This is a genomic window from Loktanella salsilacus, assembly GCF_900114485.1.
In the GTDB taxonomy this organism is placed as follows: domain Bacteria; phylum Pseudomonadota; class Alphaproteobacteria; order Rhodobacterales; family Rhodobacteraceae; genus Loktanella; species Loktanella salsilacus.
In genome coordinates this window covers 1-56,582 of sequence record NZ_FOTF01000019.1, presented here as the reverse complement: position 1 = coordinate 56,582, position 56,582 = coordinate 1, and the positions used below count along the sequence as shown (strand labels likewise).

52 protein-coding genes and 1 tRNA gene are annotated in these 56,582 nt (G+C 60.3%); 23 read left to right on the top strand and 30 right to left on the bottom strand.

What is annotated here, in order from left to right; all coding sequences use genetic code 11:
• Positions 1–230 precede the first annotated feature (230 nt).
• The 6 genes from BM131_RS15225 to BM131_RS15200 all read left to right on the top strand — a co-directional run bounded on the left by BM131_RS15225 (position 231) and on the right by BM131_RS15200 (position 4,094).
• Complete coding sequence (locus tag BM131_RS15225; protein ID WP_139222645.1) at positions 231–584, top strand: hypothetical protein; 354 nt, start codon at positions 231–233, stop codon at positions 582–584.
• A gap of 92 nt (positions 585–676) precedes the next feature.
• Entirely contained in the window at positions 677–1,201 is a 525-nt protein-coding gene (locus tag BM131_RS15220; RefSeq protein WP_090190856.1) for a copper chaperone PCu(A)C, read from the top strand.
• Between the two features lie 9 nt (positions 1,202–1,210).
• Positions 1,211–1,813 (top strand): SCO family protein, encoded by a 603-nt coding sequence (locus BM131_RS15215; RefSeq protein WP_245754266.1) that lies wholly within the window; start codon positions 1,211–1,213, stop codon positions 1,811–1,813.
• Between the two features lie 115 nt (positions 1,814–1,928).
• On the top strand, positions 1,929–2,273 hold the full coding sequence (gene clpS / locus BM131_RS15210) for an ATP-dependent Clp protease adapter ClpS (protein ID WP_090190855.1): 345 nt from the start codon (positions 1,929–1,931) through the stop codon (positions 2,271–2,273).
• Positions 2,274–2,297: 24 nt separating this feature from the next.
• Positions 2,298–3,275 carry a class I SAM-dependent methyltransferase gene (locus BM131_RS15205; RefSeq protein WP_090190853.1) on the top strand — a complete coding sequence of 326 codons (978 nt, stop codon included), beginning with the start codon at positions 2,298–2,300 and terminating at the stop codon, positions 3,273–3,275.
• Between the two features lie 15 nt (positions 3,276–3,290).
• Positions 3,291–4,094, top strand: coding sequence for an SDR family NAD(P)-dependent oxidoreductase (locus tag BM131_RS15200; protein WP_090190852.1), 804 nt, complete (start codon positions 3,291–3,293; stop codon positions 4,092–4,094).
• A 3-nt stretch (positions 4,095–4,097) separates the two neighbouring features.
• Here the strand turns inward: BM131_RS15200 and BM131_RS15195 are convergent, their stop codons facing one another.
• On the bottom strand, positions 4,098–4,484 hold the full coding sequence (locus tag BM131_RS15195; RefSeq protein WP_090190850.1) for a hypothetical protein: 387 nt from the start codon (positions 4,482–4,484) through the stop codon (positions 4,098–4,100).
• Between the two features lie 99 nt (positions 4,485–4,583).
• On the opposite strand from BM131_RS15195, the gene hemF reads away from it, so the two are divergent.
• Both hemF and BM131_RS15185 read left to right on the top strand, forming a co-directional pair.
• Positions 4,584–5,474, top strand: a complete 891-nt coding sequence (gene hemF / locus BM131_RS15190; RefSeq protein ID WP_090190849.1) for an oxygen-dependent coproporphyrinogen oxidase — start codon at positions 4,584–4,586, stop codon at positions 5,472–5,474.
• Between the two features lie 129 nt (positions 5,475–5,603).
• Entirely contained in the window at positions 5,604–6,149 is a 546-nt protein-coding gene (locus BM131_RS15185; protein WP_090190846.1) for a cell wall hydrolase, read from the top strand.
• Here the strand turns inward: BM131_RS15185 and BM131_RS15180 are convergent.
• Both BM131_RS15180 and hemE read right to left on the bottom strand, forming a co-directional pair.
• The gene (locus BM131_RS15180) at positions 6,146–6,763 is read right to left on the bottom strand and encodes an FMN-binding negative transcriptional regulator (protein WP_090190844.1); all 618 of its coding nucleotides are present in this window, start codon (positions 6,761–6,763) and stop codon (positions 6,146–6,148) included. The two genes, BM131_RS15185 and BM131_RS15180, sit on opposite strands and share 4 nt — an antisense overlap.
• Positions 6,763–7,797, bottom strand: coding sequence for a uroporphyrinogen decarboxylase (gene hemE / locus BM131_RS15175; RefSeq protein WP_090190843.1), 1,035 nt, complete (start codon positions 7,795–7,797; stop codon positions 6,763–6,765). Before hemE ends, BM131_RS15180 begins: the two co-directional genes overlap by 1 nt.
• An 81-nt stretch (positions 7,798–7,878) precedes the next feature.
• Here hemE and hemC point away from each other — a divergent pair, with 81 nt between their 5' ends.
• Complete coding sequence (gene hemC, locus BM131_RS15170) at positions 7,879–8,817, top strand: hydroxymethylbilane synthase (RefSeq protein WP_090190841.1); 939 nt, start codon at positions 7,879–7,881, stop codon at positions 8,815–8,817.
• A gap of 3 nt (positions 8,818–8,820) precedes the next feature.
• Here the strand turns inward: hemC and BM131_RS15165 are convergent, their stop codons facing one another.
• Together BM131_RS15165 and BM131_RS15160 are read right to left on the bottom strand one after the other, a co-directional pair.
• On the bottom strand, positions 8,821–10,239 hold the full coding sequence (locus BM131_RS15165) for an FAD-binding oxidoreductase (RefSeq protein ID WP_090190839.1): 1,419 nt from the start codon (positions 10,237–10,239) through the stop codon (positions 8,821–8,823).
• 261 nt (positions 10,240–10,500) lie between these two features.
• Positions 10,501–10,577 (bottom strand) — tRNA-Met (locus BM131_RS15160).
• A gap of 218 nt (positions 10,578–10,795) precedes the next feature.
• Here BM131_RS15160 and uraH point away from each other — a divergent pair.
• On the top strand, positions 10,796–11,155 hold the full coding sequence (gene uraH / locus BM131_RS15155) for a hydroxyisourate hydrolase (protein WP_090190838.1): 360 nt from the start codon (positions 10,796–10,798) through the stop codon (positions 11,153–11,155).
• 9 nt (positions 11,156–11,164) lie between these two features.
• On the opposite strand, the gene BM131_RS15150 is transcribed toward uraH, so the two are convergent.
• The 10 genes from BM131_RS15150 to BM131_RS15105 are packed head-to-tail and all read right to left on the bottom strand — an operon-like array spanning position 11,165 to position 22,300.
• On the bottom strand, positions 11,165–12,139 hold the full coding sequence (locus BM131_RS15150) for an aldose epimerase family protein (RefSeq protein ID WP_090190837.1): 975 nt from the start codon (positions 12,137–12,139) through the stop codon (positions 11,165–11,167).
• Complete coding sequence (locus BM131_RS15145; protein WP_090190836.1) at positions 12,139–14,040, bottom strand: beta-galactosidase; 1,902 nt, start codon at positions 14,038–14,040, stop codon at positions 12,139–12,141. The genes BM131_RS15150 and BM131_RS15145 overlap by 1 nt, the downstream gene beginning before the upstream one ends.
• Before the next feature lie 51 nt (positions 14,041–14,091).
• Positions 14,092–14,919: an SMP-30/gluconolactonase/LRE family protein gene (locus BM131_RS15140; RefSeq protein ID WP_090190835.1), complete on the bottom strand. Its 828-nt coding sequence runs from the start codon at positions 14,917–14,919 to the stop codon at positions 14,092–14,094.
• Positions 14,916–15,521 (bottom strand): 2-dehydro-3-deoxy-6-phosphogalactonate aldolase, encoded by a 606-nt coding sequence (locus tag BM131_RS15135; RefSeq protein ID WP_090190833.1) that lies wholly within the window; start codon positions 15,519–15,521, stop codon positions 14,916–14,918. Before BM131_RS15135 ends, BM131_RS15140 begins: the two co-directional genes overlap by 4 nt.
• Positions 15,518–16,399, bottom strand: a complete 882-nt coding sequence (locus tag BM131_RS15130; protein ID WP_090190831.1) for a 2-dehydro-3-deoxygalactonokinase — start codon at positions 16,397–16,399, stop codon at positions 15,518–15,520. The genes BM131_RS15135 and BM131_RS15130 overlap by 4 nt, the downstream gene beginning before the upstream one ends.
• The gene (locus BM131_RS15125; RefSeq protein ID WP_090190830.1) at positions 16,396–17,154 is read right to left on the bottom strand and encodes an SDR family NAD(P)-dependent oxidoreductase; all 759 of its coding nucleotides are present in this window, start codon (positions 17,152–17,154) and stop codon (positions 16,396–16,398) included. The genes BM131_RS15130 and BM131_RS15125 overlap by 4 nt, the downstream gene beginning before the upstream one ends.
• Positions 17,151–19,229 carry an alpha-galactosidase gene (locus BM131_RS15120; protein ID WP_090190828.1) on the bottom strand — a complete coding sequence of 693 codons (2,079 nt, stop codon included), beginning with the start codon at positions 19,227–19,229 and terminating at the stop codon, positions 17,151–17,153. The genes BM131_RS15125 and BM131_RS15120 overlap by 4 nt, the downstream gene beginning before the upstream one ends.
• Positions 19,230–20,075, bottom strand: coding sequence for a carbohydrate ABC transporter permease (locus tag BM131_RS15115; protein WP_090190826.1), 846 nt, complete (start codon positions 20,073–20,075; stop codon positions 19,230–19,232).
• A gap of 1 nt (position 20,076) precedes the next feature.
• Complete coding sequence (locus BM131_RS15110; RefSeq protein ID WP_090190825.1) at positions 20,077–20,994, bottom strand: carbohydrate ABC transporter permease; 918 nt, start codon at positions 20,992–20,994, stop codon at positions 20,077–20,079.
• 58 nt (positions 20,995–21,052) lie between these two features.
• A complete protein-coding gene (locus tag BM131_RS15105) occupies positions 21,053–22,300 on the bottom strand; it encodes an ABC transporter substrate-binding protein (RefSeq protein WP_090190823.1) in 1,248 nt (415 codons plus the stop codon).
• 145 nt (positions 22,301–22,445) lie between these two features.
• On the opposite strand from BM131_RS15105, the gene BM131_RS15100 reads away from it, so the two are divergent.
• Complete coding sequence (locus BM131_RS15100; protein WP_090190878.1) at positions 22,446–23,258, top strand: IclR family transcriptional regulator; 813 nt, start codon at positions 22,446–22,448, stop codon at positions 23,256–23,258.
• Positions 23,259–23,261: 3 nt separating this feature from the next.
• Positions 23,262–24,317, top strand: a complete 1,056-nt coding sequence (locus BM131_RS15095) for an ABC transporter ATP-binding protein (RefSeq protein ID WP_090190822.1) — start codon at positions 23,262–23,264, stop codon at positions 24,315–24,317.
• 89 nt (positions 24,318–24,406) lie between these two features.
• Here the strand turns inward: BM131_RS15095 and BM131_RS15090 are convergent, their stop codons facing one another.
• The 5 genes from BM131_RS15090 to BM131_RS15070 all read right to left on the bottom strand — a co-directional run bounded on the left by BM131_RS15090 (position 24,407) and on the right by BM131_RS15070 (position 31,508).
• Positions 24,407–25,276: a dimethyl sulfoxide reductase anchor subunit family protein gene (locus BM131_RS15090; protein WP_090190820.1), complete on the bottom strand. Its 870-nt coding sequence runs from the start codon at positions 25,274–25,276 to the stop codon at positions 24,407–24,409.
• The gene (locus BM131_RS15085; protein ID WP_090190819.1) at positions 25,276–26,037 is read right to left on the bottom strand and encodes a 4Fe-4S dicluster domain-containing protein; all 762 of its coding nucleotides are present in this window, start codon (positions 26,035–26,037) and stop codon (positions 25,276–25,278) included. The genes BM131_RS15090 and BM131_RS15085 overlap by 1 nt, the downstream gene beginning before the upstream one ends.
• 127 nt (positions 26,038–26,164) lie before the next feature.
• Positions 26,165–29,005 carry a molybdopterin oxidoreductase family protein gene (locus BM131_RS15080; RefSeq protein WP_090190817.1) on the bottom strand — a complete coding sequence of 947 codons (2,841 nt, stop codon included), beginning with the start codon at positions 29,003–29,005 and terminating at the stop codon, positions 26,165–26,167.
• Between the two features lie 273 nt (positions 29,006–29,278).
• Complete coding sequence (locus BM131_RS15075; RefSeq protein ID WP_090190814.1) at positions 29,279–30,019, bottom strand: TSUP family transporter; 741 nt, start codon at positions 30,017–30,019, stop codon at positions 29,279–29,281.
• Positions 30,020–30,125: 106 nt separating this feature from the next.
• On the bottom strand, positions 30,126–31,508 hold the full coding sequence (locus tag BM131_RS15070; protein WP_090190813.1) for an aminotransferase family protein: 1,383 nt from the start codon (positions 31,506–31,508) through the stop codon (positions 30,126–30,128).
• A 299-nt stretch (positions 31,509–31,807) separates the two neighbouring features.
• Here BM131_RS15070 and BM131_RS15065 point away from each other — a divergent pair, with 299 nt between their 5' ends.
• Positions 31,808–32,425 carry a PIN domain-containing protein gene (locus tag BM131_RS15065; protein WP_090190811.1) on the top strand — a complete coding sequence of 206 codons (618 nt, stop codon included), beginning with the start codon at positions 31,808–31,810 and terminating at the stop codon, positions 32,423–32,425.
• Here the strand turns inward: BM131_RS15065 and BM131_RS15060 are convergent.
• Positions 32,422–32,679 carry a hypothetical protein gene (locus BM131_RS15060; protein WP_090190810.1) on the bottom strand — a complete coding sequence of 86 codons (258 nt, stop codon included), beginning with the start codon at positions 32,677–32,679 and terminating at the stop codon, positions 32,422–32,424. The genes BM131_RS15065 and BM131_RS15060 overlap by 4 nt on opposite strands.
• Before the next feature lie 279 nt (positions 32,680–32,958).
• On the opposite strand from BM131_RS15060, the gene BM131_RS15050 reads away from it, so the two are divergent.
• On the top strand, positions 32,959–33,249 hold the full coding sequence (locus tag BM131_RS15050) for a GlsB/YeaQ/YmgE family stress response membrane protein (RefSeq protein ID WP_090190877.1): 291 nt from the start codon (positions 32,959–32,961) through the stop codon (positions 33,247–33,249).
• Positions 33,250–33,252: 3 nt separating this feature from the next.
• On the opposite strand, the gene uvrB is transcribed toward BM131_RS15050, so the two are convergent.
• On the bottom strand, positions 33,253–35,463 hold the full coding sequence (uvrB, locus tag BM131_RS15045) for an excinuclease ABC subunit UvrB (protein WP_090190808.1): 2,211 nt from the start codon (positions 35,461–35,463) through the stop codon (positions 33,253–33,255).
• 146 nt (positions 35,464–35,609) lie between these two features.
• Here uvrB and BM131_RS15040 point away from each other — a divergent pair, with 146 nt between their 5' ends.
• Positions 35,610–36,848, top strand: a complete 1,239-nt coding sequence (locus BM131_RS15040; RefSeq protein ID WP_090190806.1) for an aminopeptidase — start codon at positions 35,610–35,612, stop codon at positions 36,846–36,848.
• A 1-nt stretch (position 36,849) separates the two neighbouring features.
• Here BM131_RS15040 and BM131_RS15035 read toward each other — a convergent pair whose 3' ends face one another.
• Positions 36,850–37,356 carry a superoxide dismutase family protein gene (locus tag BM131_RS15035; RefSeq protein WP_090190804.1) on the bottom strand — a complete coding sequence of 169 codons (507 nt, stop codon included), beginning with the start codon at positions 37,354–37,356 and terminating at the stop codon, positions 36,850–36,852.
• A gap of 117 nt (positions 37,357–37,473) precedes the next feature.
• On the opposite strand from BM131_RS15035, the gene BM131_RS15030 reads away from it, so the two are divergent.
• Positions 37,474–37,785 carry an ETC complex I subunit gene (locus BM131_RS15030; protein WP_090190802.1) on the top strand — a complete coding sequence of 104 codons (312 nt, stop codon included), beginning with the start codon at positions 37,474–37,476 and terminating at the stop codon, positions 37,783–37,785.
• Positions 37,786–38,021: 236 nt separating this feature from the next.
• Complete coding sequence (locus tag BM131_RS15025) at positions 38,022–38,414, top strand: hypothetical protein (RefSeq protein ID WP_090190801.1); 393 nt, start codon at positions 38,022–38,024, stop codon at positions 38,412–38,414.
• An 89-nt stretch (positions 38,415–38,503) separates the two neighbouring features.
• Here BM131_RS15025 and BM131_RS15020 read toward each other — a convergent pair whose 3' ends face one another.
• The 6 genes from BM131_RS15020 to BM131_RS14995 form a co-directional block, all read right to left on the bottom strand.
• Positions 38,504–39,241 (bottom strand): DUF2971 domain-containing protein, encoded by a 738-nt coding sequence (locus BM131_RS15020; RefSeq protein ID WP_090190799.1) that lies wholly within the window; start codon positions 39,239–39,241, stop codon positions 38,504–38,506.
• On the bottom strand, positions 39,242–39,769 hold the full coding sequence (locus BM131_RS15015; RefSeq protein ID WP_090190797.1) for a hypothetical protein: 528 nt from the start codon (positions 39,767–39,769) through the stop codon (positions 39,242–39,244). It abuts the gene before it with no gap.
• Positions 39,770–39,790: 21 nt separating this feature from the next.
• Positions 39,791–40,981, bottom strand: coding sequence for a 5-methylcytosine-specific restriction endonuclease system specificity protein McrC (mcrC, locus tag BM131_RS15010; RefSeq protein WP_090190796.1), 1,191 nt, complete (start codon positions 40,979–40,981; stop codon positions 39,791–39,793).
• Positions 40,981–43,191, bottom strand: coding sequence for an McrB family protein (locus BM131_RS15005; protein ID WP_090190794.1), 2,211 nt, complete (start codon positions 43,189–43,191; stop codon positions 40,981–40,983). The genes mcrC and BM131_RS15005 overlap by 1 nt, the downstream gene beginning before the upstream one ends.
• Positions 43,192–43,557: 366 nt before the next feature.
• Complete coding sequence (locus BM131_RS15000) at positions 43,558–46,749, bottom strand: UvrD-helicase domain-containing protein (RefSeq protein ID WP_090190792.1); 3,192 nt, start codon at positions 46,747–46,749, stop codon at positions 43,558–43,560.
• Complete coding sequence (locus BM131_RS14995; protein ID WP_090190791.1) at positions 46,746–49,295, bottom strand: PD-(D/E)XK nuclease family protein; 2,550 nt, start codon at positions 49,293–49,295, stop codon at positions 46,746–46,748. The genes BM131_RS15000 and BM131_RS14995 overlap by 4 nt, the downstream gene beginning before the upstream one ends.
• Positions 49,296–49,506: 211 nt before the next feature.
• Here BM131_RS14995 and BM131_RS14990 point away from each other — a divergent pair, with 211 nt between their 5' ends.
• The 4 genes from BM131_RS14990 to BM131_RS14980 all read left to right on the top strand — a co-directional run bounded on the left by BM131_RS14990 (position 49,507) and on the right by BM131_RS14980 (position 52,344).
• A complete protein-coding gene (locus tag BM131_RS14990; RefSeq protein ID WP_139222644.1) occupies positions 49,507–50,085 on the top strand; it encodes a hypothetical protein in 579 nt (192 codons plus the stop codon).
• A complete protein-coding gene (locus BM131_RS14985) occupies positions 50,082–50,942 on the top strand; it encodes a TerB family tellurite resistance protein (RefSeq protein ID WP_090190787.1) in 861 nt (286 codons plus the stop codon). The genes BM131_RS14990 and BM131_RS14985 overlap by 4 nt, the downstream gene beginning before the upstream one ends.
• 265 nt (positions 50,943–51,207) lie before the next feature.
• A complete protein-coding gene (locus BM131_RS20005; RefSeq protein WP_139222643.1) occupies positions 51,208–51,459 on the top strand; it encodes a hypothetical protein in 252 nt (83 codons plus the stop codon).
• A 420-nt stretch (positions 51,460–51,879) separates the two neighbouring features.
• Complete coding sequence (locus tag BM131_RS14980; RefSeq protein ID WP_090190786.1) at positions 51,880–52,344, top strand: hypothetical protein; 465 nt, start codon at positions 51,880–51,882, stop codon at positions 52,342–52,344.
• Positions 52,345–52,694: 350 nt separating this feature from the next.
• Here the strand turns inward: BM131_RS14980 and BM131_RS14975 are convergent, their stop codons facing one another.
• Positions 52,695–53,966: an IS256 family transposase gene (locus BM131_RS14975; protein WP_139222642.1), complete on the bottom strand. Its 1,272-nt coding sequence runs from the start codon at positions 53,964–53,966 to the stop codon at positions 52,695–52,697.
• A gap of 246 nt (positions 53,967–54,212) precedes the next feature.
• Between BM131_RS14975 and istA the strand changes: the two genes are divergently transcribed.
• Complete coding sequence (gene istA / locus BM131_RS14970) at positions 54,213–55,679, top strand: IS21 family transposase (protein ID WP_090190784.1); 1,467 nt, start codon at positions 54,213–54,215, stop codon at positions 55,677–55,679.
• Complete coding sequence (gene istB / locus BM131_RS14965) at positions 55,676–56,491, top strand: IS21-like element helper ATPase IstB (RefSeq protein ID WP_090190782.1); 816 nt, start codon at positions 55,676–55,678, stop codon at positions 56,489–56,491. The genes istA and istB overlap by 4 nt, the downstream gene beginning before the upstream one ends.
• Positions 56,492–56,582: the final 91 nt, after the last annotated feature.

Sequence of the window (56,582 nt, the reverse complement as noted above, 5' to 3'; positions counted from 1 at the left end):
CTGCCTCAAAGCCCCGAATTTTTTCGGTGACCATTGTTATTACATTAACGCTAACACAGGCGCGGTACAGGCGAAAATAGCTAATTTTCAAAGGCTTTGACTGTGGTCTTTCTGCACAATTTCCAGATGTAGTGGGGCGTTGTGGTGCGCACGTCTAGATGCGGTGGGTCGGCGTGGTTGCGACGTAAAGGCCTCTTACAGATCGCACGCCAGTTTTGTATGCGTTGGCAATGATCCGCCACCTGCGCCACACCTTGCTGACCCTGACTGCGATTCTTGTCGTTGCGGTGTCCAGCATCACGTCTGCTGCGCAAAAGGCACCGACACCTGCGCAGGCTGCTGCGGTTCAGATGCTCGTCGCCCTTGGTGCGTCGGCAGATGATTTGTGCGGCGATGGTCCGATTTCGGGCCACAATCATTGCCCGTTTTGTCACCTGCTGCCCGATCCGCCATCCTGTCACGCCAGTCCGCGCGAATTTCGCCTGTCCACGGTGTTCGATCTGGCGGATCAATCCGACCTGATCGCCGGATCGCAAAGCGGCGATCCCCATGTCCGGTCCCGCGCGCCCCCCACTTCGGTCTGATCCACCGCGCCCCTTAGGCGTGTTTTTCAGTCAATTCCACAGGCGCGGGTTGCGGTGTGTCCGCACGCGTCCAGCGATACCGGAGATATGTTATGAAACTGACAACACTAACACTTGCAGCCGCCCTGACCCTTTGCGCCGCAGCACAGGCTCAAACTGCAGACGGCACGATGATGCACGGCAACGTGGATCATAGCGCAATGGATCATGCGGGCGGCGCCACCTACACGCTTGGCGATCTGACCATCGCAGGTACATTCACCCGCGCAACCCTGCCGAACGCCCCTGTCGCGGGCGGTTTTCTGACTGTGACCAACGCGGGCACTGTCGATGACACGCTAATTGGGGCCACCAGCAGCATCGCAGGTGACACCCAGATCCACGAAATGGCGATGCAAGGCGACGTGATGAAAATGCGCGAGCTGCCAGCAGGTTTGCCGATCCCAGCGGGTGAATCCGTGACCCTGCAACCCGGCGGCTTTCATCTGATGTTCATGGATTTGAACCAGCCTTTGGTTGAAGGAGAGGTCGTCACCGTCACCCTGACGTTTGAAACCGCCGGCGAAATTGACGTGGTGCTGCCCGTTGGCGCGACCGCGGCCAAGATGGCGCACTAGGGGCTTTTGATGACACGCAATATGAAACGCGCAGGCTTTGCGCTGTGGGGTGCCGTGGTGGTGGCCCTTGGCGCTTTGGTCTGGCTGCAACTGGCCGGGCCGGACGGCAGCGATCCGTTGAATTTGACCGATACGCTGGGGCAGGGCGATTACGCGCTGACGACAACCGACGGCGGGGCCTTCACCTCTGACAACCTGAAAGGCGGCGCGACAGCGGTGTTTTTCGGCTTCACCCACTGCCCAGAGGTGTGCCCGACAACCCTAGGCGATGTGTCGATGTGGCAAGAGGCGCTGGCCACGGACGGCCAAGCGCTGAACGTCTATTTCGTCACAGTTGATCCCGAACGTGACACGGTGGACACCCTGCGCGACTATGTCTCTTGGGTGCCCGGCGTGACCGGTGTGTCTGGCACGCCAGAACAGGTAAAGGCGGCAGAGGCGGCGTTCCGAATCTATGCCCGCCAAGTGCCGCTGGATGGCGGCGGCTATACGATGGACCATTCCGCCTCTGTGCTGTTGTTCGACGATCAGGGCCGCTTTTATGAACCGATCGGCTATCAAGAAGGCACCGATCGCGCGCTTGCGAAAATCAGACGGATGATCGCCAGCTAGGCAGGGGCGGCATATCGACCCCCTTGCGGTCCTGCCGGATCGCAGGGGGTTTTCTTGTGGCCATTTCCGACTATATAGACAGCCTTATTCACATGGATGCAGGACCGGAGTCTCGATGCAGACGCGACACGACATCATGGCGGCCAATAACGACGATGACGGCGAAAGCGACATCGGCGTCGTGCTGAAGACAAAGCCAAAGACGGCCAAGCCTCCGCTTTATAAAGTGCTGATCCTGAATGACGATTTCACGCCGATGGAATTTGTCGTCATGGTGCTGGAACGCTTTTTTGGTATGACCCACGCGCAGGCGTTCGACATCATGTTGACCGTCCACAAAAAAGGCGTCGCGGTTGTCGGCGTCTATAGCCACGAAATCGCAGAAACAAAGGTGGCGCAGGTCATGGATTATGCTCAACGTCACCAGCATCCGCTGCAATGCACGATGGAGAAGGAATAGCGCCGCCGCGCTGTTCCGCCCCTGATGGCCGCAACATCCCGCCTTTTCACCGTCTTGAACGACGAACTTGTGACCCTGCCTGCAGGCCCTGTCACAGTCATGCGCCCCGCCGCCGACTATGACCTGTCGCCGCTGGCGGACCGCGATATTCGCATCAGTCATGGCTTTGCCCCCGACGCCAACGCCTTTGCGCAAGCAGGCTATGCCGTCGGCCAAGACACCGCCGCATCGCCGACGATGATCGTCACTGTGCCCCGGTCCAAGGCGCTGGCGCGGTCGATGATCGCGCAGGCCTGTGCATTGGGGCAGGTCGTGATTGTTGACGGTCAGCGTACCGACGGCATCGATAGCCTGTTCAAGGATGTGCGCGCCGTGCTGGGCGATCTGCCATCCCTGCCCAAGGCCAAGGGCCGTCTGTTCTGGTTCAATGCCACGGACAAGCTGGCAGACTGGGCCGCTCCGCCGCCCGAAGTTGGCGATCACGGCTTTTACACCACCGCTGGCGTCTTTTCTGACGGCGCAATCGACAAGGGCTCTGCCTTGCTGGCGGGCGCGTTGCCTGCGAAACTGCCCAACCGTATGGCCGACCTTGGCGCAGGCTGGGGCTATCTGAGCCAAGCCGTGCTGGGGCGCGATGGCGTCAAATCGCTGGACTTGATCGAAGCAGAGGCGCTGTCGCTGGATTGCGCACGCCTTAACGTGACCGACCCCCGCGCCGCGTTCCACTGGGGCGATGCGCTGACGTTCAAGCCCGCCACGAAATACGATGGCATCGTGATGAACCCGCCGTTCCATACCGGGTCCAAGGGCACACCATCGCTAGGCCAAGGCTTTATCGCGGGTGCTGCCCGGATGCTGGCCGCGCATGGCAAGCTGTGGATGGTCGCAAACCGCCACCTGCCTTACGAGGCGGCGCTGCGCGAGCATTTCCGCAATGTCGAAGAACTGCCGGGCGACGGCGGCTTTAAGCTGTTTCACGCGACCCGCCCGCTGAAATCCTGATCAAAGGACTGCTTCATGTCTTTTTCCATCAAAGGCCGCACGGCCATCGTGACCGGTGCTGGTAACGGCATTGGTTTGGCGATTGCCCGCCACTTCGTTCGTGCCGGTGCCAACGTTATGTTCGCTGATATCAACGAAGAAGCGTTAGAGCGTGAGATTGCTGATTTGTCCGCCGATGAGGACCGCGTGCGGATGTTTACCGGCGATCTGCGGCAAAAGCTGTGCGTGGCGAACCTGATTTCGGCGACAGTGGATGCCTTTGACCGGGTCGATATTCTGGTGAATGCGGCGCGTCTTGTGACTGGCACTGCGCCGCTGGACGCCGAAGATAACTCTGTCGAAGAACTGATGCAGCAGAACCTGATGATGCCGCTGCGCCTGTCGCAGGCCATCGCGCGGCGCTTTGTCAAACAAAAGGCACCTAGCGAAGACGGCCCCATCGGGTCCATCGTGAACCTATCATCCATCGCAGGCCAGCGGGCGCATCCTGACTTGATGGGCTTTTCCATCGCGAATGCGGCGCTGGATCAGATGACACGCTCTATGGCGGTCGCGCTTGCGCCCCAGCAGATCCGGGTGAACGGCGTATCCGTCGGATCGGTGCTGTCCAACAATTTGCTCGGCTGGATGCGCGATCACGAACACGCCCGCAGCGCGATCCTAGACGCCACGCCCATGGGCCGCCTTGCCAACGCGGCAGAGGTCGGGGACACGGTGCAATACCTTGCCTCTGATGCGTCGAGCTTTGTGACGGGTCAGATCGTGACGCTGGACGGCGGTCGCACGTTGGTCGATCCCGCCGCCATCGCTGTTCACTAGGCGCTATTCAGGATACAGCAGGCGGCATTGGTTTGTCGCGGCGCTAGCCTGCTTTTCCAAAATCGCTTGCCGCGCCAGCAGTTGATCGAGCGTTCCGCGTTCCACATCCATATTGATCGCCTGCGGCACATTGACTGTCTTCACCCGCGTTGTGGGACAAAGCGTGGTCGACACGTTGCCGTCGCGGTCACGCTGGCGGCACATATCAAAGCCCCGGCTGACGCGCTGCTGCTGGTCAACGGCAAAGCCGCGATCCAGATTAGCCTGCGTTTGCGCAATCAAAAAGGCGTTCACACGCAGCGGCTCTGACACATTGTTCAGGCATTGCTGTTGCGGCGTGGCGCAAGCGGCCAGCAGGGCAAGTGGGGCGAGGGGCAGAAGATACCGCATATCAGGGCTCCGGTAGAGGGTGTGCCAAGGGGCTGGCGCTTGGCTTTACCCTTAGTGTCCCTTTAAGATGATATGCAATAACAGCAGGGCAAGGGCCAGATGACCGACACGATGGATACTGAAAAAGCGCGGGCAAGCGCATGGTTCGAAACCCTGCGCGACACGATCGTGACCGCGTTCGAAGGATTAGAAGACACCCAGACCACAGGCCCCACGGCAGCGCTGCCCGCAGGCCGGTTTGAACGCACGCAGACGCGTCGCACCGCCGATGATGGGTCAGAGGCGGGCGGCGGTTTGATGTCTGTCATGCGCGGCGGGCGGGTGTTTGAAAAGGTCGGCGTAAATACCTCGACCGTCCACGGCGTATTGGGCGAGGCCGCGCAGCGCGCCATGGCCGCACGCGGTGTGCCGGGCATGGACAGCGATCCGCGCTTTTGGGCGTCTGGCATTTCGCTGGTCGCGCATATGCAAAACCCCCATGCGCCTGCCGTGCACATGAACACCCGCATGTTCTGGACGCCGCACGCGTGGTGGTTTGGCGGCGGGTCCGATCTGAACCCCTGCATTGAATACGCAGAGGACACGGCCCATTTCCATGCAGCCCAGCAAACCCACCTCGACCCGCATGGCACCGACCTTTACCCCCGGCTCAAGGCTTGGGCGGATGAATATTTCTATATCCCGCACCGGAACCGTGCGCGGGGTGTCGGCGGCATCTTTATGGACGACCACTGCACCGGCGACTGGGATGCTGACTTTGCCCTGACCCAAGACATTGGCCGCGCCTTTCTGCCCGCTTATCAGCCGTTGGTGGAAAAGCGCCGCAGCCAAGACTGGACCGACGCCGACAAGGACACGCAGCTGATCCACCGCGGCCTTTATGCGGAATATAACCTTGTCTACGACCGCGGCACCAAATTCGGCCTGACCACTGGACACGACGCCAACGCGGTCCTGATGAGCCTGCCGCCGATGGCCAAGTGGGTCTGACAGGGCCCATGCGGATCGGCGAGTGTCCGCCTGCGGGCGGGCACGGGCCGCTTCATGGGCAGAGCGGGGCTTGAGCGCAGCGTATCGCCCCGCATAAGGTGCCTTCAAAATAGGGGCGGGGGCCATTCAATGAACCAATCGGGCAAAGCACTGCGGCTGGCAGGTCTGATCGCTTTGGCGCTGACGGCTGCGGGATGCGGCATGGTCGGCGGCAAAAAGGATGACGTTGCCGCGCGCAGCTTTGCCCGCGTGGACACAGATGACCTAGAATGCCTTGAGCGGGCGATGTTTTTTGAATCGAACCGGTCGAGCCGCGACGGGTTGGTTGCCGTCGGAAATGTTGTGATGAACCGTGTTCAGTCAGACGCATATCCCGATACGGTCTGCGGTGTTGTGGGGCAAAAGAACCAGTTTGCCCCCGGCGTGATGTCGCGCCCGATGTCCGCCAGCGGCCTGCCGACGGTCCAAGAGGCGGCGATTTCAGTCATGCTGGGCGAGCGGCATCCGATGATTGGCGATGCAAAGTTTTTTCATCAAGCGGGTCACCGGTTTTCCTACGACAACATGAATTACGTCGTCACCGCTGGCGGCAATGCATTTTATGAAAAGCGCAAAAGCGCCTATGTGACCCAGCCCGTGCCGCTGCCAGCAATCGAGGGGCTGACGGGGCGCTAAGCCTCCGGCTTTAGCACTTGGGCAAGGGCGCGGCCCATCTCTCCGCTGTCTGCTAGCCCCTGCGCTGTGCCCGCGCGGTCGGCCTCTGACTTGTGCTGGTTCACCTTCCACGCCCCTGTCAGCCGTGTGACAGGCATGCGCAGTCCAACGATCCCGCGCTGCAGGCTGGCGATATAATCGGCAGGTGCGTCGTCCACAGCCCAAGGGGCAGGGCGGCCTGTTTCCATCTTATTGGTCATCGCGGTCACATGGGCATGCAGCCAGTCGCCGTCCTGCACAGCGGTCAGCATCCCGTGCGCGTGCACCGCGATATAGGTCCAAGTCGGTACGACCTTGCCCGTTTCCGCCTTTGACGGATAAAACCCCGGCCGGATATAGGCGTGCGGCCCTTGAAAGATCGCGACCGTCGGCCCTGCGTGGCGCCAATGCGGATTGCCGCGGGCGACATGGGTTTCCAGCACCATGGTATCGTCCGGCCCGGTCAGCATCATCGGCACATGCGTGACGACCGGACCATCATCCGTTTGCGTGACCAGCGCGCCAAAGGTGATATCACCGATGGCGGCGCGCAGGACGTCAGTCCGGTCCTCTTGAAAGGCCGGGGGGGCGTACATCAGATGCCGCGCACCGTGTCGATCATCAGCTGCACATTGGCCGGATCGGCGTCGGGCGTGATGCCGTGACCAAGGTTAAAGATGTGCGGCCCATTGCTAAAGGCTTGCACGACTTTGCGTGTCTCGCGGATCAGATCCTTGCCGCCGGTGACCATGTGCCGTGACGCCAGATTGCCCTGCACGCAGCCATCGATCTGGACATGACCAGCCGCCCAGTTCGGCGTGACGCCGTCATCCAGCGCGATGCAATCGGCCCCGATCGCGGCATGCAGCCCCTCGTACCGGTGACCTGCGCCACGCGGAAAGGCGATGACCGGGATATGCGGATACTTAGCCTTGAGCGCCGCCGTGATTTCGCGCGCGGGCTCTACTGCGTATTTTGCGAAATCCTCGCCTTGCAGCGATCCAGCCCAGCTGTCGAAAAGCTTGACGACTTCTGCCCCGGCGTCGATCTGGCGCGACAGATAGTGGATCGTGCCTGCGGTGATCTTGGCAAGCAGCGCTTCGAACACGGGGCGGTTTTCGTTTTTCAGCGCGTGCGCCGGGCCTTGGTCCGGGGTGCCTTGGCCTGCGATCATATAGGTCGCGACGGTCCAGGGGGCGCCAGCGAAACCGATCAGCGTGGTATCAGCAGGCAGTTCACGCGACAGGATCTTGACGGTTTCATAGACGGGCGACAGCACGGCGTCGATCTCGTCCACGGGGCCGAGTTTATCCAAACCGGCCTGATCGGTGATCGTGGACAGACGCGGGCCTTCGCCCGTGACGAACCACAGGTCCGCACCCAGCGCTTGTGGCAGCAGTAAGATGTCCGCAAACAGGATCGCCGCGTCAAAGCCGTAGCGGCGGATCGGCTGCAACGTCACCTCTGCCGCGAGTTCGGGGTTGTAGCACAGCGACAGGAAATCACCGGCCTGCGCGCGGGTCGCCTTGTATTCCGGCAAGTAGCGTCCGGCTTGGCGCATCATCCAGATCGGCGGCGTGGGCAGTGTTTCACCCGCAAGGGCGCGCAGAATGGTCTTTTGCTGAGGCATGTGACGTCCTTTGTGTTGTGGGTTTCGTCGCAACGCGCAGGGCTGTTGTCAACCCGGATTGGCAGGGCTAACAGTTGTGTCATGATGCTGAATTTGCCCACACCCGCCGCCGCGTTCAAGATCGGAACCAGAGGATCGCCTCTTGCGATGGCGCAAGCCAACGAGACGCGTGCGCGTCTGGCGCAGGCTTTTGATCTGCCGTTCGAGGCGTTTACCATCGTCATCATCAAGGTGACAGGCGATCAGATCATTGACCGCCCGCTCAAAGAAATCGGCGGCAAGGGCCTGTTTACCCGCGAGATCGAAGAGGCGCTGTTGTCAGGCGAGATTGATATCGCGGTGCATTCGATGAAGGACATGCCGACTCTGCAACCGGGTGGATTGCTGTTGGATACCTATTTGCCGCGTGAAGACGTGCGCGACGCCTTTGTATCCCGCAATGCCGCCGGGCTGGCTGATTTGCCGCAGGGGGCGACGGTCGGATCATCATCTTTGCGCCGCCGCGCACAGGTCAAGGCGCGACGCCCCGACCTGAACGTGGTCGAATTTCGCGGCAACGTGCAGACACGTTTGAAAAAGCTTGATAATGGCGTGGCCACCGCGACGTTTTTGGCCATGGCGGGCCTGAACCGTCTGAAAATGGACGACGTCCCGCATCACGGCATCAGCGCCGACGACATGCTGCCCGCGATTGCGCAGGGTGCCATCGGGATTGAGCGGCGCACAGACGATAGCCGCGCCGCCCAGATGCTGGAAGCGATCCACGACGCCGAAACCGGCTACCGCCTTGCTGCAGAACGATCCTTGCTGCTGGCGCTGGATGGGTCGTGCGAAACGCCGATCGCGGGTCTGGCAGAGCTTGAGGGCGGCAATCTGCGCCTGCGCGGCGAGATCCTGCGCGAGGATGGCACCCGCGTGCTGTCCGACGATATGACAGGCCCCATTGCCGACGGCGCACAGATGGGCCGCGAAATGGCGGCCAAGCTGCTGGAACGCGCCGGGCCGGGGTTCTTTGACTAAAGTTTAGCGCTTTGGCGGGATCACCTTGCCGGGGTTCAGGATGCCGCTGGGGTCCAGCGCGTCCTTGATCGCGCGCATCACATCCAGTGCGACCGGATCCTTGCGCTTTGCCATGCTATCCAGCTTTGACAACCCGACGCCGTGTTCGGCGCTGAATGATCCGCCCAGATCTTGAACCACATCATCTACCATCTCGCGGATCGCGGCGCTTAGGTCGGGGTCCTCTTTGCTGGGGTATGCGGTGTAGTGCACATTGCCATCGCCCAAGTGAACGACAGACAGATCATCTGCGCCGGGGTCCAGCGCCAGAAGGCGTTTGCGCGCTTCGGTTAGAAAGGTTTGCACGTCGGGCAGGGCGACGGCGATATCCGTGTTCACAAAGGGGCGGCGGTCAAAGATCACCTCTGATGCTGCCTCGCGCCGGGCCCACATGTCGCTGCGCTGCTGTTCGGATTGGGCGGTCACGGCGTCTAGGATCAGACCGTCCTCCATCATCTCGGCCAGCGTTTCCTCTAGCAAGGTGACGATGGGCACAGAGCCGTCGTCCAGCGGGGTAGCATCGCGGGGTGCGGTGGCACCGACCTCTATCATGATGTTGACGTCGTGGCGGTCGGCAAAGGGTGCCTTGGTCCCCGGGGTGATGCGCAGATGGGTGTCGATGTAATTGGCAGGCATGTATTCAAACGCCTCGACCGCACCCCCTGTGGCAGCTTGGATGCGGTGTAGCAGGGTCAGGGCGGCATCCAGCGAAGCGGCCGCGACCATCGCCGTGGCGTAGGCGCGCGGCTTGGTGAACAGCTTGACCGTGGCGGCCGTGATGATGCCAAGCGTCCCCTCTGCGCCGATCATCAGGTGCCGCAGGTTCAGGCCGCTGTTATCTTTATGAAGCCGCCCCATCAGATCCATGATCCGACCATCCGCCAGAACGACGGTCAGGCCCAGCACCAGATCGCGGGTATTGCCATAGCGCAGCACGTTCGACCCGCCCGCGTTCGTCGAAAGCGCACCGCCGATCATTGCAGACCCGCGGGCGCCAAAGGTGAGTGGAAAGATCAGATCATGGGCGTCTGCCGCGTCGTGAAGGCGTGAAATGATAACACCAGCCTCTACCTCGGCCGTACGAGAGTCTGGATCGACGTTGCGGATGGCCGTCATCCGGTCCAGCGACAGGGCAATAGCCCCCATGGCGGACGCGCCGCCATTCAGCCCGGTATTGCCCGACACGGGCACCACAGCCTGGCCGGCAGCGTGACAAGCGGCCATCACAGCGCTGACCTGCTGCGTCGTGGTGGGCCGCGCGACGGCCAGCGGGACAGAGGGGTAATAGCCCGTCCAATCGTTGGTCCAGCGCGCCATATCGGCGGGGTCGGTCAGTAGGCCTTGGGGGCCTAGAATATCGGCAAGTGTCGTGAGCAAAGTCATCGTGGTCCCCCGGTCTGTTGCGCAGACCCTGAACCTGCTGTGGGGACGTTGCAAGATGGTATGCCAAATATTGAGGCGCGCTAAACAGCAAACGCGCGTGAGCGATCTGCGGTGGCTGCTTCGCGCTTCGTTTTGAACTGGTGGACTGTGGTGGTGGCGTGGGGGAGACTTGAACTCCCGACACAGCGTGGCTTGCGCAGCAAATGCGCCGGTCGGTCCGGGGTGTCGGTTTCGCGGTGCATTTGAGCTGGGAGACTGTGGTGGTGGCGTGGGGGAGACTTGAACTCCCGACCTATCGATTATGAGTCGATCGCTCTAACCAACTGAGCTACCGCGCCTCACCACGGCGCATCCGATAAGCGGACCAGGGGGCGGTGTCAAACGCATTTTTCCACTTTTATGCGCGGGATGCGGGGTGCAACGATTTTTCGATGAATAATCGTCCGGTGTTAAACCTTTTGGGCGAAAAGTTTTAGGCTCCGGCTTGGTGCTGGCCGGGTTGACAAGCGGGGAAGCAGGCCGCTTGTTCACAGGCGAAATGAAAAGGAGTGCGCGTATGTCGCAGGGATATTTAACGACCCATGTACTTGATACTGCACGCGGTTTGCCTGCGGGCGGGTTGCAGATCGTGCTGTCGCGGATCACAGACGCGGGCCCGGCAGAGATCGCGCGCATGACGACGAATGCTGACGGGCGCACTGATGCGCCGATCCTGCCCAAAGGGCAGTTCGCCGTCGGCACCTATGAGTTGACATTCCACGCGGGTGACTACCTGCGCGCGACCGGTCAGGACGGGGCAGAGCCGCTCTTTCTGGATATTGTGCCGATCCGCTTTGGCATCACCGATGCAGAGGCGCATTATCACGTGCCTCTGCTGCTGTCGCCTTACGGCTATTCGACCTATCGCGGCAGCTAAGCCTGCGGCTTAGTCTGGCTTGGCGAAGGTATAAGTCGTGAACTGGCGATAAGGTGTGTGCTCGCCCACGCGGATGGACGGGAAATTCGCGTGGGTGGGGGCGTCTGGCCAGCCTTGCGCCTCGAACGCCAGCGCTTCGTATTGCGGCTTGCCGGGGCGGATCGCGTGGCGACCGTCAAAGACCTGCATGCCGGGCTGATCGGTCGCGATGGTCAGCTTTACGCCGGATTGCCCGGCGAGCCACAGAACATCACGCAGGGGCACCTGTCCATCTGACAGACACATGTTGTGGTCCATCTCGGGGTTCTTGACGCTGATCTCGCGCGGTGCGCGGAAATCGAGCGGGGTGCCGTCTACATCGGCGATCTCTCCGGTGGGATAGAAGTCCTCGGTTGTGGGCAGATAGCGGTCGGCGGCGACTTGCAAGGTGTGGCCGTCCCATGTCGGGGTGCCGTCCAGGTTCCAATAAGAGTGGTTCGCGAAGTTCATCAGCGTCGGCTGGTCGGTGGTGCCCGTGATTTCCATCGTCAGGATGGCGGGGGCGATCACGGTGAACACAGCGCGAATATGCCGGTCGCCGGGCAGACCGCCGTCACCATCGGGCAGATGCAGTTTGAACACAGCACGGTCGGCCGAGGATTCGTGCAGCTTCCATGGCCGCAGGTGCGTCGCGCGGCTGCCGGAATGCAGGTGGATGCGGTTCTTCAGGTTCCGCTCCAGCTCGTACATCATGCCGTCAATCTCGACCCGGCCGGTGCTGATCCGGTTCACAACTGGACCGATCAGCGATCCGCTATAGCGCATCTCGCCCTCGTAATCGGCCAGAAGGTCAGAGCCGCGGGTCAGGGAATAGTCAACGCCCGCAAGCCGCACGTCCTGCACGACGCAGCCCCATGTCAGCAGGGTGACGGACAAGTCGCCTGCATGCAGTGTGACGCTGTCGATGTCATGACCAGCGGCGGATGTGCCAAAATGTGCGATCATCAAAGTGCCTCCCAGTGGACCCCCGCGGCGGGGATGATTGTGTCTTTCCATGTGACAGGCTTGGGACCGTAGTTGAAGAAAAATCGCGTGGTGGCCGTGTCGCGCACGCGCAGGCCATCTGGCAGGCGCAGGGTCGCAATGCCCGCTGCGTCGCAAAGCCCGCCGATGATGCCGTCAAAGGTCGCGTCATCTGGCCAGCCGGCCAGATAGCGCAGGTGATCGCCGCCCATGATCGCTGGTTGGCCTGATTTCGTGGACAGATGCACCGGCGCTGTGCCGTCCAGATGTTCGAACCAATGGCGGAAACGGCCGCCGCCTTGCAGCTTGATCTTGTCGCTGGGAGGCAGGCTTTCGGTCAGTGTGACGGTGACGTCAGTGTCGGGCAGGGATGGGCCCATGGGCACGGGGATCGCCATGTCGCGGGTTTTCAGATCGCTGCGCGGGCCGATCAGCGCGATGCCTTCGTATGTTGCCAATGCGGCGCGCAGGTTGTCCGAAATCGTCATCAGACCGGGGGCAAGGACCAGTTTATAGGCCGACAGATCGCCCGTATGGGGCGGCAGGATGTCCACGGACAGACCCGCCCGGCGCAAGGCGCGGTAGGCGGCAAAGGCAAGGCGGAACATGTCAAAGTCCGCACCCTGCGGCTGCGTGTCCCACGCCCATGCGCTTTCGTAATCAAAGATCAGCGCGGCAGAGCCTGTGGCGTGATCAAGGTCTGGCATGGCAGCGATTTCTGCCGCGACCTGCGCGGCCTCGCCCAAGGCCGGGGCGGGTTCGCTGTCGGGGCGCAGCAGGCCTGCATGCATTTGTTCCTGCGCAAAGGGGGCCTGACGCCAGCGGAAATAGCAGACGGCCTCTGCCCCGTGGGCGAAGGCTTCCCATGCCCAAAGGCGGGCCATGCCGGGCAGGGGGGCGGGGTTGTAGGGGGCCCAGTTTACCGGGCCGGGTTGCTGTTCCATCACCCAAAGGCGGCCATTGCCGACAGCGCGGTACAGATCGTGGTGAAAGGCTTGGTTGTCCGGGTGACCTTGGCGCAGATAGGTCTGCTTTTCCTTCGTCGTCCCTTCGATCCTGTCGGACAGAAAGCCGATGGGGTAACTGTCCCACGACGCGATATCGAGGTCGGCACCGACTTTGAAATGATCAAACGTCAGCGTGCGGCCCATGTAGTTGTGGATCAGCGGCGTGTCGGTCAAAGGACGCAGGGCGTCGACCTGTACGCGGTTGAACGCGGCGACTTGGTCAGAGCTGTAGCGCCGGAAATCCAGCACATGCGCGGGGTTGGGTTCGGTGACGGTCAGGTTCGGCAGTTCGATCTGGTCGAAGGTGTCGTATTGCATTGACCAAAAGATATTGCCCCAAGCCCGGTTCAGCGCGTCCGTGCTTTGGTATTTCTGCGCAAGCCAATCCTGAAACCCCTGTTTTGCAGCACCCGAATATGACAGCGTCGTATCGTGGCAATCGTATTCGTTATCGATCTGCCAAGCTGCGACATGGGGATTGCGGCCATAACGCTCGCCCATCGCTGTTGCGATGCGGCGACATGCGTCGCGGTAGCCCATATGGCTGAAATCATAATGCCGGCGCGAGCCAAAGCCCCGCGTGCGCCCCTGCGCGTCGACGGGCAGCATGTCGGGCATGCTGTCCACCAACCAGCGCGGCGGGGTGGCAGTGGGTGTGCCCATCACGACCTTGAGGCCAGCATTGCCAAGGGTTTCTACGGCCCGGTCCAGCCAATCCCAGTCGTAGGTGCCAGGGGTGGGTTCCATCAGGCTCCAGGCGAATTCGCCAATGCGCACCCACGTCAGGCCGGTGGCCTTCATCTGGGCGGCATCAACGGCCCATTGGGATTCGGGCCAGTGTTCGGGGTAGTAGCAAACGCCGAGCGTGCGGGTCATGTCTGGGACCTTTTTGAGTATTTTTGGCAAGATGATGGGGGACGCCCGCGTTTAAAGGATGACGCGGTGTTCCCGTTGGCCGGTGTAGCTGGTTTTGATCGCGTAAGTCGCGCCTTGGGCTTCGTCAGGGGCATCGATGCCTTGTCGGGCCGAGGTGACGTAGAGCGTCGACAGGTCCGCGCCGCCAAAAGTCGGGCAGGACGTATGGTGCGCGGGGAAGGCGAAGGCTTCGATGAACTGGCCATGTGGGTCGTAGGCGGCGACGCGGCCCGCACCCCATTGCGCATTGAACAGGTTGCCCGCGGCGTCCACGACAGAGCCGTCGGGGTTATAGTCCGTGCCGGTCAGGTCAATATGGACTTGCGGTGTGCCTGATGGCCAGCCAGCGGCGTCCAACGCGACGCGCATGATTTGTTTGGTGGGGGTGTCGGTGAAATAGGCGGTTTTGCCGTCTGGGGCGAAGCAGATCGAGTTGCTGATCGCAAGGTCGGCGTAGATCTTGCGCAGCGCGCCCCGGTAATAGCGCCAGATGCTGCCGTGGCCTGCCTCTGCCCCTAACCCCATCGTGCCAATCCAGAAGCCGCCCTGTGGGTCAGCGCGGCAATCGTTGGACCGGTTGCCCGCCAGATCGTGTTCCAGATCCATGATCTTGACGGTGTCGCCAGAGGCGATGTCAAAGCGGCTGAGCGCGATATCAGATGCAACGAGCAGCGTTTCATAATCCACCCAACCAGCAGCCGAGACATGGCCGGGGAAATCCCAATGCTGCCCTTTGGTGTGCATGCGGCGCGACAGGATATCGAACCAGAACAGCTGATCGCGTTCGGGGTGCCAGAGCGGGCCTTCGCCCAAGGTGCAGGGAGTAGCGTCGAAGATCATTGGATGGCTGCGTCAAAGGCGGCCACGATGTCGCGGGCGCGGGTGGCAACGTCTTCGGCGCTTAGACCGGGAGTGTAAATCGCGGTGCCGATGCCGAAGCCGTCGGCGCCTGCCTTGATCCAGTCGCCAAAGTTATCGGGGCCAGCGCCGCCGACGGCATAGACCGGGCAATCCGCAGGCAGCACGGCGCGCATGGCTTTGATGCCGGCGGGACCGATCAGCGAGGCGGGGAAAATCTTGAGCCCGTCAGCGCCGGCTTTCAGCGCCGCAAAGCATTCCGTTGGTGTCATCACGCCGGGCCAGCTGGCCATGCCTGCGGCCTTGGTCGCCATGATCACGCGCGGGTCGGCATTGGGGGATACGATCAGCTTTCCGCCAGCATCACGCACGCGGTTCACGTCGTCTGGCGTCAGCACGGTACCTGCGCCAATTTCAGCAATATCCCCGTGCGCGTCAGCCATACGGCGGATGCTGTCGAAGGGTGCGGGGGAATTCAGCGGCACCTCTATCCGTGTGATGCCTGCGTCGATGCAGGCGCGGGCGACGGCGACGGCATCGTCGGGCGTGACGCCGCGCAGGATGGCGATGATGGGGCGGGTCATGTCTGGTCCTTCCAGCTGCGATAGGCGGCGGTTAGCCCGGCCAGTGTGGCGCGGTCCGCGTTGACTTGGGTCGCCGGGGCAGCCTGCGCCCCAAGGGCCGTCACGTAAAGCCCCGCCAAGGTGCCAGCGCCGATCACGGCGATTTGCTGCCCAAGCCAGTAGGGCTTGGTCGCGGCAAGTTCTGCCCCGACGAGCAGCCCCGACAGGCGGGCGCGCGCGGTGGCATTGGGCAGATCGTTCAGTAACCCTTCGGCGCGCAAGGAAAACAGGCGCGCGGCTAGCTTTTCCGGGCGGGCGATGGCGTCATCGACGCCTTGCAAAAAGCCCGCGTCGTCCCAGCCGTCGGTGCACGAATGGCGCAGCACGGTGTGGCCCGTGATGGCGGCGAACAGATCGCCGGTCATCACAGTCTGAAAACTGACGACTTCATCCGCGCTGACGTGCACCCATTTGGTGTGGGTACCCGGCAGGCAGATCACGCCGTCCCAGCGCGGGTTCAGCGACAAAAAGCCTGCGATCTGGGTCTCTTCGCCGCGCATGACATCGGCGGGGCTGGCTTGTTTCAGCCCCGGAATGATGTGGCAACGGGTGCCTGCAAGGGTCAGGTTGCTGGCCAGCGCGGGGCAGGGGACGGCGGAATAGGGTGCCTCTGTCCAGCCTTGGCGGGACCCGACCATGCCGCAGGCAATCACGGGCACGGCGGGCCAATCGGCGGTCAGGGCGTCCAGCGCCGGGGCAAAGCCGTCGCGGGTCAGCGTGCCCATGCCGTCGGCGGACCCAGCCGCCGCCAGCACGGTGCCACTGTCCGACATGGCCCAAACGCGCAGATGCGTCGTGCCCCAATCGGCGGCGATCCATGTGGCGGCGGCGGCACTCATCCTGTGAACGCCAAGCCGCCGTCAATGAACAGGCACTGCCCGGTCATCATGCGCGACAGATCAGAGGCAAGGAACAGCGCGGTGCCCGGCACGTCTTCGGGATAAAGGTTTTCGGGGATGCACTGCTTTTTGCGGAATTCAGCAAGGTCTTCATCGGTGTGCACCTCTTCAATCTGCTTTTTGGTCAGCACAAGACCGGGAGAGATCGCGTTCACGCGAATAGCGCGCGGGCCCCAGTCGCGGGCCAGCGAGCGTGTCAGCCCGAGGATGCCTGCGTTTGACGACACATAGGGCGCAAGCTGTTCCCCCGCGATCTGGTAGCTGGCGGACGAAAAATTGATGATTGAACCGCCATCCGTCATCAGCGCACCCGCCTTTTGGCAGGCAAAGAAGTAGTGGCGCAGGTTCACGGCAATTTGGTTGTCCCAATCTTCGACCGTGATGTCGGCGGGGTCCATGCGCGTGTCGGCAGCGGCGTTGTTGATTTGGACTTTCAGTGCGCCTTGCTTGGCGACGGCTTCATCCATCGCGGCGTGCAGCGCCTTGGTGTCGGTGACGTCGCATTGCTGAAAGAACGGCTTGGTGCCGGTTTTTTCCGCCATGTCGTCCGCGAAATCGCTGTAGTCAGAGCGGCCGACAAAGCTGACCTTGGCCTTTTGCGTCAGAAAAGATTCCGTCAGCGCGGCACCGATGCCGCCGCCGCCGCCGGTGATAAAAACGTGGGCATTTTCAAGGTCGTGAAACTGGGCTGTCATAGGCGATGTCCTTCGATGATCCATATGCTGTCGGGGACGGCATAGGGTAGGGCAATGCCCTGTGACATCAACGTACGGCCCGTCAGGGTCAAGGGGCCAGATTTCAGCGCAGGCGTGCCGCGTGACAGGGTGGATAGGTCGTCTTTGTTCGCGATATCAACCGTATAGGTGGCATCCGGATCAAGCCCCGTCAGGCGCAGCGGGCGCGGCGCGATCTGTGTGCTGGTGCCTGCGTGGCCCGCGAAGACGACAAACCGCGTGCCATCGGCGGCTTGCTGCTGTTCGGCGATGATGGCGGGGTCCGCGCTTTCCAGCCGCAAGATATCGGCGCTGCGCATCCAGTCGCGGTTGGCTTTGTACCACGCGGTGACCCGCGTGAGGGTCGCGGCCTCTTCCTGTGTCAGCTCGCGCGGGTCCATCTCGAACCCCATGTGGCGCTGGGCGGCGACCCATGCGCGGAAGCTGATGGAATGGACGCGTCCGGTCGTGTGGCAGTGGCGCGGGCCAACGTGGCTGCCGGTGACGCAGGATGGCAAGAACAGGGCCGCATCGTGCTGAATGCGCAGGCGCGTCAGGGCGTCGTTGCTGTCGGACAGCCAGACGCGCTGGGTGTGCTTCAAAATGCCAAAGTCGATGCGTCCACCGCCAGAGGCGCAGGATTCAATCTCTACCTCTGGATGGGCTGTGCGCAGGCGGTCCAGCAGGGCGTAAGTGCCGCGTGTCTGGGCCGCGTCGTTATGGGGGAGCACACGGTTGTGGTCCCACTTGATATATTCGATGTCGTGGCTGGCTAGAATACTGCTGATTTGATCAAACAGATTTTCGCGCAGATCGGCGTTCGCCATGTCCAGCACATATTGGCCCCGGCCAAGCGGCTGATCCATTGGGCCAAGGATCCAATCTGGGTGATTGCGGGCCATGTCGCTGTCGGCGTTGACCATCTCAGGCTCGAACCACAGGCCAAAGGTCATGCCAAGGCTGTGGACATGGTCGATCAGCGGGGTCAGCCCGTCTGGCCATTTCGCGGCGTCGATGGTCCAGTCGCCAAGGCTGGTGGTGTCGTCATTGCGGGCCTTGAACCAGCCGTCGTCCAGCACGAAACGCTCTGCCCCTAGTGCAACGGCGCGGTCGGCGATGGCGGTCAGGGCAGACAGAGAGTGGTCGAAATAGATCGCCTCCCAGCAGTTGTAATGCACGGGGCGGGGTGTGTTTGGCTGCGGCCAGGTGATGATGCGGTCGCGCAGATGGCGCTGAAAGCTGACAGCGCAGCCGTTCAAGCCTGTGTCCGAATAGGCCACATAAAGCGGGGCGCTTTCGAAATGGGTGCCGGGCAGCGGATCGCTGCCGCTGGCGTGGCCGAACTGGATCTGGCGGCGTCCGTCGGGAAGCTCCTCTGCGATCATGCGGTGGCCGCCGGACCAGCCATAGTGCAGGGCGTGCGCCTCTCCGCCCGTATTGGTGCAGCCGCGGGCGGGCAGGATCAGCGCGGGGAAATGTTCGTGCCCGGTGCGGCCCGTGCGGTTGTCGCGGGCGCGGATGCCAGCGGCCCAAGGTGTGCGGACGGGCTGGAATTCATCGCACCAGCGGCCCGCGAAATCGATCATCTCGTCGGCCAACTGCGGGCCGGGCAGGGTCGGCGCGGACAGCCAGTCGCACAGGACAGGCTGTGTTGCGTCCAGCGTGGTTTGGGCGGTGATGATTCCAGTCTCGGCATCGGCGCTGAACTTGAAGGTCAGGGTCAGCCCAAGGGCGGCGTCAGCATAGGACAGCGCTAGCGCCTCTGCCCGTTTGGTCGCGGTTTGTGCAAAGACGGGGCGCAGGGGCGTGCCATCCTTGCTGCGCACCTCTAGCCCCGGCTGCCCCGGAAAGGCAGCCGCGGTTTGCGGACACAGCGTGACCAGCGGGTTCGCATCCAGCATACCGCCCGTCAGGTCGATTTCGGCGGCAGCGGCAATCGCGCTAAGGTCGGTCCCGTCCGGCAGCCGCGCACCCCAATAGGTGCAGTGCGGCAAACCGTTCGCGGGGGCGGCCAGAACGATCGTCTGGCGACCGGCATCAAGACGATAGTGGGTCATTTACTTGACGGCTCCGAGGGTGAGGCCAGCGATGAAGTGCTTTTGCATCAAAAAGAACATCGCGACAGGGGGCAGGGCGGCGACGATAGACCCGGCAGAGACCAGATGCCACGCAGCGACCCATTGGCCGTTGAGCGATGACAGGCCAGCGGTGACGGGACGGGTTTCGGCGCTGGTGGTCAGCACGGTCGCCCAGAAGAAGTCGTTCCAGATGAAGGTAAAGATCAGCACCGATAGCGCGGCAATCGCGGGCTTCATCAGGGGCAGTACGACGAACCAAAAGATGCGCCATTCGGCCACGCCTTCGACGCGGGCGGCCTCGATCAGTTCGCGCGGCAGGGCGGCGATGAAATTGCGCATGAACAGGGTGCAGAACCCGGTCTGAAAGGCGATGTGGAACAGGATGAGCGCCTGCGGTGTGTTGTACATGCCAAGGTTCAGCGTCAGGTCACGGACCGGGACCATCAGGATCTGGAACGGCACAAAGTTACCCGCCACGAACATGAAAAAGATCAGCAGGTTGCCTTTGAAGCGGTAAATGCCAAGGGCAAAGCCGGTCAGGCAGGACAGGGCGACCGACCCGATCACGGTCGGGATCGTGACGATGAAGGAGTTGCGGATGTATTTCCACAGGTCGAAATCGAACAGGACCGTCCAGTAGTTTTCGATCGCGATATGCGTGGGCAGGCCAAAATAGTTGCCAGCCGCCAGATCGGAGGACGGTTTGATGGACGTCATGGCGATGCCAAGCAAGGGCAGCAGCCACAGGATCAGGGCCACGGGTAGCAGGGCCTGATATGTCAGTTGTGCGGCGCGGGACCGCTGGGCAATGGGGCGTGGGAACATCTTAGTGGCCTCTCTCGTCGCGGACCATCTTCCAGACAAAGCCGGCGATGAAGACCATCATGATCAGGAACAGAACAACGGCGATGGCAGCGCCATAACCCATGCGGTAGCCGTATTCCGACAGCGCTTTTTCATACATGTAGAACGACAGCACACGGGTTTGGCCAAAGGGGCCGCCGTTGGTCATGATCGACACAAGGTCAAAGCTGCGCAGGGCGCCGATGACTGTGACGACGACGGCGATAAACGTGGCGGGGCGCAGCTGCGGCAGCACGACATACCACAGCATTTTCAGGCCCTTGGCACCGTCCAGACGGGCCGCCTCGATCTGGTCGGGGGCGACGTTGTTCAGGCCGGTCAGGTAAAGGATCATGCAATAGGCAATCTGCGGCCACAGGCCGGCGACGATGATGCCATAGGTCGCGTAGTCGGGGTTCGCCAACACGGCAGTGCCGGTGCCAAACAGCCATTCGGTCAGCTGAAAGAATAGGCCGAAGTTGGGCGCATAGAACCACGCGAACATCAGGCCGACGACGACTTGGGAAATCACGAAAGGGAAGAAGAACAGGGACTTATAGATGCGGATACCGCTGACCGTCTGGTTCAGGAAAATCGCGATCCCCAGACCTGCAGGCACGGCAAGCATGTAAAGCACCAGCCAGATCAGGTTGTTTTTCAGCGAGATGATGAAATTGCGATCACCCCAAAGCTCTTGGTAGTTGCCCCAGCCGACCCATTCTTTGGGCGACAATCCGTCCCAATCATAGAACGAGAACTGGAATGACGCGAAGATGGGCCAGACGACGTAGACCGCAAACATGAATATGCCCGGGGCCAGAAATAGCCAAGGCGTCAGCTTTTGTTGGTTGGATTTCCACCAAGACCGCTTGGGTCCGTGGGCGTCGGGTAGTGCGGTCATGGTGTAGTCCCCCCTTGCGATGAACGGCGGCCCCCGCAACAGGGGCCGCCATCAAGTTTTACTTTGCGTAGATACGCTGACGATCGGATTCCAGACGGGTCAGGATGTCTTCCAGATTGTCTGGGTACGCCATGAACTCTTGGAAGCCTTCCATGCCCGATGCGGCCATTTCGGCAGGCGCGTCACGGTCAAAGAACTGCGCCAGACCAGATGCGGTCGACAGCATCTCGAAGCCTTGGGACAGGAAGGGGTCAGCTTCGTCCACGGTGGACTCGTTGTTGACGGGCAACTGGCCAAGGGCGGCGTTCAGCTTGGTCTGCACATCAGCGCGGGCCAGAAACGCAAGGAAGGTCTTGGCGTCTTCTGGGTTCTTTGCACCGGCAGGGATGTGGACCGTGTCGGTCGGCGCGTCTTCGGCGCGGGCGACGTCAGGGTTGATCGTTGGGAACGGGAAGAAGCCCAGCGTATCGTCGGTCATGCCGCCGTCTTTGAATGTGGCCACGGCAAAGTTGCCCATGACGTAGTTCGCAGCCTTACCTTGGCTCATCAGGGCCGCAGCGTCCTGCCAGTCGATAGCAGCTGCGTTGGCAGTGATATAGCCCGGCTCGACCAGACGGTTCCACTGCGCAAAGGTTTCGCGCACACGCTCGTCTGTCCACGGGATTTCGCCGCCGGTCAGCTGCATGTGGAAGTCGTAGCCGTTGGTGCGCAGGTTGAAATAGTCAAAGATACCAGCGCCGGGCCACATCGCGGATGTGCCAGTGGTCAAGCAGTCGATGCCTGCGTCTTTGAACAATTTGCAGTTCTCGACGAATTCGTCATAGGTTTCAGGAACCTTTGCGCCGACCTGCTCGTACAGGGCTTTGTTATAATACATGCCCCACTGGTAGTAGGTATAGGGCACGCCCCACTGCTTGTCGTCGATGGTCATGGACGACGCGGCAGAGGCCAGCTGTTCGTTCAGGCCATTGTCGGCCCAAACGTCGGACACATCCATGAACTGGCCTGCGTCAACGAAAGGCTTCATGCGGTTGCCGGCGTACCAGTTGGCAAGGTCCGGGCTGTCGGCGGTCAGGAAGTTACGGATCGCAGTCTTGTAGCCCTCGTGGTCAAACAGGTTCACCTGCACGTCGATGTCGGGATACTCGGCCTCGAAATCAGCGATCAGCGCTTCAAAGGCGGCTTTGGGTGCGGGGTCAGACGTGTCGGTGTTGAACGTCAGCACGCGCTGCTGGGCGATGGCAGATGTGCCAGCAAGCAGAGCGATCGAAAGTGCCAGACCGGCGGTGAGTGGTTTGCGCAACATTTGGTTTCCTCCCTAAATTTGCGTCCAATGGTTTCATTATTTGAAACTTGGTTTTGGATATTGATACTTAATCGCGAATCCCCTAGGCTTGTCAACACACCCGTTACGCGGCAGCGCAGCATTCGGGTGAGGGAGAGGGATGGATATGGCAGGCAGCGGCAGCGGCGATGGCACAGTCGGCAAAGCACTAGAGGTGTTAGATCAGGTGGCCAGCTTTGGCCGCCCGGTGCGATTTTCTGAGGTACTGGCGGATAGCGCCTATCCAAAGCCTACGCTGTATCGCCTTCTGCAAACCCTCGTGAGCCAGAATATGCTGTCCTATAATCTGGACCGGCAAACCTATGCCCCCGGTGCGCGGCTGGTGCGGCTGGCCCATGCCGCTTGGGCGCAATCAAGCCTTGTGCAAGTCGCCAGCCCGCATTTGTTGCGGCTGTCCGTTGCCACCACCGAAACTGTGCATCTGGCGCAGCTGGATCACGCGCAGGTGCTGTATTTAGATAAACGCAACGCCGCCCACCCGGTCGAGATGTTCTCTCAGGCGGGCAAGGTTGGACCCGTCTATTGCACGGGCGTTGGCAAAGCGATGCTGGCCTTTACCGATGACGCGCAGGCGGATGACATCATCGCGCAGCAGTCGTTCCACAGATTTCAGCCCGGCACCCTGACAACGCCCGCCGCCTTGCGGCAGGAACTGCAGGCGATCCGGGCACGCGGCTATGCCTTTGACCGCGAAGAACACGAGCCGGGGATCATCTGCATCGCCATGCCAATTCTGACGCCGTCAGGCAGGGTGCTGGGCGCGGTGTCCGTCACCAGCACAACAGCGCGTACCGATCTAAAGGGGCTGGAAACACTGGCTCCCAAAGTGCGCGACGCGGCCGATGCCATCGCGCAGGACGCGGCGAAATGGAGCTTTCCCGATCACGGGACACACACACTGAAACTCGCGGGGGAATAATTCATGTCGGGCGTAACGCTTAAGAATACGATCAAGAAATATGGCGACATCCAGGTCGTTCACGGCATCGATCTAGAAGTTGAACATGGCGAATTCTGCGTCTTTGTCGGGCCGTCAGGCTGCGGAAAATCCACCCTGCTGCGCATGATCGCAGGGCTAGAGGAAACGACCGCAGGCCAGATCAACATCGGCGCGCGGGACGTGACGCGCCTTGATCCGTCCGACCGCGGCGTGGCCATGGTGTTCCAAACCTACGCGCTTTACCCGCATATGACCGTGCAGGATAACATGGGATTCGGCCTTAAAATGAACGGCCACCCCAAGGCGGAAATCGCTGCCAAGGTGGCAGAGGCGTCGCGGATCCTAAAGCTAGACGAATACCTCAGCCGCAAGCCCGCCGCTCTGTCCGGCGGTCAGCGCCAGCGTGTCAGTATCGGCCGCGCCATCGTGCGCGGGCCAGAGGTGTTCTTGTTCGACGAGCCGCTGTCGAACCTTGACGCTGAACTGCGCGTCGAGATGCGCGTCGAAATCGCCCGCCTTCACAAGGAAATCGGCGCGACGATGATCTATGTTACCCACGACCAGGTCGAGGCGATGACGCTGGCTGATAAAATCGTCGTGCTGCGCAAAGGCGTGATCGAACAGGTCGGCGCACCGATGGACCTGTACCGCGACCCAGACAACAAATTCGTCGCCGGCTTTATCGGCAGCCCCGCGATGAACTTTATGGCTGGCGAAATCGCGAATGGCACGGTCGCAGTCCCGGGGATGAAGGCACACTTCGACCTTGGCGTCACATCGCATAGTGGCCCTGTCACCGTCGGTATGCGGGCAGAGCACCTTGTCGTGGATGCGGACGGCGACACGCATACGGTCGACTTGACCGAAAGCCTTGGCGGTGTGTCCTACGTCTATCTTCTGGGCGACACCGGAGAGCGGATCGTCATTGAGGAACGCGGCGACCAGCGCTCGCGTCTAGGCGACCGCGTTGGCATCACCATCGACGCAAACCGTGTCTACCTGTTTGACGCAAAGACCGAAGCGCGCATCAGAACGTAAGGTCCACCCTTCTTCTGGTCAAAAATACCTCGGGGTTTGGGGCAGCGCCCCAACCCGATTTTTCGCCGAAAAATCGGACCGCCCCACCGCTATCGCTTGCCATAATACAGGCCGACCACATGTTCGGCCTGTGCGAAAAACAGCCAACGCAGGCAGAGCACGCCGGCGATATGGGCCAGTACGGCGACCAGCGCTGTGATATGACCAAGCCCGGCCGCAATCAGCGGGATCGGCACGCCAAAGGCCAGGATCAGCCCGATGGCGCGCAGCTGCAGCGCATGGCGGCGGCCGACAACATAAACAAATTCCCGTAGCAGATAGTTTGACCCCGAGTGCGGCGGCAGGAATGCGCGGACCCGGCCGATATCACCCAGCCCGGTGGCAGTGCCCAATGTCGTGCCAGACTGCTGCAAGCGCATATCGCCCGTGATCCACGCAACCAGTTGCAAGACGGCGGCCAAGGCCAGCAGGACCAGCGCGGCACTGCCGCGATTGGCCAAGATGGCCCCGCCCGCCAGCGACAGCGCTAGAAACAGCGCGGGCGTCGTCCAGTGGCGCCAGCGCGGCACGGTGCGCATTTGGGTATAGATCATCGCGGTGGTGAAAACGGTGGCAAGGCAACCCAGCGATACCAGCCATCCCAAGGGCGCGGCCGAGATGTCCCAGATCCGCAGCAAGGCGAACACCCCGCCTGTCAGCAGCGTCGCAATCGCCGCGATCGCTTCGCGGGACAGCCAGCTGGTGCGCCACTGGGTGACTGCCAAATAGGCACGCTCTGGATGGCCAAGGTGGAATGTCGATGCCAAAAGCCCGCCGACCGCCATGGCATAGGCCAGCGCAAAAAACGCAAAGGCGACCCAGCCGGTGGGGGCGGGTTGGCCAAGGCCAAGCCAGAACAGCAGGCCGAACCCGAGCCCGGAAAACGTCGTGAATAAAATGACGGAAGGTGCCGGATGCATCAGGCATGTCCCCCCGGCAGCTTGGACAACGCCTTGTCCAGCCACGCAATTAGCCCTTTGCCGTCGCTGGCCACGGGGGCCAGCAAGGGCGCAAGGATATCGATCTGATCGGCGTCGCGGGGCCGCGGCGGCAGATATTTGTTCACGGGCTTGGTCCCCATCTCTGGCATCAGATCAAAGCCGCCGCGTTCGGCCACCAGCTTGCTGACGTCCGAGTCCGCATCGCCCAGATCGCCAAAGTGCCGCGCGCCTGCGGGGCAGGTCCGCACGCAGGCGGGGGTGCGGTCGACCTCTGGCAGGGCCTCGTTATAGATGCGATCGACGCAAAGCGTGCATTTCTTCATCACCCCCGCCGCCGGGTCCATTTCCCGCGCGCCATAAGGACAGGCCCAAGCGCACAGCCCGCAGCCGATGCAGGCGTCCTCGTTCACCAAGACGATGCCGTCGGCCTGCCGCTTATAGCTGGCACCCGTGGGGCAAACGGTGACGCAGGGCGCGTCGTCGCAGTGCAGGCAGGATTTGGGAAAGTGGACTTGCTGCGTCGGGCGGTCCTGCGGGGTCACCTCGTAGCTGTGCACGCGGTTCAGGAATGTGCCGCTGGGGTCCGCGCCGTAAGGGTCTTGGTCCGAGAGCGGCGCGCCCAGATCGCTTTGCGTGTTCCAGGCTTTGCAGGCTACGACGCAGGCATGACAGCCAACGCAGGTATCAAGGTCGATCACAAGGCCGAGCTTTACGGCAGAGGGCGGCGGCAAGGTTGTCATGTGGTGCAGCCTTTGCGGAAGGGTGATTTTTCGGTGAAAAATCGGGGGGGCCAGCCCCCCGTCCTGCGGACTCCCCCCGAGGTATTTCTGACCAGAAGAAGGAGGGCGGGGCGGTGCGAAAGAGCGATCATGCTTTGCCAACCTTCCAGCGCAGGCTGCGCGGTGCCTGCGGAAGCGGGGACGCGATGGGCGGCAGGATCGGTTGCGATTCTTGCGGCGCGCCGGATTTTTCGATTTTGACGCGTAGGTCGAACCACGCGGCCTGGCCGGTAATCGGGTCGGAATTGGACCAGCGCAGGCCGTCGCCTTTGGGCGGCAGCAGCTCGTGGATCAGGTGGTTCAGCAGGAAGCCTTTTGTTGCCTCAGGCGCGTCCTTGTCCAGCGCCCAAGCGCCCTTGCGTTTGCCAATGGCGTTCCACGTCCAGACTGTGCTTTCGTTCAGGGATTCCTGCAGCGCGACAGGCACGGTGATCGACCCGTGGGCAGAGGTTACGCGGGCCCAGTCGCCGTCCTTGAAGCCGTGCTTAGTCCAGATTTTCGTCGGTACATAAAGCGGGTTATGCCCGTGAATTTGCCGCAGCCACGCATTCTGGCCGCCCCAGCTGTGATACATCGCCATGGGCCGCTGGGTCAGGGCGTGCACGTCATATTCGGCGGGGTCGATATGGCCATCCTCGAACGGGGGATACCAGATCGGCAGGGGGTCCATGGTGACTTTGATCTGGCCGCGCAGGTGGTCGGGGGGCTGGCGCAAACCGTGCCCTTCGGCGGCGAGCTGAAAGCGGCGCATCGGTTCGACGTAAAGCTGAAAGATATAGGGCTGCGGCGCGTCATACAGACCCATGGTCACCGCCCAGTCCTGATAAGCGCGGTTGAAGGGTTTGTAGTATGCTGCCTCTGCCGGGATATGGCTGGTCCAGAAGCCGCCGTTGGCGATGTATTCGTTCAGCTGGTTGCCGTTCGGCTCACCGCGCCCGCCTTGCAATCCGTTGTCGCCTATGCGCCAGCCCGCAAGTGGGCCGATGCCGGGGCGGCGCAGGTGGTGGGTGATGTAATCGGCGTAGTCGGCGTATTTGGCGCTGCCGTCGGCGTTTACGAAACCAGGCAAGTCCAGCCGCGCGCCCAGATCGCAGAGCACGGATTGAAAGGCGCGCACGTCGCGGTCCGGTGCGACCACGGGCCAGCGGATCGCGTCAGCGACGGCGTCCGCCTCGCAGATTGGGCGGTCGAGCAGGGAAATGCAGTCGTGACGCTCCAGATAGGTTGTATCGGGCAAAATTAGGTCGGCGTAGGCCACCATCTCAGACGCATAGGCGTCGGAATAGATGATCCGCGGGATGACATAGTCGCCGTCCTCGGTTTGGTCGGTCAGCATGTCGATCACGCCGCGCGTATTCATCGACGAATTCCAAGACATATTCGCCATATACACAAACAGCGTGTCGATTTTATAGGGATCGCCGGCGTGGGCATTGCTGATGACCATATGCATCAGGCCATGGGCGGACATGGGGTTTTCCCAGGTGAAGGCCTTGTCGATGCGGGCTGGATCGCCAGCGTCGGTCAAGCACAGATCCTCTGGCCCTTGGGGATAGCCAAGGTGCGGGCCGTCCAGCGGCTGACCGGGGACAACTTTGCAATGCGGTTTGGGGTGGGCCGTCGCGGGCTTGGGGTAGGGCGGTTTAAAGCGCATGCCGCCGGGGGTTTCCACCGCGCCGAGGATGATCTGCAGCGTATGCAGGGCGCGGCAGGTCTGAAAGCCGTTGGAATGGGCGCTGATGCCGCGCATGGCATGCACGCTGACGGGGCGGCCAATCATTTGGTCGTGCTTTTTGCCGCGGAAATCGGTCCAAGGCTGGTCCAGAATGACGGGCTGATTGAAGGCGACGTCGGCCATATCGGCGGCCAGCTGGCGGATGCGGGACGCGGGGATGCCGACGCGGTCCGCCACGTTTTCGGGCGCATGGACCGGGTCGGTATAACGGTCGGCCATCAGGTGAAACACGCTGCGGTGGGTGAAACCCGCGTTGCGCCATGTGCCAGTCAGGCTGGGTTCAACGCCGATGCCGTTCCACGGGGCCAGCTTGCCGGTGCGGCGATCGATCACTTGCGGGCGCAGTTCGTCGTCGCGGATGAACAGGCCATAGTCTGGCGATTTGGGGTCTTGGTTCACAAGGACAGAGGCATTGGTGAAGCGCGCCAGATAGTCGGTGTCGATCTGGCCTGAGGTCATCAGGCAGTGGATTAGCGATAGGATCAGCAGCCCGTCATTGCCCGGGGTCACGCCGAACCAATCGTCGGCAACAGCATTGTAACCGGTCCGGATCGGGTTCACTCCGACGATGCGGGCACCGCGTCCTTTTAGCTTACCGATCCCCATTTTGATCGGGTTGCTGTCGTGGTCTTCGGCCACGCCGAACAGCAGAAACAGCTTGGTATGGTCCCAATCCGGCTGGCCAAATTCCCAGAACGCGCCGCCCATCGTATAGATACCCGCCGCCGCCATGTTCACGCTGCAAAAGCCGCCGTGGGCTGCGTAGTTCGGCGTGCCAAAGCCCTGCGCCCAAAGCGAGGTAAAGCTTTGCGACTGATCGCGCCCGGTAAAGAACGCCAGCTTTTCCGGCGCTGTTTCGCGCAGCGGCTTGAGCCAGGATGTCGCAAGGTCCAGCGCCTCGTCCCAGGTGATTTCTTCGTATTCCCCCGACCCGCGCGGGCCAGTGCGTTTCATCGGTGCCCGCAGGCGGGACGGCGCATTATGCTGCATGATACCCGCAGAGCCCTTTGCACAGAGCACGCCTTTGTTCAGCGGGTGGTCGCGGTTGCCTTCGATATAGGCGGCGCGTTTTTTGCCGTCAGGGCCGTCCTTCATATGCACGTCGATGCCGCAACGACAGGCGCACATATAGCAGGTGGTTTTGCGGATTTCGGTGCCAATGGGCTTGGACAGGTCGAGCACAGGGTCGGTCATGGGTTCGCCTTTCGTGCCGGATCGGCGCAAGGTTGCGGCTTGGTCGACGTGCGGATCATGTGCAAACGGGCCCCTCCTGTCGCATTGGCTGCCGTGACCCGGCCCGGTCCGTCATGGACCAGCCCCCCTTGCGGGTCGCGGCGCTGATGGTGCGGGTATTGTTCATGATGACAGGCGCAATGACCAGTGTATCAATTTGGTAATCTCTGCAGCGGTTTGCGGCGCAAGGGGCAAGAATACCGACGTAAAACCGCGCAGAGCGGGCCGTATCAATCAGGTCAGGCTGCGCAGAACACCAAGCACTGACAGGCAAAGCAGCAACCACGTGGCAAAGCGGCGAAAGGTAGCGGGCGGCGCTGCGGCAAAGCGGCGATTGCCAAGCAGGATACCAGCGGCAAGAAAGGGCGTCGCGATCAAGGCTGCGGCAAAGGTGTCCGTCGTGATCTGGCCGCCAAGCCCCAGCAGGGGCAGGGTCATCAGATCAAGGCCGGTCAGAAACACGATCATCGTCGCGCGAAAAGTTGCGGCGGGGATCGGCTGCGCCCCAAGGCAGGCGGCAACGGGCAGCCCGCCGACACCTGCTGCATTCGCGCTGCCTGCAACGATGCCCGTGAGGACATGGCCCATGCGGCCTAAGGGCTGCTGGAGCGTCCAGCCGCTGAGCATGACGAGAGACAGAACCCCGATGATGGCGCTGATCAACAGTTGGACCGTTGGCGCGGGCAGTTGCAACATGACCCAGATCGCGGCGGGGAGGGCCAGTGCCGCCCCCGCCAGCAACGCGCCCGCGCGGTGCCAGTCAATGTGCCCCCGCATGCCCCGTGCTTGCAGGGATGTCATGGCAATTTCTGCCATGAAGACGACCGGGATCAAAGGCAGCGGGTTTGTGACAAGGCTCGCGCAGGCAATGAAAATCGCGGAAAAGCCAAAGCCTGTGTAGCCGCGTATGATCGCGGCCCCAAGCAGGGCGCATGCCAGAAAGGCCGCTGCGGCTGGGGCGAGGTCAAAAGGCATATTTCACGGCCTAACATCCGGGGGCGATCCGATTTTTCGGCGAAAAATCGGGTTAGGGCTCTGCCCTAAAACCCGAGATATTTTTGACCAGAAGAAGGACGGACCCTTACCCGAGGACGCGGGTCAGGGCCTTGTCGACGGCACCGGTGATTTCGTCGATGTCATCTTTCGTCGCGATCAAGGCGGGGGCGAACAGCAGGGTGTTGTTAAAGCCGGGGACAGAGCGGTTGGTTGCACCGATGATCACGCCTTGCCCCATGCAGTCTGCGACGATGGCGCCGACCTGCTTTTCGTTCAGCGGATCCTTGGTGCCACGGTTTGTCACCAGTTCCGCACCGGCGAACAAGCCTTGGCCGCGCACGTCGCCGATGACGGCGTGTTTGTCCATTAGCGCATGTAGATTGCTCAGCAGGTGGGCACCCATGGTGGTGGAGTTGTCCAGTAGACCCTCTTCTTCGATGATTGCCATGTTTTCGATTGCGGCAGTCGGGCCTGCGGTGCAGCCGCCGAAGGTCGAGATGTCGCGGAAATAGGACAGGTGGTCCGTGTCGTCCTTGAACTGTTCGAACACCGCATTCGTCGTCACGCAGCACGAAATCGCCGCATAGCCAGAGGCAACGCCTTTGGCCATCGTCACGATGTCGGGCTGCACGCCGTAGTGCTGATAGCCGAACCATGTGCCGGTCCGGCCAAGGCCGCAGACGACTTCGTCGATATGCAGCAGGATGTCGTATTTTTTGCAGATTTCCTGCACGCGGTCCCAATAACCCTGCGGCGGGGTGATGATGCCGCCACCTGCGGTGATTGGCTCTAGGCACAGCGCACCGACGGTGTCGGGGCCTTCGCGCAGGATCACCTCTTCAATCGCGTCGGCAGCGCGGCGGCCGTAGTCGGCGTCGGTCAACCCGTCTTGGCGGCGGTATTCAAGGCAATGCGGCACCATGATAAAACCGGGCGTGAAGGGGCCGTATTGCGCATTCCGCTCTTCCTGGCCGCCAGCGGACAGGTTGGCGATGGTGGTGCCGTGGTAATCCCGCTCGCGGTACAGGATCTTGTATTTGCGCCCGCCGTGGTGCTTGTGCGCAATCTGGCGCACCATCTTAAAGGCTTTCTCGTTCGCCTCGGACCCGGAGTTGGCATAGTAGACGCGGTCCAGCCCCGGCATTTTGGCGGTGAGCATTTCGGCAAACTGTGCGGCAGGGATGTTGCCAGCGGCGCCAGCATAAAAGTTCAGCTTGGTCAGTTGAGCGGCCATCGCATCAGCGATCCGCTTGCGCCCGTAGCCGACGTTCACTGTCCAGACCGCGCCGGACACCGCGTCCAGATGCTCGCGCCCTGTGATGTCCCAGACGCGCAGGCCTTTGCCTTCGACCATGATGCGCGGATCAACGGTTTCAAAAGGTTTGTGCTGCACCAGATGGTGCCAGACATGGGCCTTGTCGGCAGAGATGATTGCGGCGGGATCGTTCGACAAGGCGTGCTGGTTCATGGCTGGGTTCCGGTAAGCTGGTGCAATGCGATGGCAAGCCCAATCTTGAGATCAGGCCCGATCATTTGCAAGAGAATGTGACCAAATGGTTAAAATTGCAGCAAGGACCGCGACAGTTCGCAGTCTGTCCGCGACACGCGGGTTCGCGCTTCACCCCATTGCGCGGGGGATACGTAGGATCGCGGTTGCTTTGGAATGTCAAAGCACTGATACCACAACCGTAGGTTTTGACGTTTGCGTGATCGCCGGATGCCGCCCTTGTGGCGGCGGCGCTGCGCAAAAGGGCTAAGGCGAAGATCATGTTGAATGTCGTAGGGGCGCTGGGCGCGCTGTTCGTGCTGGGCGCGCTGGCGGGGATGGATCCTGCCGCATTGCGCGCGCTTGGCGTGGCGACGTTGATCGTTTTGGCGCTGGGTCTGTTGTGGGACGGGCTGTCGTTGCTGGTGCAGCGCGGGCCTGCCCGGCAGCGGGGGCGGGTCAGGCCGCGGCGGCCGACGCGGCCAGCGCCACGCGCACAGGCCCGTCCGGCAACCTTGATCGTGGACGGATCAAACGTGATGCATTGGAACGGCGAGGCGTCCCATATGGTTCTGACTCGCGTCATCGCCAAGCTGGTCCAAAGCGGAGAGCGCCCTCATGTCTATTTCGACGCCAATGTTGGGTATAAACTGAAAGGGCAGTATCTGGGCGATCGCGCCATGGCGGCGATGCTGGGCCTGCCTGAAAAGCGCGTGACTGTCGTCGACGCCGGCGTCCCTGCCGATCCTGTGCTGCTAGAACATGCGATCAAGGCGGGTCTGCGGGTTGTCACCAATGACCGATTTATGGAGTGGCGGCCGCAGTTCCCGCAAATCGGAAACCGCGGCTTTTTGGTCAAGGGGCGCTGGCAGCAGGGCACCCCAATGGTGCAGCTTTAGCCTTCGACGCGGGTGATGCTGAGGAATTTGCCGACGCCGTTGTCGCCATTGCTTTGGTAGTCGATCAGGATGCGATCACCGGCGATCAGATCCGTCGGCAGGGCGAAGTCAGCGGGGACTTCCCAGATGGACCGGTCGTCCAGCACGATCACATGGGACACGCGGTCATAGGCGACAACGGTGCCGGTGGTATCATCCGCAAGCGCGGGCAGCGCAAAGGCGGTCAGGGCAGCAGAGATCAACAAAAGGCGCATGGCCGGTGTCCTTGGGTAAAGTGTTACGAAATTGTAAGTGGCGTGAATTTTGAGGCGCACAAGTAGGGCGCGATCCCGCATGCAAAATATATAATTCATAGACGGCGCAAAATGGTGGAGCCGATCGGGATCGACCGGCCAGCTTGTCGTTGCGAACGACGCGGCCTCCCGGCGGGGCTAGGTTCCCACCGCTGCACATAAGGTGGTGCGGGGCAGGTCCCATTGCGCCGCTGCGCATCATCCATCATGCTAAATCAAGGTTAACAAATGGAGACGGTGATGGAGACGTTTTTCGAAGTAGTCGGCTGGGGTGCGCTGACATTCCTTGCGATCATCGGCCTTGTGGCCGGGTTGATTGCATCCGCTGTTACCGGCGGCAACCGCGCCGCCTATGTGATCGCAGGCATTCTTGGCGCAATTGCGCTGCCCTTTGTGCTGGCGCTTCTGGGCGTCACGGCTGCCATCGGCGCAAGCCTGATTGCGATCTTGGTGATGGGGATAATTGGCGCGGTGCTGCTGGTCGTGTTGTTCAAGGCGCTGACGGGACGTGCCGACACGCCCCGCCGTTAGGAATTACTTCTTCTTGCCGCCATATCGGGACTTGCCGCCGCGCATGCCGCCGCGGCCACCAGTGGATCGGCCTGACGCCTTGGCCGAATCCTCGACAGCTTTGTCTACGGCCTGCTGGCGCGCCAGTGGGTCGTCGGCGATGGCCAGTTCAACCGCCTCAAGCCGCTTCAACTCGTCGCGCAGGCGGGCGGCTTCTTCGAACTCTAGGTTCTCGGCCGCTTTGCGCATATCGGTGCGCAGACCTTCCAGAACAGCCTTCATGTTCGACCCTTGGCGTTCCACTTTCGCGGTGACGCGGTTCATGTCCACGTCGCCTTTGTAGAGGCCGGCCAGGATATCCTCGACGTTCTTTTTCACGGTCATCGGCGTGATGTTGTGTTCGACGTTATAGGCCATCTGCCGCGTGCGGCGGCGTTCGGTTTCCAGCATCGCCCGTTCCATCGAACCGGTGATGCGGTCGGCGTACATGATCACGCGGCCTTCGGCGTTCCGCGCGGCGCGGCCGATGGTCTGCACAAGCGAGGTTTCAGAGCGCAAGAAGCCCTCTTTGTCCGCGTCCAGAATAGCGACAAGGCCGCATTCGGGGATATCCAGACCCTCGCGCAGCAGGTTGATGCCGATCAGCACGTCGAATGCACCAAGGCGCAGGTCGCGCAAAATCTCGATCCGTTCGATGGTGTCGATGTCAGAGTGCATGTAGCGCACGCGGATGCCCTGTTCGTGCATGTATTCGGTCAGGTCTTCTGACATGCGTTTGGTCAGGGTCGTAACAAGCGTGCGATAGCCTGCGGCGTTGACCTTGCGCACCTCGTCCAGCAGGTCGTCGACCTGCATTTCGACCGGGCGGATTTCGATCTGGGGGTCGATCAGGCCCGTGGGGCGGATGATTTGTTCGGTAAAGACGCCGCCTGTCTGCTCCAGCTCCCACGCCGCTGGCGTGGCGCTGACGAACACGGATTGCGGGCGCATGGCGTCCCATTCTTCGAACTTGAGCGGGCGGTTATCCATGCAGGACGGCAGGCGGAAGCCATGTTCTGCCAGCGTCATCTTGCGCCTAAAGTCACCCTTATACATCGCGCCGATTTGCGGAACGCTGACGTGGGATTCGTCAGCGAAAACAATGGCATTATCGGGGATGAATTCGAACAGGGTGGGGGGCGGCTCTCCTGGGGCGCGGCCGGTCAGGTAGCGGGAATAGTTCTCGATCCCGTTGCACACGCCGGTGGCTTCTAGCATTTCCAGATCGAAATTAGTGCGCTGTTCCAGACGTTGCGCCTCTAGCAGTTTGCCGTCGGCGACAAGCTGGTCCAGCCGCATCCGCAGCTCTTTTTTGATACCGATGACGGCCTGCTGCATCGTGGGTTTTGGCGTGACGTAGTGGCTGTTGGCGTAGACGCGGATTTTCTGAAAGGTATCCGTGCGCTCTCCGGTCAGGGGGTCGAATTCGGTGATCGCCTCTAGTTCCTCGCCAAAGAACGACAGCTTCCATGCGCGGTCATCCATATGGGCGGGCCAGATTTCCAGACTATCGCCGCGCACACGGAAACAGCCGCGCTGAAAACCTGCGTCGTTGCGGCGGTACTGCTGCGCGATCAGGTCGGCCATGATCTTGCGCTGGTCGTAGGACTTGCCGACGTGGATGTCCTGCGTCATCGCGCCGTAGGTTTCGACAGACCCGATACCGTAGATGCACGACACGGACGCCACGATGATCACATCGTCCCGTTCCAGCAGCGCCCGCGTGGCCGAGTGGCGCATCCGGTCGATCTGCTCGTTGATCTGGGATTCCTTCTCGATATAGGTATCCGACCGCGCGACGTAGGCTTCGGGCTGATAATAGTCGTAGTAGCTTACGAAGTATTCGACGGCGTTATCGGGAAAGAAGCCTTTGAATTCGCCGTAAAGCTGCGCCGCCAGCGTCTTGTTCGGCGCAAGGATGATCGCAGGGCGCTGGGTGTCTTCGATCAGTTTCGCCATGGTAAATGTCTTGCCAGTGCCGGTCGCCCCCAGCAGCACCTGATCCCGTTCGCCGGCGCGCAGGCCGCCCGCGAGTTCGACAATTGCCTTGGGCTGGTCGCCTGCAGGTTCGAATTCGGTTTTGAGCACAAAGGCGCGCCCGCCTTCCATCTTTTCCCGGTCGCGCACATTGGGCGCGGGATTGGACAGATAGGCAGCGTCAGCAATTTCACGTTTGTCGGTTTGGGCGTAGGCCATGCGGAATCCTTTGGGGCTGCGTTATATTTGACCTCGAAGCGCCCCGGTTCAAGGGGCACTGCTGACAGGATACGTCAGCAGGCGCGCGCTGCTTGACGATACGCATAGCGGGCGTAGGTATGGGGCACATCTGAAAAGGACACATTATGTCATCCCACCTAGACCCTGAAAAAATAGACCGTCTTGCCGAAGTTGCCGTGCGCACCGGTGTGAACCTGCAAAAGGGGCAGGACTTGATCATCACCGCAAACATGTCTGCCCTGCCGCTGGTGCAGCGGATTGCGGTGCACGCCTATAAGGCCGGTGCCGGTCTGGTGCTGCCGTTCTTTACCGATGATGCGATCACGCTGGCGCGGTATGAAAACGCTGATGACGCCAGCTTTGACCGGGCCGCCGACTGGTTCTACGAAGGTCTGGGTAAAGCCTATAAGGGCGGGGCTGCGCGCATGGCGATCACCGGCGACGACCCGATGCTGCTGGCAGACCAAGACGCTGGCAAGGTCGCCCGCGCGTCCAAGGCTGTGTCCATCGCTGGCAAACCCGCGATGGGCCCGATTGTCGGGTTCGAAGTGAACTGGAACATCGTCGCCTTTCCCGGTGCCGCATGGGCCGCGCGCGTCTTTCCCGATGTTCCGGTGCAAGAGGCGCAGTCCAAATTGCTGGACGCGATCTATGACGCATCCCGCCTTGATGGCGCAGACCCGGTGCAGAACTGGGCTGACCACACGGCAGAACTGAAAACCCACGTGAAGTGGCTGAACGCGCAGAACTTCGAAGCGCTGCAATACACTGGCCCCGGTACCGACCTGCGCCTTGGTCTTGCCGAAGGTCACATCTGGAAGGGCGGCGCATCGCCTGCGCTTAATGGTGTCGTGTGCCAGCCCAACATTCCGACAGAGGAGGTCTTTACCTGCCCGCACGCCTATAAGGTCGACGGCACCGTGTCCGCGACCAAGCCGCTGGCCTATCAAGGCACAGTGATCCGCGACATCTCTGTCCGGTTCGAAGCGGGCAAGATTGTGGATGCGACCGCGTCAGCAGGCGAGGCGGTGTTCCGCGACTTGCTGGGCGTTGATGACGGGTCTAGCCGTATTGGCGAAGTCGCCCTAGTGCCGCATTCCTCGCCGATCTCTCAGTCCGGAACGCTGTTTTACAACACGCTGTTCGACGAAAACGCCTCCTGCCACATCGCGCTGGGCCAGTCCTATGCGGACACGGTCGCTGGCGGGTCAGAGCTGGGCGAGGACGAATTAAAGCAAAAGGGCGCCAACCAGTCGCTGATCCATGTCGATTGGATGATCGGGTCTGGCGATGTCGATATTGATGGCATCACCCGGACGGGGGACATCGTCCCGGTGATGCGCAAAGGCGAATGGGCGTTTTAAGTTATTCGCCAAACACACCGCAGGCGATCCGGTCGCCTGCGGCACCCGACGGCTGGCTGGCGTAATCGTCAGTCCCGGCGTGCACGATGAAAGCAGAGCCGTCTTCGTCGTTCATCAGCTCTGGCGTCAACATCGCGTTAAAGAATTCCATCTTCGCCGTGCCGTCTTCTGCCACGGTGATGTTGGGGATATCGCCCGGATGCGGACCATTGGCGGCCATCACGCCGTGGTCGTGCCCGTCCGCCAAGTGACCGCCAGCGCTGGTGAAATCAGCGGCGGAACAGTCGCCGGTTTCATGCACATGGATCGCATGCTGACCCGCAGGCAGGCCGGACAGATCGATTTGGACCAGCGCCGCGCCTGATTCTGTGGGCGTGACGGTGACGGTGCCAGCGGCACCATCTGGGCCGGAAATGGCGGCGGTCATCGGCGTCATATCAGCATGTGCTGCGGCAAATGCGCCGGCGGGCAGGACGCTCAGCGCAGCAATAAGAGGAAGCATTTTCATGGGTTCAGCCTTTGTTAATGTCTGTGAGGGATCAACGCGGCGATGTGTCTGCGGGTTCCTCTTGCCCTTGGCACTGGTTTTGCCGATAACAGCGGCGGTTCAACAGGAGCACAGTCCATGCAGGCCCGTATCTATCGCCCCGCTAAAACCGCCATGTCATCTGGCACAGCCAAGACTCACGTCTGGGTTCTGGATTTCGTGAAAGACAGCGCAAGAGAGATCGATCCGCTGATGGGCTGGACCAGCTCTACCGATACGCAAAGCCAAGTGCGCCTGCAGTTCGACACCAAGCAAGAGGCGGTCGATTACGCCCGCGACCACGGTATCGACGCTGTCGTGACCGAACCCCAAACGCGCCAAGCCAACGTGCGCGCTGGCGGCTACGGTGAAAATTTCGCGACCTTCCGGCGCGGTGTTTGGACACACTGATTATGTAAATCGGGGCAAAGTTGTCGCGGAATCGGCGTAAAGATCCCGCGATGGCGACATGGCATCAGCATGTTGGGTTCAAATCTGTGCGGCATCTAAATGTAGGGATCGACGAGTCGGCTCGGATAGCCGCCTATTGTTGATTTCCGGATCGAAATGACCCGTTTTTTCATTTCGCGTTGACCCCTCTGGCTTATGATAACCTCATGGAAAATCGAAGGAATTAATGGCAGGTTGTGGGTCACGACGTTTCGGAAAATTGGGTCAATTTCTCGCACAATTCAACACCGGGTGGCCCGACAGCCTTCATCGCTGTCTGCACGATGAATACCCTGAACGATGCGCCGACTGCACGGCATCTCGATTTCCTCTTGGTCGCGGTCGAAACTTGGCTCGATGTAACGAACGGCGACCGCTCAATGTGGCATGAGCTCGGCATTGGTCGAAAGGTCGCTGAATGGTTTGAGACGGCGGCGGTCGATGATCCGTCTCTGTATGGCCAGTCTCACCCATCACGCAACCGCATCGACGCGATCCTTGGTCGTCTTGTCAGCCTGGGCGTCTCAGAAGCCCATGAGTTGGAAGTACGCATCCAAACGGAAGCGAACAGTCAAACCCCACGTTTATAAACGTTCAGACTGGACACGATGGTGCTGGACCAGCGCCACGAGGGCGTCATTGACCTGCCCCCAACCGGTACCCAAGTTCGTCCTCTCCGTCACGGTATTTCGACGACGAAGCCTTCGGGTGGTTTGTAGAGCAGTGAGCGCTTGATGCGTGCTTCGTCGATGCTTGTTCGCGCGACGAGCTCGTCCTTGAATGTGCGGAATTTCTTGTAGGACAAACGCGGGTCGATCATGAACTGGTCAAACGCGGCAAGCGGGTCGAGTGTGTATTTGTACACGCCGCCGTCGTGCTGTTTGTTTTGTCCTTCGAAATAGATCAGTCGGACTTCGGCCTCGTGTTCGAAGGCATCCCGTTTTTTAAGCAGGGACCTGGCAACCGCTTCGGCGGTCAGACCGTCCTTGAAGACCGTACGCGCGAATTTCATGAGCTTGAAATCAGGAGGATAGTCGACCTTGCCGATGAAGCAGCTATCGTTGGTCACACCCTTGTTGGCAGCGCAAAGGCTGTCGATCAGTCTGCCAACCGTTGTTCTGACTCGGACGGCATCCGTTTTCGGCGAGTAGATGCGCCACATCGCATCCGATCTCTTCTTGAGAGTCCAGCACTGGCCGTAGACATGCCCGTGGAAGGCGAATGCTCCGGTCTCGCCAGCGGCAGTGCGGACAGGCGATTTCAGGATGAAATTCTCGAACGGGTCTTCCCACATGGTCGGCTGGACCAAGGCGTTCTTCTTCTCGTCAAAGAGTTCAAAGAAGCGATTGCGCGGGAACACCCTGTAGATGGTGGTGCGCCGTGTGATGTCGCCGATAATTGTGCTGCGTTGTGCCATTTAGGCTCCTTTCACATCGAAGCCGAGGAACCGCAATGCTTTAGCCATGCGTCCGTTCATCGGCGGGCATTCGTCAGGTTTGATAGTGCCGTAGAGTTCGAGGGCGCAGAAATAAGCAAAGCGTTTCAGTTTAATCGAGCGGTCATAGATTACATCGGGGAAGCGCTGGATGAAATCGCCGGGGCCGTGCAGCAAGTAGGTCCGTGTGGATTTAACGCGGTCGACATCGTCGCTGTTCGCCTTCCAGAATTCAGCGGGAAGGTTTTTCAGGCCTCCTTTGACGAAGCGCAGCTGTTCTGTGAAGGCGTGCAGTGACATCAGGCCGTCGGTGAGTTCTTCCTTGCTGGCCGCTTCGATGGCCTCGCGTGTGCCAAATGCTCGTTTCACCGTCTCAAGCCAAGCGGCGTAGTCCTCCGGTACACTGTTATTGGCTGCATCAACCCATTCCTGCGCGTAATGCATAATCTTCTTGCGGCGGTCTTCGGCGCTGCGCAGCGGGGCAGTCTGCCATGCCTCATCGCCGATCACATGTGTCAGTCTGGCCAGATTTTATGTCCACTCTACTCCTGAATTTTGGCCAGCGTCGTCTTTAATTTTGTCTTTTCCGGACAATCCGTGACATTCACTGCGCGGTGTCACGCGTAGCAGTTCTGCACGAATGGCCGATGAGTTGGCCGTCAAGTCGACGGTCATGAACCTAATTTTGTGGCCCTGAATGATAACAGATTCGTCGAAGGTGGTGCCGACCGCGGGATGCAGCAACAGTCCCTCCGCATCGTCTGAATATCCGTCGCCGGAGCCTTCCTGTGATCGCAGATAGGCGTACATCTGGTATAGGTATCCGCTTCGGAGACTTTCTTCCCGGTACCAACCGTTTGTCACAATCGTATTGAACTTCGTATCGATGACGATCCTTCGTTGGCCGACTTTGTCATCAAGGACGATGTCGGTTCTCATCCCGGGGAGGATACGACTAATTCCGTCCGTACTGGCTGACGTTGGCCAGGCCAATGTACCGCCGGTCCTGACGTGCCAATCTGTGGGCGGCAGGACGACCTTAAAGAAGCCACCGACAGCACGCTCGAACAGTTTCCGCACCCAGCGCTCATCGCGGTCCGAAAGCGGCATTTTCTGTGACCCTGCGTTTTCGGTGGGAATGGCTAACTCGAATGCCAGCTTGGCGGCCGCGACCATCTCCTGGTCTTCGACGTCATGCCTGCCAAACCGATCCGTGCTGATTTCGCGTAACGTCGGTGGAGTGCCGGACACTCCCATCATTTTCATGTCGTTCGCTAACCTGCGGCAGCGACGGACGACGTCTGGTCGCGCTGCAATGCGCGATATCAACTCCAGTGCAGCGCGAACAAAGCGATTTCGTGGCGTATTAATTGTGAGTTCGTCGAACCTGCAGGCCACCAGTCCGCGCGACAACAATTGGTGGCGCTCTGTCTTAAGAACATCGATTCTGCCGCGCACCCGGTTGAGAGCAGCCGTTCGTGTTCTGTAGCCAAGACTTAATCTTCGGCGTTGCCGCTGTTCGACTGCGTGCGCCAATATCTCTCCCACCAAGTCGGGGAGATCATCAGGCATATCCTCAATACCATTGCCATCCATCCCTTTTATGCGGAACAGATCGGATGCGTAGAGCATCAGCAGCCAAATGTTCCTGACCGGGATTGCGCCAATATAACCGTGTTCGGGCACGGTATAGTCATCCGGCTGGATGAGAGGGGCTTCCATCACCAGCCTGCAATCAGCTTTTCAAGCGCACCTTTGGCGATCTTGGGAGAATCGAACCAGTATTCTTCCAGCAACGGGCCAATTTCTGTTTCTGCGACTTGAAGAAACCAGTCGCGCGTTGATCCTAGTTCGATGCGTCGGGGTGGGGTTACGTAGCTGTGGCCTATCCGGAACTGGGTGCCTAGATCCTGCTCTATCTTCTGATTGAGGCTAGAAATGCGCTGTTCGATTCCCGGTGCCAACTCGGGATCAATCCCACAATGCTGGATCACCCAGTTTTGCCAAGATTCCCCGAGCTTCGGTTCCAATGTTGCAAAGGCAAAGCGCCGGCGAAATGCCAGATCCACCAAAGCAAGCGAGCGATCAGCGATGTTCATCGTACCGAGGACATAAAGATTTTCTGGCACATGCACGGGCCGCCGCTTGCCGTCCGCATCTGGATAGCAGAGTTCAAGGGCCTCACTTGGAGTGCGCTTTCCAGCCTCCAGCAGCGTCAATAGTTCCCCGAATATCTGCGCAGGGTTTCCGCGATTTATCTCTTCTATCACCACGACAAACTTTGAGGTCGGGCTCTTTGACGCTGCGCGTATCGCTTCCATGAAGACGCCTTCCGCAAGGGTCAATTTGCCATCCCCTGTTGGCCGCCATCCCCGCACGAAATCCTCATACGAAAGGTTTGGATGGAACTGGACCGCTCGGATCTTGCCTCCGTCTTTTTCACCCATCAAGGCGTAAGCAAGCCGCTTGGCGATCCAAGTTTTACCCGTTCCCGGCGGGCCCTGAAGGATTAGATTCTTCTTTGTCCGCAGCCGTTCCAGAAGCCGCTCGATCTCTGCTCTAGGAAGAAAGCAACCGTCTTTGAGAATGTCGTCCACCGAGTAGGATTCAAAGATAGGATCTGGCTGTACAGCATCTTGCTGCAGATCTTCGGTATCATCAAGGTCGGCTGGCGAGGCGTCATCCGTCACTAATTCTCCTGAATCTGCCGGATCTTTGAACTGCCAGGATGCCAGCGACAACTCAGGAAAGCTGTGCACTGGGTAGCTGTCCTCGGTAAATCTGGCCCTAAGGTCGTCGATCAGCTTCAGATAGCCATTTGCATCAGCGGGCTTTTGTTGCCCTGACGTAGGAACAGGAATGCTGAGGCGCTTTGCAATATAGTGGCGAGACTGACTGTCGAGCGTGGGGAAGTTCCACGGATGGGCCCAGTAGAGGCCAGTGGAAAGGTTCCATGCAACCCCCCACACTTGCGTCGCGGCATCATAGGCGTGAGCCAGCTCGATGCGATGTTCGGGAAGATCGGAGTCGACGGACTCAGCTGCCGCGACGAAAACGCGCCAGAGTGCTTCGATGTCACCGTCGCCACGCTTTTCGGAATATGAAAAGAACCATGATCTCTGGTTGTTAAGGACGGGGATACCATCGAATGTGTCAGGAACAGGTACGGAAACGCCAAGTAGCTCGGCGATTTCAGTCGCGATCGCCTTCCTGTTCGCGTCGGTCATCGACCGATTGAATGTGCCCATTGCCGTAAAGGGGCAAATGTCCTTAAGCGGGCCTGTCGTGCCATCTGCGAATTTGTCCTGAAGGTACGAAAGACCCGTCACCTTAGTGGCGATCTGGTGAATCCCCTCGATCAAAGGCTTTCGATCCGACCGAAAATCCAACAATTTTTCAGCCACAGCCTCATAGAACTCAGTCCAGAGAAATCGCTGTCGGACCGGTCCATCGCCAAATCTTTCGCGCCAATAAGGCTCGTTGCGCCAGCGGTCGATGTCTTGCGGCTTGGCGTCAAACGTGAAGGCGATCAGCCCATCTGCACCCCAATCACCAGTTCCGGGAACCAGCCGCCAAATCACTTCACGATATGTATAGAAGTACCATTCGCGCTGAGGCTCTTGCTTGAGCCAGGATACCCGCACGCGCTTCCCGTCGTTCAGGTTCTCGGTGATCGTGCCTATCGCTTTAATAGCCATAACCGACACGTGGTTGCCACGGTTGTCGAAGGGCAAATTGTGCTTTCGAGTGAAAGTTGACTTGATTGCGATCCGGTCGCCGGGCTGCATCGAGCGAACCAAATCGAGATGCTTGTCGTCGTAGCCGTTCTCCCAGATGCCTTCACTTAGGAAACGATGGGTTTGGTCTCCATCGCTGCCATAGCTTGCTCCGACGAACCAATATGATTTCGGTGCATCTTTAGTTTCTGTCATCTCATCGCCCTTGCCGTCTTAATAAATCTTTTTTTGATTTCGTTTCGAAATGAATCACATCGGGAATTTGCCATTGGTGATTGAATTGATCAAACCTATGCAACGGCTACTCTTTGTTGATCTTGCCGCACAGTTCATCTTCGCCAGAGTGCGCATCGCGCACGTGGCCGCTTGGAGTGCTATACATGACATCCACTCCAAAGTCGTTGATGGCGTTCCCTGCGGAAAATCGTAGTAACGCCTGACGGCCGCACCAAGGCCCAGATCCTGCTGCCGCCGCAAAGATCCAAGACCTTCTGGGGTCAACGTGCCCCACTGTTCCATCAAAGCCATGCTGCTACCTCCATTTGTGTGGTGCGCGATGTGTCACAATTCATCGGGCGACACTATTGCGGTCATATCGACGGCCTCGACCGTACCGTGGTCCATCCAGTGGATAGCGACACCGCGTAGTGGGTGGTCCGGGAAATGTGTCGCGACGAGGTCGGCATAGGCCATTAACTGCCCCCAGTAGGGACCGATGCCCGCACCGCTGCCGCCACTCTTGTGATCAACCAGTAGACAGCCTTCTGAACCCCGCGCCAGCAGGTCGATCGTGCCGGGAACCTCGGCCCCGTCAGGAGTGTGGCCAAGGACCGGAACTTCACAGATCAGGTCATCGTAGCCCTGATCGGACAGCCACAGCCGCAGCGCCGCAGCGCGGGCGATGATCGGCGCGATGGTATCGGCGGGCAGGCCGGTAGCGTCCGGCAAGCGGTCGACGAGATCAGGCCGGGTCAGGCAGGTCGCCATGGCAAGATGCAGGGCCGTGCCACGGCCTGCCGTATTCAAGGTCACCGGCCAGGATTCTCCCAACTGGTGGGTGTGGCTGTCGGGCGCTGCGCTGGTGCTGGTCTTCGACGGCTGCCGCCGCCAAGGTGTGGTCGCTACAGGCTCCAGAGGCGTTGCCGCACCGAAGCGCATGTGTTCCGCGAAGACAATGGTATCAAGTTCGGTCAGCGCTGCCTGTTCCGGCATCTGGTGGACAGTTGCAGGGCAAGACGTCTTGCCAAGGGTCAAAGCGCTGGACCCAAAGGCCGGACTGCAGGCATCGGCGAAGACGTGGAACAGGCAGGTGGCCTCTGGCGCGTCTTCGGATCGGTCCTTCAAAAAATCGGGCCATTCGATGATCAGCCGGTCGCGGGCTCGGGTGAGTGCGACGTAAAGCAGGTTACGGGCGTTGGCCTCGAAGTCGGCGCGGCGGTCCCCGATGAAGCGGCGCTGCGCTTCGGGTGCGGCAAGGTTGGGGATATGGACAAGTTGTGCCGAGGCCAGCACGGCATTCATGTCGTCGATCCGGTCGAGGGCGGCAAAACGGGCTTGCGTCGTGCCGGGCCATTCCTCGATCCCGTGGTCGAACTCTGCCACGACGGTGATCGGCCATTCGCGGCCTTTGGACCCGTGCCACGTCATAATCTCGACCGCCTCGGCGCTGTCGCCGGAGGGGTCAGGATGGCGGTCGGCGTCGCGTTCGCCGGTCCGGCTGTCAAGCCATCCGAGGAAGACCTTGACCGTGCCGCCGTGAAAACCGGCGGCTGCCTTCAGGTCCCGGTGGGCACCGTCGAATTCCCGCGCCTCGGCCTCCAGCCGCAGCAGGTCCGCGCGGGCCTGACCGGCCTCTGCTCGGCTTTCGGCCCAGGGCCGCAGTTTTGCAGCATCGAGAACCAAGTCCAGACCAATGGAAATAGGTAGGCTTGCCAACCGGTCTGACAGCCCGGCAAGGCGCATCAGGACGGCATCGTCCGGCAGGCGATCGTCCAACTGTTGCGTCAAAGCATCCTGCAAGGTCAACGGATCGGGGCCGAGGGTCCGCAGCAGTAATCCCGCGTGGATGTCGGAGGGGTTCGCTGCATAGGATAGAGCGGCGCGGGCGGCCTGCACGACCTCACCTGTGCTCCAGCCGTCCTCGCTGATACGGACGGGCACACCGCGAAGTCGCAGCTCTTCGGCGTAGCGGGCAGCTGTGGTATGTCGGCAAACGAGCAAGGCAACGTCGGACGGACGGACGGGACGCGTGATGCCGCTGTGCCGGTCGGTAATCGCCTCTTTGTCCTTGAGGATGCGGGCGATCCGTTCTGCAACGTGTTCGGGCGGTTTTGAGAATTTCTGCGATCTGCGCCCCTGCGTGATGCTCAGAACCTCCAGCGACACAGCGCTTGTATGGCCGCGGGTCGGTGTAAGAGGGTTATAGCCCTTTCCGAACAGACCAGCCCCCATCGCGTTCACAAAGTTCATTACGGCAGGAGTCGACCGCCAGTTCTGACCCAATGGGCCCGTCGACTCTGGATGGGCATCCGCCAGGGCCGCCGACAGGCGCGGGTCGGCACCTTGAAATCCCATGATCGACTGCTTGACGTCGCCGACCAGCAGCGTGCGATCTGCACGGGCACCAAGCTGCCACAGCAGAGCGAACTGCACTGGGTTCGTGTCCTGGAATTCGTCGATGATCACGCAGTCGATCTCTCCCAGCACGGCGTCGCGGACACCGGGTTGGGTGCGCAGCAGGCGCTCGGCCCCCGCGATCATGTCGGCATAGTCAATCAGACCGAGGGCACGTTTCTTCGCCTCATATGCGGTCATGACCTCCTGCGCGCATGCGATCAGGCATGACAGGTGCAGTTTGGCATCCGCAAGAGGTCCGGGATGGGTCGGCAGGACATCGGCGGCCTGCATAATAGTGCTGGCCAGATCGTCATAGCCGTCGGGCAACGCGCTACCTCGCTTTGACTGGCGCAGACTGCGCAGCCGCTGCCAAAGGGACCAGTCCCTATTTAGGCACTCGGGATCATTCTGCACATTGCGGAACCATGACAGGTTCTTTTCTAGCTCAGTGCGTGCCGTAGCGGCGGTAACGGACTCTGCCACGCCATCTGGGAACTTTGCCAGCATGTCTGCGACCGCTTTCACCAAGGTCTGTCGGGCCGCTTCAGGATCGGCCAGCACATCACCATAGATGTCGTCCAACCGGTCCAGCGCAGGTTGGATCAAGCCCGGATCTTGCCCGGTATCGCCAAGCCCCCTTAGCAGATCGATCATCGCCAGAACGCGTCCGCGCAGTCCATCCTCTGCCGTGATGCCACGCCCGAAGTCGTTGACATAGCCGAACCGCTCCGGGTCGGCCTTTACCGGATCGAGCGCCTTTGCCTGCGCCAATGCCTGCCGGATCAACAGGTCACGTTCTGCATCGCCTAAGTGACGCGGCTGCGGTGATGCGCCCGCTGCAAGCGCGTGTTCCGTCAGAAGGCGCAGGCCAAGGCCGTGGATGGTGGAAACATAGGCCCGCTCGACCGCGAGCGCCTCGGAGACCAAGCCTTCGGCCAGAAGCCCCGCCCTGATCCGCTCGCGCAGTTCGCTGGCGGCGGCTTCGGTGAAGGTGACGGCGAGGATGCGATCGGGGCGCACCAGCTTGCGCTTGACCCAGTCGGCCAGCGTCGTCTTGATCCTATGGGTCTTGCCCGCGCCGGCCCCGGCGGGGACGATGGTCAGGCCGGTATCGGCGGTGCGGGGCAGGGCGGTCATTGGTCATCCTCACGCATAAAAGCGGCAATCAAGGGGGAATTCTGCAGCGCGTAAGGCGTAAAACCGGCCTCCTTGATAAAGAAGTCACGGTCGCTGGTGGTGTTCAGGACGATCTGCCCGCCACCCACCTGCGCCAGACGTTCGGTCAGGCGTGTCACCGCATGCACGTTAACGGCATCCCCCATGTCGCGCCCTTTGGCCGCCGCCGTCAGGGCGACGCCGCTGGTGAGCACACCGCCGTCGTTCATCAGATGGTAGGCAATGCCAAGCGGGCGACCGATGACGGCGTCCAAACCGTCACCTTCGCGCCTGAATGGGCGGCCGAGAATCGCGCCATAAAGGCCGACCTGCAGATCCCATCCCTTTTCCATCCGTTTGCGCCGCCCTGCGGTGGCGCTTTTCTTGTGGTCGACGATGATGACCGTGCCGTCCGGCAGTCCGAGGATCGTGTCCGCCTTCCCCCTGATCCTGATGCCGTGGGCGTCGCCGTAAAGCCATGTTTCATTGCCAAGGATGCGTGCGTTCAAGGCGATCAGGTCATTGCGCCAGCGATGTGCTGCCGCTGTGATTTCGCGCAATAGCGTCGCACGTTCCATCTCCCAGACACCGGCGCGCATGAACGGGGCGTTTCTGCGCAAGGCGGCATCGTAGGCCTCCGGTAGAGCGGCGTTCAAAGTCGCATCATCTGGAATATCGACCTCGGCCAGGAAGACATGCTCGAAGACGTAGTGGGCGATATTGCCCTTCAACATGATGTCGAGGCTTTCCGCTTGCCATCCCATGTCACTCGCACCGATCTCCTCCAGTAGCCAGGCGAGGGGGCTGACGAGCAGCTTTTCCAAGCGGCTGGGCGACTGGGGCAGGGCCGCGCCGTCCTCGTCGCGGCGCAGTTCCAGTAGCCGATCACGTCCGAGCCACAGATCCGTTGGCACTGGCAACTGGGCGGCGCAGGGCAGGACGGGGTGGGCCGCCACAGGCCAGTCGGCGGGCGGCACGCGCGAAAGGTCTACGATTAAATCCGACGCCTCTTTTAGGCCCGCGACGGTCCGTCCGATCAACGACAGGCCCGCCGAGGGGGCCAACCTGCCGCCGGCCAGGTCGCGGTAGGGGACGAGGCAGGTCACGCTCTGTGTAACCGCGCCAAGCTGTGCTTCAAACAGCGCGATGCTGCGAGCAAGGCCCTCGGTGCGGCCGCGCAGATGCAAGCCAATCATAGCCGCGATCTGCGCGATCTCGCTGTCCAGAAACAGCGCATTGGCGCGGGGACGCATGGGATAAAGTCCTTCGCTGAAATCCGTGATCAGCAGATGGCGACAGGGACGCCACGGGCTTTCATGCGCAGACCACAGGCTGACGCCTTCTAGGGTGCGAACCGGATCGCCAGCAACGCAGCCATCAACCTGAACGGCGCGCAGGATCGAGTCCCAGTCGGGCGGGCCATCGCCAGCCAAGACCGCCTGAAGCGACTGGATGCGCTGGCGCAGCGCATCTGAGTTCGTCATCCGGTTACAAATGAAATCGAGCAGCAGCCGCAGTTGCGGCAGACTACTGGCAGGCTGGCGCAGGTCGGTCCAGAGCGCGTGAAACTCTGGATCAGTCGCAAGGATCCCGCCCGAAAAGTGGCCGCCCATCACTTCTTCGGCCAGATCGCGCCCAGTTTGTGAGCCCCAAGGCATCAGCGGTGACAGGCACAGCCCTGCAAGCACCATTGCGGGTGTCGGGGGGCGCTTGGCCAGCAATAAGTGCAACAACGTCTCGCCCAATACATCGCGCGTGGGCAGGGCGGCGGGCAGGCCGGACAGGGGCACACCCTGCGCGGAAAACGCGCGGGCAAGGTCCTGCGGATCGCCCGCGATCAGCACTGCGATCTGGCGGGCCGGCACGCCATCGTCAATCAACGAACGGGCACGGGCGGCGGCGAAATCGGCGCAGGCGGCAGGGTCGCGCAGACCCCAGACCGCCAGCGTTGCGTCCTGCTGCATCTGGGGCATGTCGGGCCGCGTCAGCCCGGTCTGGATCGCGTCGATCAAACGGTCTGATCGCTGCGGAGGGGCGGGCTTGGCCGGCACCGATCTGAATTCGGCTTTGAGCCTGTCGTGCAGCGCCTTGATCGCAGGCGGTGCCAGCGGATCGAGAGAGCCATCGACGACAGGCAACGTCGAGAGGAACTGACCATGGGGCAGGTCCAACACATGACGCGCCGTGGCAAGCCCTTCCGGTAGGGCGTCGCCTATCTCGCGCCACAGTGCCACAAGGGCCGTAAGGTGACGCTTTGCCCGCCCGTCCGGCATGGCAGAGATGATCGGCGGCCGCAGGTCAGACGTCCCAAGAATGACATCCTGCAACGCGCCTGAAACGGCGGCGATGGTCTCAACCGGGGCATTGGCAAAACTCTCAGCCCAGACGGGGTTCGGCGTCGCGGCGATGGCCTTGCCCAGGGAGTAGGGTTCGGGTTTTGGCGCGAGGGATAGGTCGGCAAGCCGCGTATCGGTCAGGCGATAGTGCAACCCGGACTGGGGATCGGCGACGTCGAACGAATAAAACATGACTGAACCTTTAAATAGACGTCGCGTGAAAATTGCTTTGAGCGCAGATTAAATGTCAACCGAACGACCTACTATGGCTGTTCCAATAGTTGCTCTCAAAATGTCTACCTTGAGTTGTGGTGCCGCGTCACCTGAAATAGTAAATTTCTGTGATGCAGCAGGATGGAATGCGTCCGATTCTTACGTGTCGATCAATCAGTAATTTTCCAGAGTGAAAAAACGCACTGATGAAGAAATAGCTATAGATCCCAACGGTTCCGCTGCTATCAATGTGCTCATAATATTTCGCAACTTTTTAGGTGGTTATACTTATGGGTTCATCCAGTTGGTCCAGCAAATGACGCAACCAGCAGCAAGCGCAGGCAGTGTCGAGCTTACGAAGGTCTTTCAGGTCATTGATGACGCTCTACCGCTTCGAAAAATTGAAGCGCTTTTAGACCGAACTAATTTGTCCGCAGATGCCAAGTCAGTAGTTTTAGATGTCGCGCGTTGCACCGCGGTAGTGGGTGGCAACGTCATCGCGATTGGCCGAAAAATCGTAAGTTTTGCAATGGAACTTGCCAAAACGATACCAAACACTCTGTTCGGCGTAGCTTTGGCATTGGTCATAACGTTACTGATCGGCGGTATACCGGTTTTCGGTGCAATCCTTGCCGGATTACTCAAGTCCATCCTGTTGATTTTCGGAATAGCACAGGGCGCAATCGCAGATATGCGGGCCGGCGACTTGGGGGGCAAAGTAGAGAACCTTGTCGCACAGTTCGCGCCATTGAAAGGACATGTTCAATGACAACCATTCACACTGATGAAGAGCAGGTCCACAGCTTTAATGAAGTGGAACAGGTTGTCGCCGACACCCTCCGTTTCAAGCGAAAACTGGCGATTGGAGGGGATGCCTATGCGTCGCTTCGTATCGCCAAAAGTGCTCAACAGATTTGGGATGTCGGCGGTGTTGCTGCGTCCGGAGGAGGCCTTGCAGCATCTACGTTTGTTGCGTCGACATTCTTTACTTCTGGTGGCTTCATGTCGGCAATTGGTCTGGGTGCAGCCGCCGCGACCCCTGTTGGTTGGGTCATCGGTGCGGCAGTGGCATCTGGCGGTGCCTATTATGGCGTAACGCGGTTGTTCAGGGACTATGGTGATAGCCGTGTTGAAGTCATACCGAAATTCATCAACACACCCATAGATTTGCTTGGTGCTTCGCTCATGGACATGTTGGGTGCCTTTGCCTTGAAGGTCGCAGCAATCGATGGTGTGGTCGATGCGCGCGAGATTACTGTCGTTCAAGAATACTTCGTGAAGGAGTGGGGGTTTGACCCCAAATACACCGATAGCGCCATTCAAGTATTAATTGAAAACGCGCCACAAAATAGTATATCCGAGATGACCAAAGCATTCGCTGCTTTTGCAAAGTCGAACCCGGACTGCAACTTTCAGGCAATTCGACGCGAATTGGTGTCGCTGTTGACGGAGATCGCCGAAGCAGACGGCAAAATAGGCGAGCAAGAAGAGCTTGTCATTGATAAGGTTGCACAGATTTTAGACCAAGAGGCCTCTGTCACGAGCTACGTCCGCGAAATCGCAGGAGCGCCTTCAAAGGCATTCGGTTGGGCATCGCGAAAGGTTTTCGGTCGAAAGGCGACGTGATCGGCTTCGTTGAGGCCGGTTGGTCTGGTTGCGGTGATTTCTCCCCGTCAGTAGTGCAGCAATTGAGATGCTGCTCGACTCGCATTTGGGCCTCAATTTTCAAGATAGTTAAGGCGCTTGATGTATGGGCGGCTTGCTATGGTTGAATATGCATAATAATATTAAATAAGGCTGGTATATTGAGGCTGGCAGAAATGGGGATATAAAAACGCAGGCAATTAAGATTTTCGCATATATTTGTTTCGGTTTTTCGGCGCTTGGACTAATGTTAGCGTTGGTTGATAACTCTTTCTTTATTGTTCACGCACTGGCAATGTTTATTACGGGCGTTTTGCTGATGGCTTTAGATAAAATTATTTCGACTCTTGTCGAGATTAGAGACGCATTGCTGGGTAGCAACCCTTTAGTGCTCGAACATGAAATAGCGGTTGTTGGTATGATTGATGCAGACGCGAGGCCAACACGTTCTCTTCAAGAACTTTCCGCAGACTTGGAAAAACTAAGGCAAAGATTGTGATGGCGTTGAGTGGCTCGCCATTTGCTGGATAAGTTTTGGCATAACTTAAGCTATTGTTTGCAGCTGCTGATCTGGTTGTGCAGAGTCACTGCTCTGTCGATATGACCACTGCTGGTGGTCGCCCGCCAAGGTCTGTATGCCAGCCAAATACAAATAGATTTTATTGACAGGCGAAAAGTCAAGAATGACGGGTGGATAACGCGATTTGCAGAACCGACAAGCCTCATTCATTCAACACATCAGCCTAAACTAACCCTCTATAGCTGAAAATTGGCGTGCCATTTTTGCGAGCTGAGCCACGTCTAAGGTGATGCCCAGCGCCATAATCTTTGAAAAAGCCACTTTTTTTGAGTGCTGCCACCCCTTACTTTCGGTGGTGGACGTATAGGTTCACTGTCATATTTAAAAGGACTGTCAAGAATGACGACTGCTAGAGCTGTGAGACTTGCTGTTGGAGCTTTCGTACTGATTGCTGGCATACTGCCTAGCATGGCCGCGGCTTGGGTGTCTGGGAACCTCAACCCTACGACTTTTGGTGCGTTGAAGGTCGCAGTATATGACGATGCCTATGATGGCTGCTGGACGAACCTTGGCGAGGCGAAGACCTATGCGGAAGACAGGCTCCGAAATCTTGGCTATATTGTTTCTGATGATGTCAATTTCCATGAAGTTGCAATATCCGTAAATACAAAAAGATATGTAAACGGACTCTGCTATGGAAGTATTGATATACAAATTTTTAGCTCGGAAGTCGTAAATGGGATTTATGGAAACTTTGAAGTTGCATACTCGAAAGCGACGTTCATTGTGCCCGGTAACATTAACCAAGAAGCTCTTAATCAGATAAGAATGATGACTGATGAGATGCGGGCGGCACAAAGATAGGGTCCAGTTTTTTTCCAAAGGTCGTTAATATGAGCGGGTAGGGGAACCTCGTATGAGCTCGAAGTCGACTGAGAAATGGCGCGCAAGGCTGGACCACTTTTCATCGAGCCAGTTGATTGGCGATTTCAGGGCGCTTCCTCTTTTTGAAGTCGATTCTGCGAAATGGCTTCGAAAGCATACGGACGGCTCGCACGATGCCGCTCACCGGGTCTGGTCGCCCCGGGAGATCCCGAACTACCTTTTACGTGACATGGTTCGTCTCCCTTGTGCATGAGCTCTGCGATCCGTCGCAACCCTCGTTTCAATGTGCACATCGTGGAGCTATGCTTGAATTTGGGTGACGCGCATCATCAGGCGGCGCGGTTTTCGGTGTCGTTGGTCACTTCGACACCGTCGTTGAATTTGATTCCTTCGAGAACCTTTGGCAACTGATTTCTGCCCTTGAGGCGCAGCCATTTTTTCGATGCTGCCTGAATGAGGGTGAAGACCATCAGCTTTGCGGTCTTTTGTGACAGCGCCCCTTTGGTCCTCACCGTTCGGTGCCGAACAGTGGCGAACACGCTTTCAATCGGGTTCGAGGTGCGCAGATGGCCCCAATGCTCAGCTGGGAAGTCGAAGAATGCAAGCATCGCCTCTTCGTCCTTTGTCAGGCAGGCAACACCTTTTGGGTATTTGACGCCATACTTTTCGGAGAAAACTGCCAACGCAGCATCGGCTTCTGCGCGCGTTCCGGCGTGCTGGATGTCGTCCAGATCTGACTTGACCGCCGGGGCCATCTGCTTGGGAAAACAGTTCTGGACGTTCTTTACCTTATGCACCCAACACCGTTGGTGCTTTGTGCCTGGAAACGTTTTGTCCAGTGCGTTCCAGAACCCCATGGCTCCATCCCCAACCGCAATTTCCGGTGCGACGGACAGCCCGCGGCCTTTGATGTCGGTCAGCAACTCATGCCAGCTCTGCGCGCTCTCCCGCAGGCCGACCTGAAAGCCGATCAGCTCTTTCTTGCCCTCCGGTGTCGCGCCGATGATCACCAGCATGCATTCGGCATTTTCCTCCATCCGCGCCTGAAGATAGACGCCGTCCGCCCAGATGTAGACGTAGTGGCGGGCAGACAGATCCCGCCGTGCCCAGGCATCATATTGAACCTGCCATCCGGCAGTCAGACGCGAGATGACGCTTGGCGAGAGGTTGGGCGCATCCGGCCCCATGATGGCCGACAGCGCGTCCTGGAAATCGCCCGTCGATATGCCCTTCAGATAAAGAACAGGCAGCAGCGCGTCCAAGCTGATCGAGCGGCGCGCCCATTTCGGCAGAATGTTCGAGGTAAAGCGGATCTTTTCTGCCCCATCAGAGGACGCCATCCGGTCGCGCACCTTGGGCCGCCGGACATCCAGAGCACCGATCCCCGTCTGAATCTTCCGTTCAGGGCCAAATCCATGCCGCACGATCCGCTGACGCCCGTCTTCCAGCTGCTCATCGGCAAAACTGGCGACAAAGGCATCAGCCTCGGCCTTCAGCGCTTCCGCCAGCATCCGACGAGCACCTTGCCGAGCAAGCTCTGTCAACGGATCGACGATCGTTTCCGATTGGCGAAATGGCAGGATCGTTGTATCTTCCTTCATGGCGTATCGCTCCTTGTGAGGTTCTGTGTTGAGCGACAACCATCTTGGCCGGTGCCGACAACCACCTTGGCCGGTGGGGCTGGACGGAAGACGGGCTTGCCCGTCTGGAGGGTAGCCCCACCGGCCTGATTGATTTTGGGAATAGGTGCTGGTCGCTGCGGGTTGGTAAACTGGGATCCTCTGCCGTCAAACGGAGGATCAGGATTGGCCTATCAACTCATCACCGACCAGCAATTGAGAGTATACATGACCGACCTCCAAAATCACAGTCAGCGCACCGCGGCTGCCCGCGCCGGGTTCAGTGAACGGACCGCCCGACGTTTCGATGCTGACCCGACCCTGCCTTCCAACCGCAAGAGTGTTCACGCACGCACGGTGCCGGACCCCCTTGAAGACTACTGGAAGAGCGAACTTCTTCCTTTGTTGGAGAACGACAGTGCGTTGCAGGCTGTCACCCTGTTGCGTCATCTTCAGGGCGAGCATCCCGTGGCGTTTCCAGACGATCGTATCCGGCGGACCCTGGAGCGGCGGGTGCGGCAGTGGCGGGCGCTGAACGGTCCTGAGCGCGACATCATCTTCCGCCAGACACCGGAGCCGGGATACATGGCTCAGTCCGACTTCACCCATGCCGATGAACTGCGGGTAATGATCGCGGGACAAGCGTTCCCGCACCTGCTCTACCACTTCGTCATGGTCTACAGCCGGTGGGAACATGTCGGCGTGGTTCTCGGCGGGGAAAGCTTCACGGCGCTGGCCGAGAACCTCCAGCAAGCCCTCTGGTCACTGGGCGGCGTGCCGCAAAACCACCGAACCGACAGCCTCTCGGCCGCATTCCGCAATCTGAACATCGATCAGCGCGAGGATATAACCAAGCGCTATGATGCCTTTGTCGGCCACTACGGCATGGATGCCAGCCGTAACAACCGGGGTGAGGCCCACGAGAACGGGGCGGTGGAATCCCAGAACCGGCATCTCAAGACAGCTATCGATCAGGCGTTGATCCTGCGCGGCAGCCGCGACTTCGCATCCATCGAAGACTACCGGCGCTTCGTCGACATGCTGGTTGCCCGGCGCAACAAGCAGCGGGCGATGCCTGTGCAGGCGGAGCAGACGCACCTGAAGCCTTTGCCGCAGCGGCGCACCACTGACTTCACCGAGATCGTGGTGCCTGTCACCCGCACAGGTGGCTTCCTGGTCAAAAGCATCTTCTACAGCGCACCGTCACAGCTGATCGGTCAGCGCCTGCGTGTCCATCTGTACGATGATCGCATCGAGGCGTTTCTCGGCGGCACCCTCGTCGTCAACCATCCCCGGGCCCGCGGGCGCGGCGATGGGCATCGCGTCCATGTCATCAATTACCACCACGTCATCCATGCTCTGCGGCGCAAGCCACAAGCCCTGTGGAGTTCGATCTACCGTGACAGCCTGTTTCCCCGCACCGAATACGCCGAAGCGTGGAAGGTGCTGCAGCGGGACCTTCAGCGCCGCGACGCCTGCCGCCGAATGGTCGATCTGCTCTCCATCGCCCATGAACAGTCCTGTGAAGCGGAGTTGGCGCATTTGCTGGCAGCAGACCTCGACGCTGGTCGCGTGCCGGATCCCAAGGCCCTGGTGTTGCTGTTGGCTCCAAAGGCCACAGCATTGCCGAAGGATGTCGCTGTCGCCCATCCCTCTCTGGACAGCTTCGATGCGCTGCTGGGGGCAAGCGCATGAGCGCCCGCGAGATCGACATCCACACGCTGCCCAGCATGCTGACCGCGCTGCGACTGCCCAGCTTCCACAAGCTCTGGGCCGAGATTGCCACCCGCGCCGATACCGAAGGCTGGCCAGCCGCTCGCTTCCTTGCCGTTCTGGCGGAATTTGAACTGGCAGAGCGGGACATGCGCCGCATCCGGCGCCATCTGAACGAGGCGCAACTCCCCGCGGGAAAGACATTGGCAACCTTCGACTTCAAGGCCTTGCCCACCTTGCCACGTGCTCGCGTCGCGGCCTTGGCAGCAGGCGACTGGCTGGATGGTGGCGGCAATCTCATTGCAATCGGTAATTCCGGGACCGGTAAGACGCACATCCTCTGCGCCATCGGCCATGCTCTGATTGAGGCAGGCCACCGCGTCTTCTACGCCAGAACCAGCGACCTGGTGCAACGGCTTCAGGCTGCAAGACGCGATCTCGTTCTTGAGGCAGCCCTGGCCAAACTTGATAAGTTCGACCTGATCATTCTCGACGACATCACATATGCCCACAAGGATCAGGCTGAAACCGGCGTCCTCTTCGAACTGATTGCCAGGCGCTACGAATACCGCAGCATCGCCATTGCCGCCAACCAACCCTTCAGCGGCTGGGATCAGATCTTCCCCGACAAGGCGATGACCGTAGCGGCCATCGACCGCCTCGTCCATCACGCGAGCATCCTCGAGATGAACGCCGAAAGCTTCCGTCAGCGTGCCGCCGCCTCCAACAAAAGGGCACAGGCCGAAACGCCGCCGACAACCATCACCGACAACCAAAACGAAGGAGACACCTAACCAGAAACATTGAACGACACGCCAACCTCAGCGGCCTGAAAACCGGCCAAGATGGTTGTCGCGCGCGGACAAGGTGGTTGACGCTCTACAG

What these genes read in the sequence shown, in the direction of transcription:
- BM131_RS14995 (WP_090190791.1), bottom strand. Translation starts at nt 49,295, where the DNA reads ATGTTTTATTCGTTCGACGTCGCCGATCCCCAGTCCGGGTTGCACTAT.
- hemE (WP_090190843.1), bottom strand. Translation starts at nt 7,797, where the DNA reads ATGCCTCAGCAAAAGACCATTCTGCGCGCCCTTGCGGGTGAAACACTG.
- hemC (WP_090190841.1), top strand. Translation starts at nt 7,879, where the DNA reads ATGATGCTGAATTTGCCCACACCCGCCGCCGCGTTCAAGATCGGAACC.
- BM131_RS15075 (WP_090190814.1), bottom strand. Translation starts at nt 30,019, where the DNA reads ATGCCTTTTGACCTCGCCCCAGCCGCAGCGGCCTTTCTGGCATGCGCC.
- istA (WP_090190784.1), top strand. Translation starts at nt 54,213, where the DNA reads ATGACCGACCTCCAAAATCACAGTCAGCGCACCGCGGCTGCCCGCGCC.
- uraH (WP_090190838.1), top strand. Translation starts at nt 10,796, where the DNA reads ATGTCGCAGGGATATTTAACGACCCATGTACTTGATACTGCACGCGGT.
- BM131_RS15035 (WP_090190804.1), bottom strand. Translation starts at nt 37,356, where the DNA reads ATGAAAATGCTTCCTCTTATTGCTGCGCTGAGCGTCCTGCCCGCCGGC.
- BM131_RS14985 (WP_090190787.1), top strand. Translation starts at nt 50,082, where the DNA reads ATGACAACCATTCACACTGATGAAGAGCAGGTCCACAGCTTTAATGAA.
- BM131_RS15105 (WP_090190823.1), bottom strand. Translation starts at nt 22,300, where the DNA reads ATGTTGCGCAAACCACTCACCGCCGGTCTGGCACTTTCGATCGCTCTG.
- BM131_RS15080 (WP_090190817.1), bottom strand. Translation starts at nt 29,005, where the DNA reads ATGACCGACCCTGTGCTCGACCTGTCCAAGCCCATTGGCACCGAAATC.
- BM131_RS15195 (WP_090190850.1), bottom strand. Translation starts at nt 4,484, where the DNA reads ATGCGGTATCTTCTGCCCCTCGCCCCACTTGCCCTGCTGGCCGCTTGC.
- BM131_RS14980 (WP_090190786.1), top strand. Translation starts at nt 51,880, where the DNA reads ATGACGACTGCTAGAGCTGTGAGACTTGCTGTTGGAGCTTTCGTACTG.
- BM131_RS15120 (WP_090190828.1), bottom strand. Translation starts at nt 19,229, where the DNA reads ATGACCCACTATCGTCTTGATGCCGGTCGCCAGACGATCGTTCTGGCC.
- BM131_RS15205 (WP_090190853.1), top strand. Translation starts at nt 2,298, where the DNA reads ATGGCCGCAACATCCCGCCTTTTCACCGTCTTGAACGACGAACTTGTG.
- BM131_RS15125 (WP_090190830.1), bottom strand. Translation starts at nt 17,154, where the DNA reads ATGACAGCCCAGTTTCACGACCTTGAAAATGCCCACGTTTTTATCACC.
- BM131_RS15185 (WP_090190846.1), top strand. Translation starts at nt 5,604, where the DNA reads ATGAACCAATCGGGCAAAGCACTGCGGCTGGCAGGTCTGATCGCTTTG.
- BM131_RS15030 (WP_090190802.1), top strand. Translation starts at nt 37,474, where the DNA reads ATGCAGGCCCGTATCTATCGCCCCGCTAAAACCGCCATGTCATCTGGC.
- BM131_RS15100 (WP_090190878.1), top strand. Translation starts at nt 22,446, where the DNA reads ATGGCAGGCAGCGGCAGCGGCGATGGCACAGTCGGCAAAGCACTAGAG.
- BM131_RS15150 (WP_090190837.1), bottom strand. Translation starts at nt 12,139, where the DNA reads ATGATCGCACATTTTGGCACATCCGCCGCTGGTCATGACATCGACAGC.
- BM131_RS15085 (WP_090190819.1), bottom strand. Translation starts at nt 26,037, where the DNA reads ATGACAACCTTGCCGCCGCCCTCTGCCGTAAAGCTCGGCCTTGTGATC.
- BM131_RS15070 (WP_090190813.1), bottom strand. Translation starts at nt 31,508, where the DNA reads ATGAACCAGCACGCCTTGTCGAACGATCCCGCCGCAATCATCTCTGCC.
- BM131_RS15215 (WP_245754266.1), top strand. Translation starts at nt 1,211, where the DNA reads ATGACACGCAATATGAAACGCGCAGGCTTTGCGCTGTGGGGTGCCGTG.
- BM131_RS15060 (WP_090190810.1), bottom strand. Translation starts at nt 32,679, where the DNA reads ATGCGCCTTTTGTTGATCTCTGCTGCCCTGACCGCCTTTGCGCTGCCC.
- BM131_RS15000 (WP_090190792.1), bottom strand. Translation starts at nt 46,749, where the DNA reads ATGACCGCCCTGCCCCGCACCGCCGATACCGGCCTGACCATCGTCCCC.
- BM131_RS15065 (WP_090190811.1), top strand. Translation starts at nt 31,808, where the DNA reads ATGTTGAATGTCGTAGGGGCGCTGGGCGCGCTGTTCGTGCTGGGCGCG.
- BM131_RS15040 (WP_090190806.1), top strand. Translation starts at nt 35,610, where the DNA reads ATGTCATCCCACCTAGACCCTGAAAAAATAGACCGTCTTGCCGAAGTT.
- BM131_RS15050 (WP_090190877.1), top strand. Translation starts at nt 32,959, where the DNA reads ATGGAGACGTTTTTCGAAGTAGTCGGCTGGGGTGCGCTGACATTCCTT.
- BM131_RS15165 (WP_090190839.1), bottom strand. Translation starts at nt 10,239, where the DNA reads ATGACTTTGCTCACGACACTTGCCGATATTCTAGGCCCCCAAGGCCTA.
- hemF (WP_090190849.1), top strand. Translation starts at nt 4,584, where the DNA reads ATGACCGACACGATGGATACTGAAAAAGCGCGGGCAAGCGCATGGTTC.
- uvrB (WP_090190808.1), bottom strand. Translation starts at nt 35,463, where the DNA reads ATGGCCTACGCCCAAACCGACAAACGTGAAATTGCTGACGCTGCCTAT.
- BM131_RS15200 (WP_090190852.1), top strand. Translation starts at nt 3,291, where the DNA reads ATGTCTTTTTCCATCAAAGGCCGCACGGCCATCGTGACCGGTGCTGGT.
- BM131_RS15095 (WP_090190822.1), top strand. Translation starts at nt 23,262, where the DNA reads ATGTCGGGCGTAACGCTTAAGAATACGATCAAGAAATATGGCGACATC.
- clpS (WP_090190855.1), top strand. Translation starts at nt 1,929, where the DNA reads ATGCAGACGCGACACGACATCATGGCGGCCAATAACGACGATGACGGC.
- BM131_RS14975 (WP_139222642.1), bottom strand. Translation starts at nt 53,966, where the DNA reads ATGAAGGAAGATACAACGATCCTGCCATTTCGCCAATCGGAAACGATC.
- BM131_RS15220 (WP_090190856.1), top strand. Translation starts at nt 677, where the DNA reads ATGAAACTGACAACACTAACACTTGCAGCCGCCCTGACCCTTTGCGCC.
- BM131_RS15135 (WP_090190833.1), bottom strand. Translation starts at nt 15,521, where the DNA reads ATGACCCGCCCCATCATCGCCATCCTGCGCGGCGTCACGCCCGACGAT.
- BM131_RS15225 (WP_139222645.1), top strand. Translation starts at nt 231, where the DNA reads ATGATCCGCCACCTGCGCCACACCTTGCTGACCCTGACTGCGATTCTT.
- BM131_RS15180 (WP_090190844.1), bottom strand. Translation starts at nt 6,763, where the DNA reads ATGTACGCCCCCCCGGCCTTTCAAGAGGACCGGACTGACGTCCTGCGC.
- BM131_RS20005 (WP_139222643.1), top strand. Translation starts at nt 51,208, where the DNA reads ATGTTAGCGTTGGTTGATAACTCTTTCTTTATTGTTCACGCACTGGCA.
- mcrC (WP_090190796.1), bottom strand. Translation starts at nt 40,981, where the DNA reads ATGGAAGCCCCTCTCATCCAGCCGGATGACTATACCGTGCCCGAACAC.
- BM131_RS15090 (WP_090190820.1), bottom strand. Translation starts at nt 25,276, where the DNA reads ATGCATCCGGCACCTTCCGTCATTTTATTCACGACGTTTTCCGGGCTC.
- BM131_RS15145 (WP_090190836.1), bottom strand. Translation starts at nt 14,040, where the DNA reads ATGACCCGCACGCTCGGCGTTTGCTACTACCCCGAACACTGGCCCGAA.
- BM131_RS15115 (WP_090190826.1), bottom strand. Translation starts at nt 20,075, where the DNA reads ATGTTCCCACGCCCCATTGCCCAGCGGTCCCGCGCCGCACAACTGACA.
- BM131_RS15005 (WP_090190794.1), bottom strand. Translation starts at nt 43,191, where the DNA reads ATGACAGAAACTAAAGATGCACCGAAATCATATTGGTTCGTCGGAGCA.
- BM131_RS15140 (WP_090190835.1), bottom strand. Translation starts at nt 14,919, where the DNA reads ATGATCTTCGACGCTACTCCCTGCACCTTGGGCGAAGGCCCGCTCTGG.
- BM131_RS15020 (WP_090190799.1), bottom strand. Translation starts at nt 39,241, where the DNA reads ATGGCACAACGCAGCACAATTATCGGCGACATCACACGGCGCACCACC.
- istB (WP_090190782.1), top strand. Translation starts at nt 55,676, where the DNA reads ATGAGCGCCCGCGAGATCGACATCCACACGCTGCCCAGCATGCTGACC.
- BM131_RS15130 (WP_090190831.1), bottom strand. Translation starts at nt 16,399, where the DNA reads ATGAGTGCCGCCGCCGCCACATGGATCGCCGCCGATTGGGGCACGACG.
- BM131_RS15110 (WP_090190825.1), bottom strand. Translation starts at nt 20,994, where the DNA reads ATGACCGCACTACCCGACGCCCACGGACCCAAGCGGTCTTGGTGGAAA.